The sequence below is a fragment of the Nonomuraea sp. NPDC049695 genome (genome assembly GCF_040674955.1).
Lineage (GTDB): Bacteria > Actinomycetota > Actinomycetes > Streptosporangiales > Streptosporangiaceae > Nonomuraea > Nonomuraea helvata.
On the sequence record NZ_JBFANV010000075.1, the window covers coordinates 1 to 50,592 of the forward strand.

Consider the following 50,592-nt stretch of genomic DNA (forward strand, 5'->3'; position numbering starts at 1 on the left):
CTTGCCCGCCGCGTCGACGTACCGGGCGACGTTGCCGCTGACTTCCGGGCGCGGTAGCTCAGTGGGCCAGGACAGGGCGAACTTCTGCCCCTTGCCGCGTTCCATGGACACGAACGGTTTGTCGCCGCCGAGTGAGAACTGCACGTCCGCTTTGGCCAGCTTGGGCTTGAGAACCCCGTCCTGCTCGACGAGCGTGGGGTCCAGCCATGCCCAGGAGCCGTCGGCCTGCTTCAGCTGAGCAGGGCCGCCATAGGACTGGGTCGTGAAATGCCCGTCGGGATACGCCCAGACTCTCGACGTCTCGGTGAACGCCGCCTCGACCGGCACCGGCTTGTTCTGCTTTTTGGCTTCCTCGCTCGCTGCCCGTAATGGCGCCTCAGGGTCTTCTGGTCGCGGGAAGGTGGTTACGGAAGGAGCGGCCGGGGTCTCGGCCGGCTTCGGGTCGGCATGAGCGGAGCCTGCTGCCCCTGCTACCAGCAGCGATGCTGCCACCGTGAGCACCGTCGCCATCGCGAGGTGTCGGCGAGGCGGGAAGCCCCGCCTCGCCGTGCTGACTAACTTGTCCACTAACACCTTCAATCGGTTGTGTGTTTGAAATGACAAATAATTTCTACCTTGACCAAATCGCTAAGCAAGGCGAGAAAAGGCCGCCGCAAGCCACACACGAATGGCCGTAAGTCTGGCCGGCGAGAGCCAACACATGTGCTCAAACAGGCCCAAGGCCGGCAATCGGCTTTTTCTAAATTGGTGAGTGGTCTGCCTCCCCGTCCTGCGGCACCACAGAGCCACGCGTATCCGACTTGGGCGTATGGGCTTCTCGCTGCACGACCTGGTCGTGCTCGTGCCGGCCGCGCAGGACGTGCACTGTGGTACGCAGTCCGATGCATTGATGCGTTCGGTCGTGAGGCGGGGCCTGCTTAGCTGGCGCGCTGATTCCTTCCTCCCTTCGAGATCTCCAGGCGGAAGGATAGGCAGACACTTCTAGATTCTTTCTACATTGCGGCCCTGCCAAAGAAGACTAAAGGCAACACCGAGCAGCCGACGCCGATAAGAGGACCTCCTGGCAAGGCTGCTGCGAACGCTGAACCTTTCATTTCTCTACGGACTGTGCGAGGTGGTCAAGTTCGATGAGCGGCGGCTCGAGGAGGAATGGGCTGCGGTGCGCGAGGCTCGCGATTCCGCTGTCATATGCGGGCTCTGACCCGGTCACCGGGACGGTGCGGCATCCCTGAGTGCAAGGAAAAAAGTCGACCTGATCGGCCATCGTGGCCAGATTTCTGCCGGCCGGCTCCTCGATTCTGCGGATGCGGTAGCGCACCGTGTTCACGTGTATGTGCAGCCGCTCGCGCAGGCGTTCCAGGACCCGGCGCAGTCCAGCGTGCGCACCGGCTCCCACTGGTGCCTGCGGTCGTAGTCCAGCAGCGGCGCACGTCATCCGGCACCATGGCCAGCAGCAGCACGGGACACGAAGCCGTGCCGGGCTCCGCCCATGAGGTGCTTCACGTTTACCGGCCGCGTCTACATTCCTTCTACAACGCGGCTCGGGCCTTTACGCCACGGCCATTCTGATTAAGCTGACACAGGTGAATTCGTTCGCGATCAACAGGGGGCGCATGACGGCTGGCCCGGCGATACGCCTTTTGGGCCCCGTCATCGGCGTGATCGATGATCAGGAGATCGATCTGGGGACACCGCGCCAACAGGCGATCATGGTGATGCTGGCGACGCGTTCCAGGCGAGTGGTCACCATGGCCCAACTGGTCGAGGGCTTGTGGGGAGACTGTCCCCCTCCCAGCGCCGAGCAGAGCGTTTACACCTACATCGCGGGATTGAGACGCGCGTGCGAGCCGGACCGCAAACGTCGCGAGCCCTCGACGGTAGTGGTGGGCGCCGCCGGCGGATATGTGTTGCACGTCGATCCGAGCCAGGTGGACGCCTGCGTTTTCGCCGAGCTTCTCGACACGGCACGGCAGGCGGAGAAGGACCATGACCTTGACCGTGCGTTGAGCGTGCTCGACACGGCTCTCGGTTTGTGGGGCGGCCCTGCGCTGAGCGGCGTGCCCGGCCCGTTCGCAGAAGGTGAACGCGCTCGTCTGGAAGAGCTCCACCTGATCGCTCTGGAAGCACGAGCCGACGCGCTTCTGCGGCTCGGCCGCCCGCAGGAGACGGTCGCCGATCTCCAGAACCTGACGCGCCGCCACCCTCTTCGGGAACGCTCCCTCGAACTGCTCATGCTGGCTCTGCACAGGTGCGGACGCCAAGCCGAGGCGCTGACAGTCTTCGAGGAAGCCCGGCGCACCCTCTCCGAGGAGCTGGGCGCGATGCCCGGCGAAGGCCTGCGCCAGGCACATCACCTCGTCCTGTCCGGAGACGGCGGGCAGGCGACTCAGGACCATGCGACACCCAGACAGTTGCCCCGCGACGTGGCCGGATTCATCGGCCGGGCGAAGGAGGTCATCCGCCTGAGATCCTTGCTGGATCCTTGGGGCGGCGATCCTCCGCATCCGTTCGCCGCGATCTCCGGTCCGCCCGGCGTCGGCAAGTCGGCACTGGCCCTCCACGTCGCCCACATGGTGCGGCACTGCTTTCCCAGCGGGCAGATGTACGTCAACCTCCGCGGCGGCACACCGAACGTCCCCCGGCTGTCGTCCCATGAAATCTTCAGCCGGCTGCTCCGGGGCATCGGCACGCCGGACAGCGCCATACCCACGGACGAAGACGAGTCGGCCGCCCTGTGGCGGAGCAAGGTCCAGGACTTACGTCTCCTCGTCCTCCTCGACAACGCGGCCGATCTCGCCCAGGTCAGGCCGTTCCTCTCGATGCCTCTCGGGACCGCGATCGTGGTGACGAGCCGGGAGTCCCTCGTCGCCGGCGACGACTGCGTCCAGGTCCGCCTGGACCCCTTGTCGGACGCGGAGGCCACTACCATGCTGGCCAAGCTCGTCGGCGCCGGCCGCATCTCCGCCGACTTCCAACAGACCACCCGGCTGGTCCGCCTCTGCGACGGTCTCCCACTCGCCCTGCGGATAGCGGGCGCCCGATTAGCCGATCGCCCGGATTGGACCGTTGGCGCGCTGGCGACGAGACTCACCGACGAACGGAACCGGCTCCAGGAGCTGGAGGCAGGCGAATTCGCCGTCCGTTCCAGCCTGGCGGCGAGCTGGAACGCGCTCAACCGCAGCACACGCGTGCTCGACTGCATGGCGGCGCGAATGCTGGCTTTTCTGGGGCTTCTTCACGTGCCGGACATCACAGCGGAAGCGGCCGCCGCGCTCTCCGGCTCTTCGCCGCTCGAAGCCGAACGCGCCCTGGAACGGTTGCGCGATGCCCATCTCCTCGAAGGCGGCCAGCAGGGACGCTACCACCTCCACGATCTCGTCCGGCTCTTCGCCGGCGAACTGACCGCGGCAGACGACAGGATCGCGCCACTCATCGGCGCACTCACGTACTATGCCGCGTCCACGCGATCCGCCGTGAAGATCAGCGACCCCCACCGCGTGCACTCCGCGCACCCGAGAATCGAGGCCCCGGGCCGCCGGTTCGAAAGCGCGGAAGAGGCATACGCCTGGCTCGGGACCGAAGAACCCACTCTGCTCGCCGCAGCTTTCCAGGCGATGGCGGATCCGGACGACGACGTCGCTCGCTTGGGAGCGGCGATCGGATTGGCCCTCTGGTGGTACCAGCAGAAGGCATATCGGGTAGCCGATCTGATCTCTCTAGGCGATCGGTTGCTCTGCACCGGAGAGCGCCTCAAGGATGACGTCATCACGATGGAAGCACATGCCCACATTTCCATAGGCCTGTATTACAAGGGCGACGCCGCCGCCCTCGATCACCAGGGGCAGCACCTGCTCATGGCACAACGGTTGAACGACCAGTTCAACGAGCAACGGGCCCATGGCAACCTGGCCGGCCTGTACGTGAAGCTGGAGAAATTCCACGACGCGCTGAACCACGCGCTCGCCCAACGTGCTATCGCTCGCCGAATATCGTCAGATGTGGGAGAGCGATACGCTCATCTGATGCTCGGGCTGGCGTACGAGGGCCTCGGACAGCTGAAGGACGCCGTGATCGCGCTGGAAGCGGGGGCAGCGATGGCTCGGCGGGCGGGCGACACCATGCATGAGGCGACGTTCGGATACAGGCTGGGCAAGGTCATGCTTGAGCTCGGTGAACTCGATGCCGGTCTCTCCTCGCTCAGAGAGTCCTTAGGAGCGGCGCGCGCCAGCAAGACGAAGATCGCGGAGGTGGGCTGCCTCGTCTTTCTGGCACGAGCCCACCGTCTCCTCGGCCAGACGGACCAGGCGAAGCGACGTATCGCCGAAGCCGTCGCGCTCGCTGATCGGATAGGCACCACGTACTGGCTCGCCCTCGCGATCGAAGAGCGGGAGGCCATCGGGCCGGGCCAACGGTCGATCTCCGTTTGAGAACCCGCCCGCTCGTCCGCAATGCCGCGAAAGATGATCCTGAAGAACAGGCTTGCGGTTCTCCGGGTGCCGAATTTCCGCCGGTTCTTCGCCGCTCAGAGCGCCTCGATCGTGGGGGATGAGATCGTCGTCACCGCGCTAGCCTTCGCGGTGCTCGCCCTGTCGGACTCCCCCGCCGCCCTCGGCCTTGTGCTGGCCGCACGGACCGTGCCGATGATCGTATTCATGCTGATCGGCGGAGTGCTCGGCGACCTGCTGCCGCGGAACGCCGTCATGATGACCTCGGACCTCGTACGTTTCGCGAGCCAGGCCGTCATGTCGTTCCTGCTCGTCGGAGGAGTCGCCGAGATCTGGCAGCTCGTCCTCCTCCAGGCCGTCCACGGCCTGGCCTCGGCGGCGTTCGCCCCCGCCATCGCGGGAATGGTCCGCGACACAGTCGAACCGCAGCGGCTCCAGGAGGCGAACGCCCTGCTCAGCCTGCTGAAGTCCACGGCGAAGATCGCCGGACCGGTGCTCGGCGGTCTGTTTGTCCTGGTCACCGGCCCGGGATGGGCCATCGCCGCGGACGCCGTGACGTTTCTGGTGAGTGCCCTGTTCCTGTGGCGGATCCGGCTTCCCGCGATGAGGTCCCATTTCCGGGTCGAGAACGTCTGGAGCGACGTCGCAGCCGGATGGAAGGGCTTCTGGGCTGTTTCGTGGGTCTGGTCGATCGTGTGCGTTCTCTCGGTCGTCAACATGCTGCAGGCGGCGTTCAACATCCTCGGGCCGATCATCTCCCACGACGCTCTCGGCGGTTCGGTCGCCTGGGGAATCATTCTGAGCGCCTTCGGCGGCGGCTCGGTGGTCGGCGGGCTTGTCTCGATGGTGTGGCGGCCGCGATTCCCACTGCGTACGGCGGTTCTGTGTCTGGTCCTGTTCCCGCTGCCCGTTCTCGCGCTCGGCGCTTTCCCGTCCACCGCGGTCGTCGCCGCGTCCGCGGTGGTCTCCGGAATCGGTCTCATGGTCTTCAACACGCTGTGGGACACCTCGCTTCAGACCGGCGTCGACGCCACCATGCTGTCGCGGGTGAGCTCGTACGAATGGGCGGGCTCCATGGGCCTGCGCTCGCTCGGCCTGGGCCTCGTGGGCTGGCTCGCCGCCTCGCAGGGCGCCGGGACCGTCGCCCTGGCCTCAGGTCTCGGTCAGCTCCTGCTCATCGGTGCGCTCTTCCTCTCCGCACAGATCAGGACCATGCCCAGCACTCAGCCCGTGCCGACCAAGTGATACGCCCGAACCGGCGATCATCGCCTCGTAAGGACCGGGCCGGGATGACCAAGTAACACCACCTACCTAGGACCGGGGTTCCGGCTCCGGACCGTCGTCAAAGAGGTCGTCGATGTGCGTGGCTTCGAGAGCGCGCCGCAGCCAGACCTCCAGGAGGTCAAGGTCGGTGCAGGTGGCGATCTGCGTATGCCGGTCGGGGGGAATGGCGATGCCGCGGAAGCGCAGGACGGTGAAGACGGAGGCCGCCTTTTCCATGGCGCGGCCTCGTGCATCGCCCTCTTTCTGGCCCTCTTTCCAGCCTTTCTCCCAGCCTTCTTCTCGGCCTGCTTCCTCACCCTTGCGGTACAGGTTCTGAGCCCAGGGGCTGTGCTCGGGGATGTAGATCGTCACTGTCTCCTCCAGAAGCTGGCGCGCCTGCGGCGGGGCCATGTCGATAGTGTAACCAAACAGAGACGCGGCGTCATCGTCTGGCAAGCCGTCGAGAAGCTTGACGAATGCCTCGGCGACTTTCGGCAGGTGGCCGTGCGCCATCACCGACAGCGCCGCCGTCAGCAGGTCCGCGGCCATCTGCTCCGGGTCGGTCAGGACGGGGATGCGGTCGGGCCCGACGATCACCGGCCGCATGATGATGGTCAGGCAACCGCTGTGGATCTCCACAGACTGGTTGAAACGGGCCGCGCAGGGATCGGGCGTGATGAAGATGACGTAGACCGGTTTGCGGGTCTCCAGCCGGAGCATTTCGGCTGCCTCGACGGTCTGCCGCAGTTTCTGCTCGGACATCTCGGTCTCGACCTCGACGATGGTGGAGAACCATCGGTCCTGGGGCGGGCCGGCGAACACGACGGTGTCGGCATGCATCTCCCTGGAGATGCGGTCCCGCAGGTCTCCCGGCCCCACCCACAACGGGGCACCGGTCGGCAATGTGATCCCACCGACCTCTCGCAGCAGCCGTATTGGCAGGTCGAGATGGTCGCGGATAAGTCGAAGGAGGGCGTCGTGCCGGGGGGAGGGCATGCACGGAACGTTATCAGTCGATCACGCATCCGCATGTCTTTTCGCCGAACTGTAGTGCGATTACCGCGGCAGGCCCGTGTCCCGGAGAGCCAGGAAGAAGTCCACGCGGTCCGCCATGGTGGACAGGTTTCTGCCGGTCAGCTCCTCGATCCTGCGGATGCGGTAGCGCACGGTGTTCACGTGTAGGTGCAGCCGCTCCGCGCAAGCGTTCCAGGACCCGGCGCAGTCGAGGAAGATGCCGAGCGTGCGCACCAGCTCCGACTGGTGCCTGCGGTCATAGTCCAGCAGCGGTGACAGCAGCCGGGCCGTGAAAGAGCGGCGCACGTCACCCGGCACCGTGGCCAGCAGCAGCGCGTGCGTGTAGATCTCGTCGCTGGTCACCACGCCACCGGTGCGGGCCTCGGCCAGGCGCCTGGCGTGCCCGGCCTCCTCGACGCCGCCCTTGATCGCGGCGGCCCCGGTCAGAGCGCCGCTCAACCCCACGCACAGGCGGGTGTCGGGCAGGGCGGCCAGCACCTCGGCGCCGGCGCGCAGCCGCTCGGCCAGCTCGGCGGTGGTGCGCTCGCGCAGCGGCACCAAAGCGACCGCGCCGTCCGCGCCCGCCGCCGCCACGACCTCGCGGCCCAGCAGCTCCTCCACGATGTGGCCCCCGAGTGTGGCGGGATCGGGGCCGCGGGTGGCGCCGCGGCGCGGCGCCGTGGCGTTCACGATCGCGTACGGCTCCGCCGCGTCGATCCCGCACGTACGCAGCCTGGCATTGAGCTCGGCCACGTCCGACTCGGCCAGCGCGGCCACGATGAGCTGCTCGGCCAGGCGGCGCTCGACCCTGCGGCCCTCCTCCATGCGACTGCGTTCGAGGCCGACGCAGGCCGCCAGCTCGTAGCCCAGGTCGGCCCGGCCCATCAGGTCGCCGTCGCAGGCCAGCGCCCAGCCGGCGGCCCGGTGGCCGCGTCCGACCGCGAAGATCGTGTGGTCGCCGACGTGCACGGGCAGCCGCGGCGCCGTGAGGTACGCCTGCGCCAGCCGTACCGGATCCCCGGCCGCGCCCACGATCACCTCGCCCGAGGCGGACACGACGGCGCCCGTGACGCCCAGCTCGGTGGCGGTCAGCTCGAACAGCTCGCCCAGGTCGGCGCCCTCGGCGATGGCCGCGACGAGCCTGCGGTGACGGCCGAGCGCGTCGCGCACGTCGCCGGACAGCCGCGGCACGACCAGCTCCGCCAGCGTGCGGAACGACACCTCCGTCGGCACCTCCACCAGCGGCAGCCCGGCGGCCTCGCACGCCGCCACCAGGTCGGCCGGGATGTGGCCGAGCCACGCCTGCCCGGCGCCGAGCGCGGCGACCCCCGCCTCGACCAGCGCCGACACGAACCGGGCGGAGTCCTCGGGCGCGTGCCACCACATCAGCCCGGACAGCACCAGCTCGCCGCCGGCCAGGTAGCGGCCGGGCTCGGGCAGGTCCGTGATGTGCACGGTGTGGAACTCGCGAGCGGGGTCGCCGGCGAGCAGGGTCAGGCGCAGGTCCTCGATGGCCAGCAGGTCAGAGATGCGCACTTGGAGGAATATACAAGGCCGTGAGGTCAACCGCTGACCGGGATTTCACGCGACGCGCATAGGAGGCAGCGGGGCGGCGGTGCTCTACTCGGAAGATGACCGAGACCGCGTACACGACCCGGAGCGGCGTCGGCGAGAGCGCGCGGCGGCCCGACGCGACGCTGAAGGTGACCGGCGAGTTCGCCTACGCGTCCGACCTGTGGCTGGAGGGCATGGTGTGGGGCGCGACGCTGCGCAGCCCGCATCCGTCGGCGTGGATCCGCTCGATCGACGTGGGTCCCGCGCTGATGATCCCCGGCGTGCTGACCGTGCTGACGCATGAGGACGTGCCGGGCGCGAAGTTCTACGGGCTGGAGCACAAGGACCAGCCGGTGCTCGCCATCGACCAGGTCCGCTACCAGGGCGAGCCCGTCGCGCTGGTGGCCGCGGACCACCCGGAGACGGCCCGCAGGGCGGCCGAGGCCATCGTGGTCGAGTACGAGGTCCGCGAGGCCGTCACCGACCCCCGCGACTCCAGGGAGATCGTGCGCTACCAGCCGGTGCGCAGGGGCGACACGTTCGAGGCGGAGGTCGTCGTCACCGGCGAGTACGAGGTCGGCATGCAGGACCAGGCGTTCCTCGGCCCCGAGTCCGGACTGGCGGTTCCGGCCGAGGACGGCGGCGTGGACCTCTACATCGCCACCCAGTGGCTGCACGTGGACCGCGACCAGCTCGCCCCCTGTCTCGGCCTGCCCGCGGAGAAGGTGCGGCTGACGCTGTCGGGCGTCGGCGGCGCGTTCGGCGCCCGCGAGGACCTGTCGATGCAGGCGCACGCCTGCATGCTGGCCCTGCGGCTGAACCGGCCCGTGAAGATCGTGTACGGCCGGGAGGAGTCGTTCTTCGGCCACGTGCACCGCCACCCGGCCCGGATGCGCTATGAGCACGGCGCGACCAGGGACGGCAGGCTGGTCTACGTCAAGGCCGACATCCTGCTGGACGGCGGCGCGTACTGCTCCTCCTCCCCCGCCGTGGTCGGCAACGCCGCCTCGCTCGGCGTCGGCCCGTACGAGGTCGAGAACGTGCGGGTGGACGCCACCGGCGTCTACACCAACAACCCGCCGTGCGGCGCGATGCGCGGATTCGGCGCGGTCCAGGCGTGCTTCGCGTACGAGTCGCAGATGGACCGCCTGGCCGAGGCGTGCGGCCTGTCACCGGTCGAGATCCGGGTGCGCAACGCCGTCTCCCAGGGCTCCCACCTCATCACCGGCCAGGTGATCGACTCCCCCGCCCCGCTCGCGGAGATGCTGCGCGACCTCGAGGTCATGCCACTGCCCCTTGAAGCGCCGGTGGACCTGCGGTCGATGCCCGGCGGCGTCTCGCAGACCACGCACGGCGAGTCGGTGCGGCGCGGCGTGGGCTACGGCGTCGGCATCAAGAACATCTGCTTCTCCGAGGGCTTCGACGACTACTCCACGGCCAGGGTGCGCGCCGAGCTGATCGGCGGCGAGCCGCACGTCACCGTGCACACGGCGGCCGCCGAGGTGGGGCAGGGCCTGGTGACGATCCAGGCCCAGATCGCCCGCACCGAGCTCGGCATCGCGCACGTGACCGTGGCCACCGCCGACACCTCGGTCGGCTCGGCCGGCTCCTCGTCGGCCTCGCGCCAGTCGTACGTGACCGGCGGAGCGGTGAAGGCCGCCTGCGAGGCCGTACGGCAACGGTTCAACGGCCTGTCGCCGGAGGAGGCCCTCGAGAAGTTCGGGCCGATCGAGGAGACGCGCGAGTACCGGCACCGCCCCACGTACCCGATGGACCCGCGCACCGGGCAGGGCGACTCCCACACGCAGCTCGCCCTGTGCGTGCACCGGGCCGTCGTGGACGTGGACGTGGAGCTGGGCCTGGTCAAGGTGGTCGAGCTGACGGCCGTCCAGGACGTGGGCCGGATCCTGAACCCGCAGGCCCTGGAGGGTCAGATCCACGGCGGTTCCGCGCAGGGGCTCGGGCTGGCGCTCATGGAGGAGATCCAGGTACGCGACGGCCGCGTGCTGAACCCGTCCTTCACCGACTACCTCATCCCCACCATCCTCGACATGCCGCCCATGCAGCTGAAAATCCTGGAAAATCCGGACCCGGCGGCGCCGTACGGCCTGCGCGGCGCGGGCGAGCCCCCGACCCTGTCCTCCACCCCCGCCATCGCCGCCGCCGTACGCGCGGCGACGGGGCTGCGGTTGACTCGCGTTCCGATCAGGCCGGAAGATATCGCGTTGTTCAACAGTGGCTCGACCATGGGGGTATCCGATGGCAAACGCGCGTGAAGCGGCCGAGGCCGAGTTCAGGCGGTTCGACACCGACGGCGACGGCCTGCTGACCGCGGCCGAGATCCGCCAGGCCAACGAGGCGCTGGGCGGGCTGGGCGCTTCCGAGAGCGAGATCGAGGCGTTCATCAAGTCCGCCGACAGCGACGGCGACGGGACGATCGGGCTCGAGGAGTTCGTCGGCCTGGTGGGCCACGGGCGCCACGAGCAGGCGTGATCTCGTCCCCTGCCGGGTAACTAGCCAGCATTCCCCCTGATCATCGTGAAGGGGGACGGCGGGTGCTCGATCGATTCTTCGAGCTCACCGGGCGGGGGACCACCGTCGGTCGCGAGGTGCGTGGCGGGCTGACCACGTTCGTGGCCATGGCGTACATCATCCTGCTCAACCCGATCATCCTGGCCGGCGCGACGGACGTCACGGGCGCCCGGCTCTCCATCGCCCAGCTCACCACCTCCACCGCGCTGGCCGCGGCCGTCTCGACCCTGCTGATGGCCTTCATCGGCAACGCCCCCTTCGGCCTGGCCGCCGGGCTCGGGCTCAACGCGGTCGTCGCCTACCAGGCCGCGCCCCACATGACCTGGGCGCAGGCCATGGGCCTGGTGGTGCTGGAGGGCCTCGTCATCATCGTGCTGGCCGTGACCGGGCTGCGCACGCTCATCATGAACGCGATCCCGCTGGCGCTCAAACACGCGATCAGCGTGGGGATCGGGCTGTTCATCGCGCTGATCGGCCTGGTGGACGCCGGGTTCGTGGCGCGGGGCACGGGCACGCCCGTGCAGCTCGGCGCCACGGGCCACCTCGTGGGCTGGCCGGTCACGGTGTTCTCCTTCGGCCTGCTCCTGATGATCGCCCTGTACGTGCGCAGGACCCCGGCCGCGATCCTGATCAGCATCATCGTGACGGCCGCCCTGGCGATCCTGGTCAACTCGCTGGCCAGGGTCCCGCGCGGGTCATGGGGCGTGGTCACGCCGCGCGTGCCGGAGCGGCTGATCTCGGCGCCGGACTTCGGGCTGGCCGGCGCGTTCGACCTGTTCGGCGGCTTCGGCAGGGCTGGGGCGCTGACGGCGGCCGTGGTGCTGTTCACGCTGGTGCTGTCGGGGTTCTTCGACGCGATGGGCACGATCATCGGCGTGAGCGACGAGGCCGGCCTGGTGGACGAGCAGGGGCAGGTGCCCCGGCTGGGCCGGATCCTGACCGTGGACGGCGTGGGAGGCATGGTGGGCGGCTCGTTGAGCTCCTCGGCGAACACCGTCTTCGTCGAGTCGGCCGCCGGCGTCGGCGAGGGCGCGCGGACCGGCCTGGCCAGCGTGGTGACCGGGGCGCTGCTGGGTCTGACGCTGCTGTTCACGCCGCTGGCCGCGGTGGTGACCTCCGCCGCCGCGGCGCCCGCGCTGGTGCTGGTCGGCGCGCTGATGATGATGCAGAGCAAGAACGTGCCCTGGGACGACCTGGACATGGCCGTGCCGGCGTTCCTGACGATCGCGCTGATGCCGTTCACGTACTCGATCACGAACGGGGTGGGCGCGGGCGTGATCGCCTACACCCTCGTCAAGGCGGCCAGGGGACGCTTCTCCGAGATCCCGTGGCTGCTCTGGATCGTCTCGCTGATCTTCGTGGCCTACTTCGCGATCGACTGGCTGGAGGAGCTGTTCGGCCGCCGTTAGCGGAGGTCGCCGCTGTTGCAGGCCACGCCGTTGTGGTCGAGGTCCACGTACCAGGAGTACTCCTCGTGCGTGCCCTTGGTGTAGGGGCCGTCCCCGGCGGCCACGGCCTCCTTGCAGCTCGCGTACCGCTTGTCGGGGGTGCGCCTGGTGCCCGCGGCCGGGTTCGTCGCGGTGGGGTTGGAGCCGACGGGGTTGGTCGCCCCGGGGTTCGTGGTGCCGGGGTTCGTGGTGCCGGGGTTGGTGTTCTGCTGGTTGCCGGTCTGCGGCGGGGTGGTGCCGGACGGCTGGGAGGGCCCTCCCGTGGAGGCGGGGCCGGTCGGCGCCGGGTTCGTCGGGGCGGTGTCCTGGCCGGGCGAGGTGCCCAGCAGGCGGGCCACCAGGGCGTCGGCCTCCTCCTTCTCGAACCCCGCGATGCTCATGCTGTCGCCGTCCATGTACTGGGTGACGATCGGCGCGGCCAGCACGACCTTGGGCGCGTCCGGCTGCACGGGCGCCAGCACGATGGCGACCTGCCGCTGATCGGGCACCAGCTCGTCGATGAGCTGCACGAGGCGCTCCTTGAACTTAGGAGCGATCGCGATGCGCACGGAGTACTGGCCGTCCTTCTCGCGCACGGGCTGGACGGACTGCACCTGGTCCACCGTGACGCCGTCCTCCAGGAGGTAGCAGGTGGTCTGCTTCTCGTCGAGCACGGCCTGCTCGCCGGGGCACGGCGCGGCCTTGGCCTGCCGGACGGGGGCGAAGTGGATGGGCACGGCGAGTTGCTGCGCCGGCACGCCGCCTAAGAGAGGCATGTCGGGATTTCTGGTCATCAGGACGGCTATCGTGCCCAGCACGCCTGCGACCAGCACGACGAGAACGAGCGAGACGATCAACACGATGGTGGTGATTCTGCTGGCCCTCGGCTCCCCCGGGTCCGCGGTCGGCGGCTCTTCCGGCTTGTCCATCGATGACGATCCCATCCTGACGTTCGGACTGCCGGTGAGCCTATCGAGGTCCGGCGGCACCGGGGTAATCAGCTGAATAATCCTCACCTATCCGTGGGAGGGAGGAAGAATAGAGGTGTACAAACACCTCACCGAGAAGAGTTCGCTCATGAAGGTCGGTGTTCCGCAAGAGCTCAAGAACAGCGAATATCGGGTGGCGCTCACCCCGGCCGGAGCGCACGAGTTCGTACGCCACGGCCACCAGGTTTTCGTGGAGCAGGGCGCGGGTCTCGGCTCCTCGATCCCCGATGCCGACTTCGCCGCGGTGGGGGCCGTCATGGTCCCGGACGCCGACGAGGTCTGGGGGGTCAGCGACCTGGTCATGAAGGTGAAGGAGCCGGTGCCGGAGGAGTACCACCGGATGCGCAAGGGGCAGGTGCTGTTCACGTACCTGCATCTGGCCGCCTCCAGGTCGTGCACGCAGGCGCTGCTCGACTCGGGCTGCACCGCGATCGCCTACGAGACCGTCCAGACGCCGAACCGGACGCTGCCGCTGCTCGCGCCCATGTCCGAGGTGGCGGGGCGGCTGGCGCCGCAGGTGGGCGCGTACCACCTGATGCGCTCGCAGGGCGGCAGGGGCGTGCTCATGGGCGGCGTGTCCGGCGTGCGCGCGGCGAACGTCGTGGTCATCGGGGCAGGCGTGTCGGGCATGAACGCCGCCGCCATCGCCCTCGGCATGCAGGCCGAGGTGCTGCTGCTCGACAACAACATCGACAAGCTGCGCCAGGCCGACATGATCTACCAGGGCCACTGCCAGACCGTCGCCTCCAACACGCTGGAGATCGAACGCGCGGTGCTGGAGGCCGACCTGGTCATCGGCGCGGTCCTGGTGCCCGGCGCCAAGGCGCCCGAGCTGGTGAGCAACGAACTGGTGAGCCGGATGAAGCCGGGCTCGGTGCTGGTGGACATCTCGATCGACCAGGGCGGCTGCTTCGAGGACTCCCGGCCGACCACGCACGCCGAGCCGACGTACCAGGTGCACGACTCGATCTTCTACTGCGTGGCCAACATGCCCGGGGCGGTGCCGCACACCTCGACGTTCGCCCTGACGAACGTGACGCTCCCGTACGCGCTGGCCATCGCCGACCTCGGCTGGCAGCGGGCCCTGCGCGAGGACGCGGCGCTCGCGCTCGGCCTCAACACCCACGAGGGCCGCCTGACCAGCCGCCCGGTGGCCGAGGCGCATGGTCTGGAGTGGACACCGCCGGACCGCGTCCTCTCCTCCTGACCCGCCCCGGCCCCTCATCAGGACCCCCGGGGGTTACTTCTGCGACTGGCTGGGCGACGCGGACGGCTTGAGGGTCTCCATCGGCGCCTGCTGGTTGCCCTTGGGCTCCGGCGGCAGCGGCGCCTGGTCGGCCGTCGTGGTGATGGCGCCCTCGCCACCGCACGTGGCACCCTGCTCCGGCGTGTCAGGCCCGTTCTGGAACTTCTTGATGAACGCGGGCAGCTTGGGGTCGGCCGGGTCGGTCAGCTTGAGCTGGTGCCCCCACGTCGACACGACCACCGGCGACGGGAGACCGGGATACGGGCTGACCAGCATGTAGTCCTGCTGCCCCGTGGACGTGGCCACGTCCTTCAGCTTGTCGACCTGCGCCTTGGGCAGGTCGGGCCGGTAGGTGATCCACGCCGCGCCGTGCTCGAGCGAGTGCACCGCGTGCTCGTTGTGGATGGGCTTGTCGTAGACCGCGCACTGCTGCCAGTAGTTGTTGTGCTGACCACCGACCGGCGGCGTCTCCTTGTACGTGACCGCGGTCCACACGTGCTGCCCGGCCTCGTACTTGTAGTTCGCCACGGCGTCCAGCGAGGTCTCGCGGGCCTGCTTGATCAGGTAGAAGCCCACGACGCCGACGAGCAGCACGATGATCAGCCCACCTGTGCCCCACATGAGCAGCGCGGCGCGGCGTTGTTTGCGCTTCTGCTCGGCCCGCATCTTTGCCAGATGCTCGCGCCTCGCCTGCGCTTTCTCCTTCGTCATCGTTCCTCCATCGGCGTACCAACTCCGGTCACCCTATTGCCTTCCGGGGTATGCGGAGAATAAGAGCGTTATAAGCGTCCGATCACGGCGCCTTCCCCCTATGGGTACGCTGGACGAGCCATGGAAAAACCCGCGAGTAAACCCATCCTGATCGTCTGCGGCGTGCTCGTCCTCGCCGTGGCCGCCTTCCTGTTGTTCGGCCGCGACGGCACTCCCGGCGACACCTCGCCCGAGGCCGGATTCGCCCGCGACATGGCCACGCATCACGCGCAGGCCGTCGACATGGCGTTCGTCATCAGGGACAAGGGCCCGGCCAGGGAGATCAGCAGCCTGGCCTTCGACATCATCAACACCCAGTCCAACCAGCGCGGCATGTTCATGGGCTGGTTGCAGCAGTGGGGGCTGAGCCAGGCCACCGACCAGAAGCCGATGGCCTGGATGAGCGGCCACGGTCATGGCGGCACCGCCACCGCCACGCCAGGCGTCATGCCCGGCATGGCCACTGCGCAGCAGCTGGCCCAGCTCAAGCAGGCGCAGGGCACGCAGGCCGAGGTGCTCTTCCTGCAGCTGATGATCCGCCACCACGAGGGCGGCGTGCAGATGGCCGAGGGGCTGCTCAAGCTCTCCACCCGTCCCGAGGTGGTCAGCATGGCGCAGAAGATCGTCCAGGGGCAGAGCGGGGAGATCAAGTTCATGACGGAGCTGCTCAAGCTGCGCGGCGCGCAGCCGTACCCGTCGATACTCAAGCCCCAATAGAGGGACGATGGACGCGGACGCGATCGTGGTGGGGTCCGGGCCCAACGGGCTCGTCGCCGCCGTCACGCTCGCTCGCGCCGGGCGCAGGGTGCTGCTGCTGGAGGCGGCCGACCGGTTCGGCGGCGGGCTGCGCTCCGCGGAGCTGACGTTGCCCGGGCGGGTGCACGACGTGTGCGCGACCGTGATGGCGATGGCGCTGGCGTCACCCGCGCTCCGGTCTCTGGAGCTCAAGGGCGTGGAGTTCGCGCATCCCCCGGTGGCCGTGGCCCATCCCCTCGACGACCGCCCCGCCGTGCTCGTGCACCGCGACGCCCGGCGTACCGCCGAGGGGCTCGGGCGGGACGCGCGGGCCTGGCTGGCGACCGTCGGCGCCGCGGCCCGGGCGGGGTTCCCGCTGGTGGAGCTGCTGCTCAAGCCGCTGGGGCCGTGGGCGGTCGGGCCGCGGACGCTCATGGAGGCGGCCAGGTTCGGGCCGGCGGCGGCGCTGCCCGCCACGACGTTCGCCCGGCGCGCGTTCAGGACCGTGGAGGGGCGGGCGCTGATCGCGGGCATGGCCGCGCACTCGGTACGCGACCTGCGCGCGCCGATCACGGCCGGGTACGGGCTGATGCTGGCGACCCTGGCCCACCTGGTGGGCTGGCCGCTGGTGCGGGGCGGGTCGCAGGTGCTGGCCGACGCGCTGGTGGCCGAGCTCAGGTCGCTGGGCGGGGAGGCGGTCACCGGCCACCGCGTGCGCCGCCTCGCCGAGCTGTCCGCGCCGACGGTGGTGCTGGACGTCTCGCCCCGGCAGCTCCTCACGATGGCGGACCTTCCGTCGGGCTACCGCAGGCGGCTGTCGCGCTTCAGGTACGGCCCCGGCGTCTTCAAGATGGACTGGGCCCTGGACGGGCCGGTGCCGTGGCGGGATCCCGCGGTGGCGGACGCGGGCACGGTGCACCTCGGCGGGACGCTGGAGGAGATCGCGCTGAGCGAGGCGGAGATGGCCGCGGGCCGGCACTCGCCCAGGCCGTACGTGCTGGCGGCCCAGCCGTACGCGGCGGATCCGACGCGGGGCGGGCACACGCTGTGGGCCTACTGCCATGTGCCCAACGGCTCGACCGTGGACATGACGGACGCCATCGAGACCCAGATCGAACGGTACGCGCCGGGCTTCCGCGACCGGGTGCTGGCCCGGCACGCGATGGGCCCCGCCGAGCTGGAGGCCGCCAATCCCAACCTCGTCGGCGGCGACATCACCGGGGGCCTGACCAGCCTCGTCCAGTTCCTCCGCCGCCCCGTCTGGTCACCTGCCCCTTGGCGCACCCCGCTGCCAGGAGTGTTCCTCTGCTCGGCCTCCACTCCCCCTGGCCCCTCGGTGCACGGGATGGGCGGCTGGCAGGCGGCCCGCCTCGCCCTCCGCGCCTCGTCCCCCAAGCGCTGACGCTCAGGGGCGGGTGGAGCGCATCTCCTCGGCGAGGGCCGCGGCGAACGCGTCCACGTCCGCCTCCGTCGTGTCGAACGCGCACATCCACCGCACCTCCCCCGTGGCCTCGTTCCATGTGTAGAAACGGAACCGCTTCGCCAGCCGCTCGGTCACATCCCGGGGCAGCACGGCGAAGACGGCGTTCGCCTGCACCGGCCGGGACAGCGAGACCCCGGGGATGCCGCTCACCGCGTCGGCCAGCCGCCGCCCCATGGCGTTGGCCCGCCGCGCGTTGCGCAGCCACAGGTCCCCCGACAGCAGCGCCTCGAACTGCGCCGACACGAACCGCATCTTCGACGACAGCTGCATGAACGTCTTGCGGATGTAGTCGACCCCGTTGGCCGCCGAGGGGTTGAGGACGACGACCGCCTCGCCGTACAGCAGCCCGATCTTGGTGCCGCCGAACGAGAGCACGTCCACCCCCACATCCGTGGTGAGGGCACGGAGCGGCACGTCCAGGGCGGCGGCGGCGTTGGTGAGGCGGGAGCCGTCGAGGTGGACGAGGAGCCCCAGGTCGTGGGCGTGCGAGCAGATCGCGGCGAGCTCGTCGGCGGTGTAGAGGGTGCCCAGCTCGGTGGTGTTGGAGACGGACACCACGCGCGGCTGCGCCCGGTGCACGTCGCCGAAGCCCCACGCCTGCCGGTCGATCAGCTCCGGAGTGAGCTTGCCGTCGGGCGTCGGCACGGTGAGCAGCTTGATGCCGCCCGCCACCTCGGGCGCGCCGCCCTCGTCGGTGTTGATGTGGGCGCTCTCCGCACAGATGACCGCCTCCCAGTGGGAGGTCATCGAGCGGAGCGACACGACGTTCGCGGCCGTGCCGTTGAAGACCGGCCAGGCCTCCGCCTGCTCGCCGAAGTGCTTCTTGAAGACGTCTCGCATCGCCTCGGTGTAGACGTCCTCGCCGTAGGCGATCTGATGGCCGCCGTTGGCGGCGGCGATCGCCTGGAGGATCTCGGGGTGCACCCCGGCGTAGTTGTCGCTGGCGAACGCCTTGAGCCGGGGGTCATGCCGGGCAGTCACGCAGTCAGGTCCAATCGGGTGCCGTTGATCTCGGCGGCGGGGCGGTCGTAGAGGCCGCCGATCGCCGCCGCGAGGTCGTGTACGTCGGTGAAGCCGGGGAACTTCCCCTCCGGCTTGGCGGCCCGCATGGCGTCGTTCACCAGGGCCTTGACGACCAGGATGACCGCCGCGCTGCCGGTGCCGGACAGGGCGTCGGCCAGCGAGAGCGTCCACGCCTCCGCCGCCGCCTTGGCCGCCGCGTAGACGGCGCCGCCGGCGGAGGGCCGCTCGGCCGCCTTGGCCGAGACGATCACGAAGCGGCCGTTGTCGCTCTGCCGCAGCAGCGGCTCGAAGGCCAGCGACACGTGCTGGAGCGTGCGGATCAGCAGGTCGTGCAGGGCGTCCCAGTCGTCGAGGCTGGTCTCGGCGAACGAGCCGGACCCGCGCCACCCGCCGACGAGGTGGACCACCCCGTCCACGCGGTCGTGATCGCGCTCGATCCAGTCCGCCAGGCCCTGTACGGCGGTGCGGTCGAGCAGGTCGACGTCGTCCTTGTCGACCCCGATCACGGTGTCACCGTTTTTCCGGAAATATTCGCAAACGGCCTCACCGGTCGGCCCACCGGCGCCGGTAACCAGAATGATCATGCGCGCAGTCCCTTAGTCGATTCGACCACATCCGTCAGCTTACGGCGCAGCGCCTCGTAGAACATGCTCAGCGGGAACTCGTCCGGCAGCACCGCGTCCACCTTGGCCTTCTGCTCCTCCGGCAGCGCCTCGACCCCCTTGGCCCAGGTCGAGCCGGGGTGCGGCGCCACGTACGAGCTCACCAGCTCGTACGCCGCCAGCCAGTGCGCCAGCTTGGACCGGTCGATGCTGTCGCGGTACAGCTTCTCGACCTCACCGCGCAGATCGGCGACGCCGTCCGCGACCCGCTCCCAGTCGATCGTGAGCCGGTTGTCCGTCCACCGCACGATGTCGTTGCGGTGCAGGTAGGCGAAGAGCAGCTGCCCGCCGAGCCCGTCGTAGTTCCGCACCCGCTCCCCGGTGATCGGGAACCGGAACAGCCGGTCGAACAGGATCGCCTTCTGCACGTACCGCGCGTGCGGCACTCCGCGCTCCTCCAGCTTGACCGCCTCGCCGAACGCGGTCAGGTCGCAGCGCAGCTCCTCCAGCGAGTACAGCCAGTACGGCATCCGCTGCTTGATCATGAACGGGTCGAACGGCAGGTCGCCGTGGCTGTGGGTGCGGTCGTGGACCAGGTCCCACAGCACGAACGTGTCCTGCGCGAGCCGCTGCGAGGCCAGCAGCCTGGCGGCGTCCGGCGGCAGGTCCAGCTTGAGCGTGTCGGCGGCCGCCTGCGACACCCGCCGGAACCTGGCGGCCTCGCGGTCGGCGAAGATCCCGCCCCAGGTGAAGCGGGCCGGGGCCTGCCGCACCGCGACCGTCTCGGGGAACAGCACGGCGGAGTGGGTGTCGTAGCCCGAGGTGAAGTCCTCGAACGCGATCGGCACGAACAGCGGGTTGTCGTAGCCGCCCGCCTCGAGCTCGGCCAGCCAGTCCGGCCAGATCGTACGGATCCAGACGGCTTCGAGGTTGCGGTTGGGGTTGCCGTTCTGGGTGTACATGGGGAACACCACGACGTGCTCCAGGCCGTCCTCGCGCTGGGTGTCGGGGTGGAAGAGGTCGAGCGAGTCGAGGAAGTCGGGCACGCCGAGGTCCTGCGCGGCCCACTTCGCCAGGTCGTCCTGGACGGCCCGGAGGTACGCGGCGTCATGGGGGAAATATGGCGATATTTCGCCCACCGCCGCCCCGATCTCGGCCACCAGCGCCTTGGCCCGCTCCTTCTCCTCCGGCACGGAGCCGTCCTTGACCTGGAGCGGCCGCAGCCCCTCGACGGCCGCCTTGAGCCGGGCGAACAGGGCCGCCTTGGCCTCGTCGCGGCCATCCGAGGCGCCGCCGGCGTCCGGGACGCGGGCGGCCCAGGTGACCACGTTGCCCCAGAGGCGGCGGTGGTCGTAGTCCTCGATGGAGTCGTCACCGAACAGGTCGGAGTCGGCGAACGCGACCACGCGCCCCAGCCCGTACCGGACGGCGACGGCCAGCGGCGCGCCCGCCGGGTCGGCGGCCGACGAGGAGGCGAACAGCACCTCCGCGTCGCCCGTGACGGTGAGGACGCCGGTGCGGTAGAAGCAGGCCGAGCGGACCCCGGCGAGCAGACCTGAGGTGGTGGCGGGCTCGGCGAGCACCCAGGTGGCCACGCCCCGGTGCGCGTGCTTCGGGTCGCGCACGGTCGCGTGCTCCACGCCCACCCCGAAGCGGGCGAGCAGCTCACGCAGGTTGTTGCCGTACTTGTCCTGCTCCTCCTCGGCCAGCACCACCAGGCCGCCACCCCGGGCCACGAAGGACTGGATCGCGTCCAGCTCGGCGGCGGTGAAGACGGGGCTGCCCTGGCCGGTGGTGCGCTCCCAGCGCTCCCCCGACGGGTGCGCGATCACCAGGACGTCCTGCTCCGCCAGGACCTCGGACGTCAGCTCGCCCGACGTGCGGGCGGCGACCACGTGCCCCAGGTGCCGGAGCAGCCCGGCCGCGCGCGCGTAGCTGTTGTCGTCGGGATGGGCGGGGTTGATGGCCTCCGCCACCTCACGGCGAACGGTCCACGACTCGCTGTGGGCCTCGTCGAACAGCACCCGAGGGAACGCTTGCATGAAAATCTCCTGTATCTACCGCCTTACGCAGAAAAATATACACATAGACCGTGAGTGCCCCGCAATCCCTCACTCACTCAGGTGGTGCCCGGCCGGACGACCCCCGTCTCGTACGCGAAGACCACGGCCTGCGCCCGGTCACGCAGGGAGAGCTTCATCAGCACCCGCGCCACGTGCGTCTTGACCGTGGCCTCGCCCACGTACAGCTCCCTGGCGATCTCCGCGTTGGTGAGGCCGCGGGCCAGCAGCCGCAGCACCTCCAGCTCGCGCGGCGTCAGCTCGGCCAGCCGGGGCGAGGGCGTCGGCTCGGCCCGGCCCGCGAACGTGGCGATCACCCGGCTCGTCACCGCCGGGTCGAGCAGCGCGTCACCGGCGTGCACGACCTTGATCGCCTCCAGGAGCTGCTCCGGCGGCGACACCTTCAGCAGGAACCCGCTGGTGCCCGCGCGCAGGGCGTTGTAGAGGTTCTCGTCGGTGTCGAACGTGGTCAGCGTGATGACCTTGGGCGGCGACGGGGTGTCCAGCAGCTCTCTGGCCGCCGCCAGGCCGTCGAGCCTCGGCATCGAGATGTCCATGAGGACGATGTCCGGGCGCGTGCGCCGGGCCACCTCGACGGCCTCGCGGCCGTCGGAGGCCTCACCGACCACTTCCATGCCGGGGTCGCTGTCGACGACCATGCGCAGCCCGGCCCTGACCATCGCCTGATCGTCGGCGATGACAATACGAATGACCACACGCGGAGGGTAGACGCCGGACGCCCGCCTTGGACACCCGTGCCAAGCCGCACGCAAGTGAGTCACAAGTCAGGACACGTGGACGCTCTGCCTGATGCGGGCCTGGGTGGCGTCGTCGCAGGTGGTCTTGGCGCAGAAGTACATCACGAGCATGGTCTTGGGCTGCCGGTCGATCACGTAGCTCACGAAGCCCAGCCTGGTGCCGCTGCCGGGGTCGTGCAGGGCGCCGTCGAAGCGGGTGGCGGGGCTGGTGCCCGCCTGGTCCTGCACGGGCTTGCCGACGTCGACCTGGCCGGGCAGCAGGGCCTCCATCTTGGCCTTCATCTGGTCGGAGGTGCCGTTGGCGTCGAGGGTGTCGGAGACCTGGACGTACACGCCCGAGGCGCTGTCGGGGTCGTCCTCGACGATCTGGGAGACCGCCGTCCAGTCGGCGCCGGGGCCGGCCACGAACAGCGACTCGAACTCCTGGGCGTGCGGCGAGGCCACCGCGAACAGGTCCTGGTGGGTGCGTACGGTCCAGTCGCCCGGATACTCGAACGTGAGCGGCGCGGCGGCGCTGGTCTTGTAACGGGACCAGGTGTCGCTGCGGTGGTTCATGATGATCATGACGACCAGCGCGAGCGCCGCGACGGCGGCGACCAGCGTGGTGGCCACGATCGGAATGCGGCCGGGGCGCCTCTTCGCCACGTTCGGCTGTGTGGGAGGCGCGAGCCTGGACGCCGCCCCCAGCGCCACGTGCGGCCCGGACGTCGGCGCCGCCAGCGGCGACGGGCCGGTGGGAGGGCCGGTGCGGGGGCCGGTGCCCGGTCCCGTGGACGGTCCCGATCCGAGCACGGGATAGGGCCCGGAGGGCAGGCCCTGGCGTGGCACGAAGTGGGCGCCCCCGAGCGCGTCGGGCTGGCCGCCGCTGATCGCGTCACGCAGCGCGGTCACGAACTCGGTGCAGGTGGCGTAGCGCTGTTCGGGCGACTTGGCCAGCGCCCGCATCATCACGGCGTCGATCTGCGCCGGCAGCTCGGGCCGCAGTTGCGACAGCGGCGTCGGCTGCTCGGCCAGGTGGGCCCAGAGCAGCGCGATGTCGTTCTCGCGCTGGAACGGCAGGCGTCCCGACAGCGCCTCGTAGACCACGCAGGCCAGTGCGTACTGGTCGCAGCGGCCGTCGATGTGCTCCTTGTTGATCTGCTCGGGGGCCATGTAGCGGGGCGTGCCGATGAACTGGTCGGTCTGGGTGAGCCCGGAGATCGACGAACGGTGCTTGGTGATGCCGAAGTCGGTGAGGTAGACGTGGTCGCCGGCCAGCAGGATGTTGGCCGGCTTGACGTCGCGGTGGATCAGGTCGTGCGCGTGCGCGGCGTCGAGCGCGGCGGCGACCTGGGCGAAGATCTGGTACGCCTGGCCGATCGGCAGCGCGCCGCGGTCGTAGATGAGGCGGCGCAGGTCGAGGCCGTCGACGTAGCGCATGGCGATGTAGAGCACGCCGTCGGCGTCGGCGTTGGCCTCGTAGATGGGGATGATGTTGGGGTGCTCGATGCTGGCGACCGTCCTGGACTCCAGGATGAACCGCTGCCTGAACCGGTCGTCGACGCTGAGCACCGGGTTGAGGATCTTCAGCGCCACCCGGCGGCTCAACCTGGGGTCGAGCGCGAGGTAGACGACGGCCATGCCGCCTTTGCCGACGATGTCCTCGATGTAGTACCCGGCCACCTCCTGGCCGATGAGCGATCTCTCATTCAATGGCATCACGTCTCGATGGGGTGGCCGCAGTAACCGCAGAAGCGGTGCGCGGGCCCGAGTCGCATACCGCACGACGTGCAGTACTTGATCGCCGAATCCGGCGCGGTCATCACCTGCTGTTGCTGCGGGACCACTTGGAACGACTGCGAACGCCGTACGACCACGGTCTGATCGGCGCGGTCGTCGATCGGCGGGCCGGCCGCCAGCGGCTCTGGCAGGCCTTCCGGTCTTTCAGGAGTGCGGCGGCGCCACAGCAGATACGCTCCGCCCCCGGCGGCCATGAAAAGTATCCCGGCCGCCAGGATGAACGGCCACAGCGGCGTGGACCTGGCGGGCGTGGCCGCCGCCTGCTGCGTGCCCTTGTCCTCGGGCCCGCCCCGCTTGGCCAGCGTGGTCTTCAGCAGCTGGGCGGCCACCGCGTTGCCCGGATAGAGCTCCAGCACGCGCTGGAAGCCGGGCGCGGCCTCCGTGTAGTACTTGGTGTGGTAGCGGGTCAGGGCCGCCTCGAACGCGGTGTCGATCGCGCCCCTGCGCGGCTCCACCTTGGCCGCGGCCAGGATGCCGGTGACCTCCCTGATGCCGATCATCCTGCCCTCTTTGCCGCCGCCCACCAGAAGGCCGATGACGTGGCCGTCCTTGTCGCCGATCACCGGCGCGCCGATCAGGCCCTTGTCGGCGAGGGCGCCGAGCTTGACCGGCTCGTCCACCTTCTTCTCCGGATCGGCGAACGACCTGCCCTTCTCCCCTGCCACGCCGCCCTTGCCCAGGTGGGCGATCTCGACCGTGGCCTGGACGTTCGGGCCCGGCCTGCCGACGAAGCCCGCCACGTTCGTGGGCGCGCCCTCCTGCTCGGGCACCTTGTCGGCGAGCGGCGCGGTGGGCATGCCGACGCCTCCGGCCGCGGGGGTGACGGGCACCAGCACGGCGGGGCTGTCAGGCGTCGGGCCGGCCTTGATGCACTTGACCTTGAAGCCGTTCTGGCTGGGCGGCGACACGTTGGGGAAGGCCGTGATCTCGGTGGTCACGTTGACGATGCAGGTCGCCGTGTCGGTCTTCGGCGGGTAGCACTCCTGCAGGTGGTGGTTGAGCAGGTCGTCGGAGAGCTTGTGCTTGTTGTAGTCGGCGGGGATCTTCACCTTGTGATGCTCGGCGAAGACCTTGTTCGCCGCGTAGACGGCGGCGTCGTTGGGATTCACCGCCAGGCGTCTGAGCGTGGCGATCGTGCCGTCGGGGCTGATGACGGTCCCCGTGCCCGCGCCGAACGGGATGTCGTAGGACCGCTCCACATGTCTCAGCTCGCCGATGTGGTCGAGCAGGGTGATCTCCACGTGGGACACGGCTTCGAGCCGCACCACGGCGGGGGTCACCAGGTCGGTGATCCCGCTGGGGTGCTCGTGAGCCGCGACCGGCATCGCGATCAGCACCAGTGCCGCCGCGACACCACCGGCAAGAGCTGTGAGGCGCGCCATCTCCGCTCCAAACGCAGGCCCTGAATCCAGGGTCCCAATCAGGTGCCGTAAGTCAATAGATCCGCACATAGACAAGCGCTTGTTTGGTGACATAACGTACCCGGATGGGCTACACGATCGGCGTCGATGTCGGTGGCACCTTCACCGATGTGGTCCTCCGTGACACGTACGGCGCGGTTTCCGTGGCCAAATGTTTGAGCACCCACTACGACCCCATCGCGGGCATCGTGACCGGCGTTACGCGCGCGCTCGGCGACCGCGACCCCGCGCAGGTCACGCGCGTGGTGCACGCCACGACGCTGGCCACCAACGCGGTGCTCGAACGCAAGGGGGTCCGCGTCGCCTTTGTCACGACCCAGGGCTTTCGTGCCGCCATCCCGCTCGGCCGCTACGCCCGGGTCGAGGAGGACCGCTACGACCTGCGCTTCTCGCCCCCTCCTCCGCCGGTGGCGGCGGGCGACTGCTTCGAGGTGGTGGAGCGCGTCTCGGCGCGCGGCGCCGTCCTGACGCCGCTGGATCCCGGCTCGGTACGTCGCGTCGCCGCCGAGATCGCCGAGCGCGGGATCACGTCGGCAGCGGTCTGCCTGCTGCACTCGTACGCCAACCCATCCCATGAGCGGCAGGTCGCCGCGATCCTCCGCGAATCGCTCCCGAACGTGGTGACGTCATCGGAGATCTGGCCGGAGATCCGCGAGTACGAACGCGCCACCACCACCATCATGTCCGCATATATAGGCCCATTGATGGCTTCTTACCTTTCGCGGCTCCGGGAGCGGCTGGCCGCGATCGGGATCCGCGCGCCCGTCCACGTCATGGAGTCGAGCGGCGGCGTGATCTCCGCCGAGCTCGCGGCCCGGCGGGCGGTGGCCACGATCGAGTCGGGGCCGGCCGCGGGGGTGCTGGCGGCGGCGGGCACCGGGTTCGCGAACGTGATCTCGTTCGACATGGGCGGCACCACCGCCAAGACCTGCGTGGTGCGCGGCGGGCGTCCGGAGATCACGCACGAGTTCCACGTGGGCGGCAAGGGCAGCTTCGGGGGGCGGCGCGCGGGCACCGGCGTACCGATCAAGACCCCGGCCATCGACCTGGCGGAGGTGGGGGCAGGCGGGGGCAGCGTGGCCTGGCTCGACCCGGCGGGCGCGCTGCGCGTGGGCCCGCACTCCGCGGGCTCGTCGCCCGGGCCCGCCTGCTACGGCCTGGGCGGCTCGGAGCCGACCGTCACGGACGCGAACCTGGTCCTCGGCTACCTCTCCTCGGCCTCACTCCCCCTCTCCCCCGACCTCGCCCGCAAAGCCCTCGACCGGCTCGCGTCGCCTCTGGGCGTGTCCCGGGAGGAGGCCGCGTACGCCGTCCACGAGATCGTGAGCGCCTCGATGGCGTCGGCGGTGCACGTGGTGACGGTGCAGCGCGGCATCGACCCGCGCGGCTTCGCCCTGGTGGCCTTCGGCGGCGCGGGGCCCATGCACGCGGCCCGGGTGGCCGAGCGCTTCGGGATCGGGACGGTGGTGGTGCCCCCGTACTGCGGCGTGGCCTCGGCCGCGGGCCTCCTGTCGGGCGCCCTGTCCACGGACCGCGTCCTGTCCCGCCTGGACGCCCAGGACCCCGCTGCCGTCTTCGCCTCCCTCGCCGACGAGGCCGCCGCCGACGTCGGCGTCTCGCCGTCGGATCCCGGGGTGCTGGTGTCGCGGTCGGTGGACGTGCGCTTCACGGGCCAGTCCCACGACCTGACCGTGGAGTGGACATCCGAGCGCCCGGTGCTGGCGTCCCGCTTCTTCGAGCGGTACGAGGAGGTGTACGGCATCGCGCAACGAGGCGAGATCGAGCTGGTCAGCTACCGCGTCCGCGTCACCGTCCCCACCACCGCCACCGCAGACCCCCCAGGCACCGCTGCGGCGACGATCGGGCGCACGACACCCGGCACCCGGCAGGCGTACTTCCCGGAGAGCGGCGGCTACACCGAGGTCCCGGTCCACACCAGGGACACCATCGACGGCAGCCCACTCCACGGCCCCGCGATCATCGAGGACACCGAGTCCACGATCGTCGTCCCGCCCGGCTGGATCGCCGCCCTGGCCGGGACCCGCGCCGTACACCTCACCAGGAGCACGACATGCCGGACTCCCTGACCGCCGAGGTGCTCAGGAACGCGCTGGTCGTGGCGGCCGAGGAGGCCAGCATCGTGGTGGTCCGCTCGGCGTACTCGACGTTCATCGTCGAGGGCTCCGACGCCTCGGCCGCCGTCCTCGACGCCCGGGGCCGCCTGATCGCGCACTCCATGGCCACCACGCTCATGAACAGCATGGCGCTCAAGGTGGCGCTCCCCGAGCTGCTCAAGGACATCCCCCCGGACACGATGCGCCCCGGCGACGTGTACGTGCTCAACGACGCCTACCGCGGCGGCGTGCACACCAACGACCTGCTCGTCTACCGCCCGGTCTTCATCCATGACACTCCGGCGTACTTCACCGCCACCATGATCCACGTCTCCGACCTCGGCGGGCTCTCGGCGGGCGGCATGGCCCCGCTGGCCACGGACATCTTCCTGGAGGGCCTCCAACTGCCCCCGGTGCGCCTGGCCACCGGGGAGGGCCTCGACCGGGCCGTCGAGGCCGTGCTCAGGGCCAACAGCCGCACCCCCGACAAGGTCATGGGCGACGTACGGGCGCTGGTGGCCGGGACGGCGGTGGCCGCCGCCCGCCTGGAGAGCCTGCTCGTCGAGTACGGCGAGGACGGCCTGAGCGTGGGCGTCGACGAGTACCTGGACTACACGGAGGCCAGGACCCGGGCGGCGCTGGCCGAGCTGCCGGAGGGGCTCTTCGAGGCGGCGTACCCGATCGACGACGACGGCATAAATCCAGAAAAATCCCACTACATCCGCGTCGCTGTCACCCTCGGCGACGACCGGGCCGTGCTGGACTTCGCGGGCACGGACCCGCAGGTCCCGGCGGCGATCAACGCCTCGGCCTCGCAGTCACTCGCCGCCGCCGTCTTCGCCGTCCGCTGCTTCCTGGACCCCACCATCCCCATGAACGACGGCTGCCTGCGCGCCATCGAGGTGCGCCTCCCCGAGGGCTCCCTGCTCAACGCCCGCTCCCCCTGCCCGTGCGGCGGCCGGTACGTCCCGATCTACGCCGCCATGGAGGCCGTCTTCCAGGCCATGTCCGACGCCGTCCCCGACCGGGCCATCGCCGCCAGCGGCATCCTGCAGCCGTTCTCGATCGCGGCGGTGGGTGCGCCGTACTGGATCCACCTCTCGTACGACTTCGGCGGCGTCGGCGCCCGCCCCGGCCTGGACGGCCCGGACGCGACGGGCGTGCACTTCGGCATCGGCCGCAACTCGGTGCCGCAGGCGGAGCCGGTGGAGAGCCGCTGCCCGCTCATCGTCGAGTCCATCGAGACCATCCCGGACTCCGGCGGCCCCGGCCGCTTCCGCGGCGGCCTCGGCTCCCGCACGGTCTACCGCTTCCTGGCCGACTGCCACGTCACGACCCGCGGCGACCGCCTCCGCCTCGCGCCCCCTGGCCGGGACGGCGGGTTGCCGGGGCGGCTCGGGGGGTTCTTCAAGCGCCATCTGGACGGGACGGTGGAGCGGCTGGCGTCCAAGGTGAACAATGTGCGGTTCGCGGCCGGGGAGGCGTTCATCGTGGAGACGACGGGCGGCGGGGGGCTCGGCCCGCCGGGTGAGCGGTCACGGGAGGCGGTGGCGGCCGACCTCGAGGCGGGTCGCGTCACGCCTCGAGGAGCGGTCGAGGATTACGAATTCGAGAGCCGGCGGCCGAACAACTCTGCGGGATCGAAGCTGACACGGTAAGGCGTCGACAGCGTGACCGTGGTCCCTGCCTTGTAGACGCTGGGGTCCCGGTAGGAGTCACCCTCGAGTTCGTGAACGTAGAGTGCCGGCCCTGGTTCGGGTTCGACGCGCCAGTAGAGGGGAATGCCCGCTGCCGCGTATGCCGCTGCTTTGGCGCCTCTGTCATGCATCTTGGTGCTCGGGCTGACCACCTCAACAGCCAGAAGCAGATCGCTGGGCGCGAACATGAGCCCTACCGACTCAGACGCCGCCTCGGGCACCACGACGAGGTCGGGGATGTAGAAATCCTTGTCGCCCGGACAGACGTTGACGGTTGGCAATGCCTCCAGCCCAGGTGGCGCCGCTTTGGTGAGGATATGTGCTAGCCGGTAGATGGCACGCTGGTGCAAGGGTGTGGGGGCAGGGCTCACTACTAGGCTCCCGTTGAAGAGCTCGTAACGATTCCCGTCGTCCGGGAGCTTGAGCAGGTCGTCGACTGTGTAGGGAGGCGCAGGAAGGACAATCTTGCGCCTCGCGGTCGGTTCGATCGTCGCCATTGCGGTCACCCACTCAGTATCGGGAGTCTCGCCCTCGCCCACATGCTACTTGCCCAAATTCCATCACTTAAAGTCACGGGGTCGCCACGCCTCGGCGCCCCTGCGTACGGCCGTGTGCGCGGCGCGGGCCAGCCGCGCCCCCCACTCCGAGCGCGGCCCGCCGAACAGCTCCGCGGGACCCTCCACCGGCACCGCCACGCACACCGCGTCCGACGCCGTCCCCGTGCACGGGAACCCCGCCTCGATCAGCGCCTGCGACTTCGCCTCCGTGACCGTCATCACCGCGTTGACCAGGGCGGCGTCCGTCATGGCCACCGGCAGCACGGCCACGATGTTGATCGTCCCCACCCGGATGGGCGCCAGCTCCGGATCCGCGGCCCCTTCCGGGGCGGCGGCCCAGGTGGGGACGCGGAGGCCGACGGTCGCGTACGCCTCCACGCCGCCGTCGGAAGCCTGGACGTAGCGGTCGACGGAGGCGGCGGTCAGCATGCCGACCCCGTCACCACCGCCGGGGCCTAACGACACCAGGTGATCCACCGGGTCCATCCGCGAATAGCCCGCCACCACCTGCGCGTTCAGCACCCACTCACGGACCCCGATGCCGCCGCCGAGGAGGGCGGAGGAGATCATCCGCCACCCCGGCCCGAACTCCCAGAGCAGCGCCCCCAGCCGCGCCCCGTCCTCCACCCGATACGTGAGCTTCACGGCCCTCCCCTGACCAGGTGCACGACAGGTCGCCCGTCCGGCCCTGGCTCGATCTTGACATGGGCGTCGAAGTGCCGTCCCACCAACGACTCGGTGAGCACCTGGGCGGGCTTGCCGGAGGCGGCCGCGCGCCCGCCGGCCAGCAGGAGCAGGGCGTCGGCGTAGAGTCCTGCGACGGTCAGGTCGTGCAGGGTGGTGACGACGGTCAGGCCGTCGGCCCGGCGCAGCCGGTCCACCAGCTCCAGCACCTGCTGCTGGTGACCGAGGTCCAGCGCCGTCGTGGGCTCGTCGAGCAGCAGCACGGGCGCCTGCTGGGCGAGCGCCCTGGCCAGCACCACGCGCTGGCGCTCGCCGCCGGACAGCTCCCCGACGCGGCGCATGGCGAGCGCGGCCAGGTCGAGCCGGTCGAGCACCGACGCGGTGACCTCCCGGTCGTGCGCGCTCTCCCGGCCCAGATACGGGATGTACGGGGTACGCCCGAGCAGCGCGTAGTCGAAGACCGTCATGTCGGGCGGCAGGGCGGGGGCCTGCGGGGCGTAGGCGAGCAGGCGGGCCCGTTCGCGGGGCTTGAGCCGGGCCGACGGCCGGGAGTCCAGCGTGACCTCGCCCCGGTGCGCGACCAGCCCCATGACGGCCTTGAGCAGGGTGGACTTGCCCGCCCCGTTGGGCCCGATGACGGCCAGCCACTCGCCGGCACGCACCTCCAGGGAGACGTCGGACACGACCTCGCGGTCGCCGAGCCGTACGGACAGCCCCTGAGTCCTGATCACGTGGCCGCCCGCCTGGTCATGCGCAGGACGCCGACGAAGAACGGCGCCCCCACGAACATGGTCACCACCCCGATCGGCAGCTCGGCGGGCGCGATCACGGTGCGCGCGATGAGGTCGGCCAGCACCAGGAACGCCCCGCCGCCGATCAGCGAGAGCGGCAGCACGATCCGGTACGACCCGCCCGCCAGCCGCCGCACGATGTGCGGGATGACGATGCCCACGAACCCGATCAGCCCGCTCACCGCCACGGCCGCCGCGGTGGCGAGGGAGGCGGCCAGCAGCACGGTGAAGCGCACCCTGCCGGCCCGCACGCCGAGGCTCGTGGCCTCCTCGTCGCCGACGGACAGCACGTCGAGCATCCGCCCGTGCAGCAGGAGCAGCACCGCCGAGACGGCGGCGTACGGCAGGACCAGCCAGAACTGGTCCCACCCGCCGCCGACGTCGCCGAGTATCCAGGAGTAGATGCGCTGCAGCTCCTCGACCTTGAACTGCTGGATGAACGTCTGGATCGCGGTCAGGAACGACGTGACCGCCACCCCGGCCAGCACCAGCGTCGCGGTGCCGCCCGCGCGCCCGGCGGTGTTGCCGAGCGTGTACGCGAGGAACACGCCGCCCACGGCCCCGAGGAAGGCCACGAGGGGGATGCTCGCGGCCGACCCCGGCAGCAGCACGATCGCCGCGGTCGCCGCCAGTCCCGCCCCGGCCGCGGCGCCCAGCAGGTACGGGTCGGCGAGCGGGTTCCTGAACACGCCCTGATACCCCGCTCCCGCCATGGCCAGCAGCCCCCCGACCACGGCGGCCACGAGCACCCGGGGCAGCCGCAGCTCGAACAGCAGCCCCTGCTCGACCGGCGCGAGCCCCGAGTCCACGTGTACGAACGGCAGCCAGTCCAGGGCCTGGAGCACCACCTGCCAGGGCGAGATGTCGGCGGCCCCGGCGATCAGCCCGGCGATCATGCAGACGGCCAGCACGCCCAGGGCGCCCGCCACCCAGAGGGGTCTGGCCCTGGACGGGCCGGCCTGCCGTGTCATGGTCAGCTCTTGGCCCCGGCCTTGGCCACCGCGGCGCCGATGGACTCGGCGAGCTGGACGACGCGCGGCCCCCAGCGGGAGGCGAGGTCGTCGTCGAGCTGGACGACCTGGTCGTTCTTGATGGCGGACAGCCCCTTCCAGCCGGGCCGCTTGGCCAGGGTGTCCTTGCTCTGCCCGCAGCACTTGACGTCGCCCAGGAAGATCAGGTCGGGGTCGGCCTGGGCCACGAACTCGGCCGACAGCTTGGGATAGCCGCCCGCCTGGTCGGGGGCCTTGTCGGCGATGTTCGTGAGGCCGAACATGGCGTAGACCTGCCCGATGAACGTCTGGGACGTCGCCGCGTACGGCGTCTGGTCGAGCTCGTGGTAGTAGGTGAGCTTCTTGTCCTTGGGCGCGTCGGCGGCCAGCTTGTCCAGGGCCGTCTTCATGCCGGAGACGACCTCGTCCGCCTTGGCCTTGTTGCCGCTGGCCGCGCCGATCTCGGCGATCTCCTCGTACGCCTCGTCCAGCTTGACGGCGGCGGGCTCGAGCAGGACGGGCACGTTCAGCTTGCCCAGTTCGGCGACGATGTGGTCGATGTCGTTGGAGACGATGACCAGGTCGGGCTTCTTGGCGACGATGGCCTCGACGTTCGGCTTGAAGCCGGACAGGTCGGTCTTGGGGGCCTGCGCCGGGTAGTTCGACTGGTCGTCGACCGCGACGACCTGAGGGCCGGCGCCGATGGCGAAGAGCGTCTCGGTGTGGGTGGCCGAGAGGGAGACGATCCGTTCGGGCTTCTTGGCGAGGGTGACCTTGCCGTTGCCCGCCTCGATCGTGACGGGGAATCCAGCAGCAGATGAAGCGGCGGTGGTGGGGGCGCCAGTGGGGGCGGCTGTGGGAGTGGGGGTGGTCTGGCCGCATCCGGCCAGGACCAGCGTTCCCAGCAGCGCGCCCGCGAAGGCCGTGCGTACGGGCCTCACGAGTAGTCCTTTCACACTGTTCGGAACCGAGAGACCCGCGTTGAGCGACGGATCACCCTTTTCCACGAGGGTTGATGACGTCGGCGCAGAGGCAGGCGACCTGGCTATGACAGTTGCGGGACAGCGCCGGATTCGCACCGGACTTCGCTGCAGCACTGCGCGTCGGACAAACGCTATCAATGCTCCAGATGCGCGCGACGTCAAGGGGCGAGTTGGGCCTCCGCCTCGGTGATGATCGCCTGGAGTCTCAGCCCGTGGGCGGCGTCGAGGGGGTGGCCGGCGCCGTTCCGCACGGTCGCGGCGAACTCCGCCACGAGGGTGACCATGGGGTCGTCGTCGAAGGGCTGGAGCACGGCGCTGCCGGCGCGGCCGTACACGGCGAACGTGGACGGCGGCGGGTCCCCGGCGGCGGCCATGCACAGCGACGCCTCGCTGACCGCGCCGCCCTCGTGCTCGAGCAGCAGCCCGGTCCAGCCGAGCGGGTCGCCGTGCGCGCGCACCCCGGTCACCCGGCCCAGGGCGGCGTCGAGCAGGTCGATCACGTGCGGCCCGACGTCGAGCAGCGCGCCCTTGTCGAGCCGCCACGGGGTGGCGTAGGGGTGGTCGCCGAGAAGGACGCCGGAGATGTTCGCGGCGTGGCCGCCGAACGCCTGGATCTCGCGGCACCGGGCCAGGAACGCGCGGGTCTGGGCGGCGTACCGCATGGTGAGGACCATCTGGGAGGCCACGCCCGCCTCCGCGACGGCCTCGGCGAGGCGCCGGGCGCCGTCCAGCGTGTCCGCGAGCGGCTTCTCCAGCAGCAGCGCCTTGCCCGCGCGGGCGGCGCGGACACCGAGCTCGGCCTGTACGGCGGGCGGCACGCAGAACGCCACGGCCTCGCAGGCGTCGAACAGCTCCTCGATCCGCTCGAACACCGGTGCCCCGAGCCGGGCGGCGGCCTCGGGCCGGCGGGCCCACACCCCCGCCAGCCGCGTGTGCGGCCCTCTGGACAGCATCGGCGCGTGCGCCCGCTCGGCCCACGGCCCCGCTCCGACCAATCCCACCGCCACCGGCTCCATAAGACCTCCCTTTTGTGGTGGATCTTCCCACATTGCGTAAGGCGATCTTTGTAGCATGTACCGCTGTCCGGCCCTTTACCGGGAGTAAAGGGCAACAGTGAGCTTGACCACGGGGAATGATTCAATGCGAAAAGGCATAATCAGTACGCTTCTGGCGGGCTTAGTGCTGGCCGCCTCGACCGGGGGAGTCGCCTGGGCGGAGCCGAGCACCCCCGCACCCATCGGCTGGGCGGCGTGCGGCGACTACGGCGGCGAATGCGCCACGATCAAGGTCCCGGTCGACTACGCGAACCCGTCGGGCGCCACCCTCGACCTGGCGATCGGCCGGCTCAAGGCGCTCAATCCGGCCAAGCGCATCGGCGTGCTGGTCGTGCACCCGGGCGGGCCCGACGCGTCGGGGATCAACCCGTTCATCCTGCACAACGCCATCCCTGCCGAGAGCGCGCTGCGCCAGTACTTCGACCTGGTCAGCGTGGACCCGCGCGGTGTCGCCCGCAGCAACCCGGTGCAGTGCGACGTGGATCTGCTGGATCAGATGCCGGGCACCTATCCGGCCAGCGAGAGCGAGTACCAGGGGTGGCTGGCGTACAACGCCAAGCTCTCGCAGAACTGCCGCGAGCGCACCGGCCCGCTCTACGACCACGTGGACACCACGAACGCCGCCCGTGACGTGGACTCCATCCGCGCCGCGCTGGGCGAGAAGCAGATCAGCTTCTTCGCCCTCTCGTACGGCACCCAGGTCGGCCAGCAGTACGCCGAGCTGTTCCCGCAGAACATCCGGGCCATGGCGATCGACTCGAACATGGACCACAGCATCACCTCCGCCTTCCGCTACCTGCAGACGACCACCGAGGACTTCGAGGGCTCGTTCAAGGCGTTCGTCAAGTGGTGCGGTGAGACCGAGGCCTGTCCGCTCAACGGCGAGAACGTCACGGCGATCTGGGACGGGCTGCACCGCAAGGCGGCCGAAGGCACGCTGAAGGATCCCGCCACCGGCGAGCCGATCACGGCCGAGACGCTGCGCACCTTCCTGTTCGACGGCATGTACGACCCGGCGGGCAGCTGGTTCGACGTGGCCACGACCCTGAAGGACCTCCAGGCCGGCAAGGCCGCCAAGCTCCCCACCGTGGCCAAGCTGAAGGCGGAGACCGCCTCCTACGCCTACCAGGCCATCTGGTGCTCCGACTGGAAGTGGCAGGTCACCGGCTTCAAGCAGCTCGACCAGTACCGCAGGCAGCTCGAGGCGCTCTACCCGCACACCAAGCTCTCGCCGTTCTGGTCGGACGTCGTGCTCTGCCTGGGCCGGCAGGGCAAGGTCAGCAACCCGCAGCACCGGCTCGACATCTCGGGCGCCCCGCCGGTCCTGCTGCCCAAGGCCCGCTACGACGTCGGCACCCCGGCGGCCTGGAACTACGGCACGGCCGCGCAGATCCCCAGGGTCAGGGTCCTGGAGTACGACGGCGTCGGCCACGGCCAGTACCGCAACAGCACCTGCGCCCGCAACCACATCGAGACGTACCTGACGAGCCTGAAGCTGCCGCCGGGCGGCACGCACTGCGCTCCCGAGTACCCGACGCAGCCGCCCGCCTCCGTCCGGGCGGCCGAGGACCGTCCCGTGTCGGTGACCGGCCGACCGCTGCACTGACCCTGCCCGGGTAGATGGGCACGATGGGCGGGCGCCCCGCGCGGTGCCCGCCCATCGGCGTCACTGGGCGGCGCGCCACTGGTGGATGGCGTGCTGCGGGCGGTGGGCGAGCGTGCCGGAGTCGATGGCGACGGTCTGGCCCGTGACGCAGCGGGCCTCGTCGGAGGCCAGGAAGCACACCAGGTTCGCGACGTCGTCGGGGGTGCAGGCCCAGGGCAGGAGACGCTCGGCGGCCTTGTCGATGAGCTGGTCCTGGGTCATGACCCGCTGGGCGGTCTCGGTGAGGACGAGCGCGGGGGCGACGGCGTTGCAGCGGATGCCTCGGGGGCCGTACATCGTCGCCACGTAACGCGTGAAGCCGATCAGGGCCGCCTTCGAGGCCCCGTACGCGGGGTGGATGGTGTCCCCCACCAGGGCGGACACCGACGACATGAGAACGATGGCGCCGCCGTCCGGCATCGCGGGCACCGCGTGCTTGACCGTGAGCATGGCGCCGCGCAGGTTGACCTCCATCGTGCGGTCCCAGACCGCGGACTCGAGCGAGTCCAGGTCACGGTCGCGGCCGTAGACGTCGGCGTCGAGCGCGGCGGCGTTGGCGTGCACGACGTCCACCCGGCCGAACGACGCGACCAGGGCCGCGACGGCCTCCTCCACCTGCTTGTCGTCGGAGACATCGCAGGTCAGCGCCATGGCCGAGCCGCCGTGCGCGCGGATGGCGGCGGCGGTGGCCCGGGCCCTGGCCGCGCGCAGGTCGAGCACGCCGACGCAGGCGCCCTCGGCGGCCAGGCGCTCCGCGCAGGCCGCTCCGATGCCCGAGCCCGCGCCCGTCACCAGCGCGACGCGGCCGTCGAACCGGCCTGGAGGGCGCCCGTTCACCACTCCACCGCCAGGGCCGACAGGCCGCGCCCGACGAGCGACCTGCGGTAGGCGATCGGCTCGCCGGGGACGAGCCTCAGGCGCGGCAGGCGGCGGCCGAGCACCTCGAGGGCGGTACGCAGCTGCAGGCGGCCGAGCGCGGCGCCGACGCAGAAATGGATGCCGTAGCCGAAGACCATGTGCTCGGCGGCGTTCGGCCGGTCGATCAGGAACCGCTCCGGATCGGGGAAGACGCTCTCGTCGTGTGCGGCGGAGTCGGTGGAGAGCAGGACGAGGGATCCCGCCGGGATGGTCACGCCGTGCAGGGAGACGTCGGTCACGGCATGGCGGAACGAGCCGAGCGCGGCGCCGTCGATGCGCATGCACTCCTCGACGGCGTTCGGGACCAGCTCGGGTGGCACCGGCCAGGCGTCCTCCCGCAGCAGGCGCAGGACGGCGTTGCCGAGCTGGTTCGGGACGGTGTCGTTGCCGCCGAGCAGGATGGTGGAGATCAGCTCGACGACCTCGCGATGGGTCAGCTCGGCGCCGATCAGGGAGGTCATCAGGGACGTGAAATCGTCCTGCGGGTCCTTGGCCCTGGCGGCGACCAGCCGATCCACATAATCCAGATATGTCAGGAAACTGTCGGCGAGTTCGAGCTGGCGGTCCGGGGGCTGCGGCGACAGGAAGAGCTGGAACCAGTCCTTTACGTGCGCCTGGACGAACGCCTCGTCGGCCTCCGGCACGCCGATGAAGCGGGCCGTCAGCTTGACCGACGGCTCATGGCCGATCTCGGAGACGAAGTCGGCCCTGAAGTCGGCCCCGGAGTGGGCTCCGGAGTCGGCCCCGGAGTCGGCCCCGGAGTTGATGCCGCCGCGTGCCTCCAGGCGGTCCAGCAGCTCCTCGTTGAGCCGCCGGAACGCCTGCTCCATGGCCGCGACCGCCCGGGGCGTGAACGCCCTCGACACCGACCGGCGCAGGCGGGTGTGGTCGGGCGGGTCCACGTTCGCCACGAAGCTGGACAGGAACGAGCCGTGCTCGCCCAGCTTCTCCTTGGTCTCGCGGGTGAGACTGCGGGAGATCGTGAGCGAGCCCTTGGAGGAGAAGCGCCGCGGGTCGCCGTAGGCCGCCCGTACGTCGGCGTAACGGGTCAGCACGTACGCGCCGAGGTGCTCGCTCCGGAACACCGGCCGGTCCTGGCGCAGCCTGCGCAGGAAGTCGTACGGAGCGGCGACGTGCCAGTCCGAGCCGACGTCGAAGTCCTCGATCATGCGAAGATCCTCCGCGGGTTGTCGACGAGCATCTGATGGAGCTGGTCGTCCGTGACGCCCCTTTTGCGGAGCTCGGGCAGGACGTCGCGGGAAATGTGGAGGAGGTGGTAATGAGGGTGGCGCTGCCGTACGACGTCGGCGTCGAAGCGGTCGTTGAAACAGTACGAGTCATGACTTAACACCATTTTGTCGGCGTGTCCGCGCTCGCACATTTTCGCCACTATTTCCACGCGGTCCTCGAAAGGACTGATCGTCTCTATGCCGAAGCGGTCCATGCCGAGGTAGGAGCCGTTCGCGATGAGCTCTTCCAGATAGGCCACGTCGGTGGAGTCCCCGGCGTGCCCGATGACCACCCGGCCCAGGTCCACGCCCAGCTCGCCCAGCAGCCGCTGCTGCTCGAGGCCGCCTTTGGAGGCGCTGTGGGAGTGCGTGGTGATCGGCGCGCCGGTCTCCAGGTGCGCCTCCGCGACCGCCCTGAACACCCGCTCGCACCCCTTGGTCATCCCCAGGTGGTCGGAGGCGCACTTCAGCATGGCCGCCTTGACGCCGGTCCCGCCGATGCCCTCCACGATGTCCCGTACGAAGAACTCCGGCAGCCGGTCCGGCCCCCCGAACAGCGATCCCGGCCCTCGGTTCGCGAAGTACGGCGGCAGCGCGTCGTAGGTGTAGAGCCCTGTGGCGACCACGATGTTCACGCTGGTCAGCTCGGCCACGCGCCGCACCGCGGGGACGTACCTGCCGAGCCCCACCACGGTCAGGTCCACGATCGTGTCGATGCCCTCGGCCTTCAGCGCGTCGAGCTTGCCGGCCGCCTCGCGCGCCCGCGTCTCGAGGTCCCACGCCTCCGGGATGTCCGGCCAGTTCCACAGGATCTCGGGGCTCAGCCCGAAGACGTGCTCGTGCATGAGCGTCGCCCCCAGATCCGCCACCGGGCCCCTCACGGTCTCAGGCATGGGAACCTCTCGTGCTCGAACGGCCGGTTGACCTCGAGTCCGAGCCCGTCGGTCTGCCGGTACGGCAGTCCGGTGTAGAGGGCGTCGGCGTCGAAGTACGTGACGGTGAACGACAGGCGCGGGGTGTCGCGGCGGTTGGCGGGCGCTCCGTGCACGGTCAGGGCGTGGTGCACGGTCGCGTCCCCCGCCCGCAGGTCGAGCGGCGGCGACAGCTCCAGGTCCTTGAACCACGGGTGCTGGCTGAGCTGGTCGTCCCCCGGCCGGGTGAAGCTCCGCCCGAGCAGCCCGTACCGGTGGGAGCCGTCGTAGAAGCGCAGCGACCCCATGTCGGCGGGCACGTCGGCGAGGGCCAGCCACACGGTCAGCATGGCCGAGCGGTCCATCGGCATCCACGGGAAGTCCTGGTGGAACTCGGTCGCGCCGTGCTCTCCCGCCTCCTTGACCAGGAGGTTGGTGACCTGCACGCGCACGGCCCGCACGCCGCGCAGCAGCCGTACGACGTTGCGCCCCATCGCGGGGCTCAAGGCCAGCGCGCCGAACATCCCGTCGCTCGCCGCGATGTCCCTCGACTGCCCGAACGCCTCGTCGACCAGCGTCTCGTGGCTCCTGGAACGCGCGCGCAGGAATCCCTCGGCCCGCTCGCGCAGCGCCGCCACGGTGTCCGGATCGACCAGCCGCCCGAGCCGTACCCAGCCGTGTTCGTCGAAGAACGCCGCCTCGTCGTCCGTCACCTGGCGCACGGGGATCTCCATGGGGCCCAGTCTGGCACCTAAGCAAGCGCTTGGTAAGACCCGTGCGTTGAGTACCCCCTACTCATGCGCGCCGCGCCCCGCGAGCGCACTCTCAGGGCATGACCACCGTGGAGACCACCCCCGCCACCACCGGCTTCACCCGGAACGCGTTGATCGCCTGCGCGATCGTCTCGCCGCTCGCCGTCGCCGCGGCACTGCTGTTCGCCCCGTTCGACGCCACGGCGGAGGGCGAGCCGTACATCCGGAGCCTCGTCGCCAACCTCGGCTCGTACCCTCTCTGGAGCTGGGTCGGCGCCCTCAGCACCGCCACCCTCATCCCCGCGGTCTTCGCGGTGAGCAAGGTGGCCCGGTCGGGACGGCCCGTGCTGGGGCTCGTGGGCATGGTCCTGGCGTTCATCCTGGCCCTGCCCTTCGGCATGAACAACGACGACGTCATCTACGCGGCCGCCAAGGCGGGGCTCGACGTGCCCACCACGAACCGGCTCGTCACCGAGCTGAGCGACGGGGTGCCGACGGCGGTGCTCGGGTTCAGCTTCTTCCTGGGCCTGATCGGGTTCGTCCTGCTGGGGGTCGCCGCCCTCCGCAGCGCCGCGCCGACGTGGGCCTCGATCGCCATGATCGTGGCGCCGTTCCTCATCCCGGTCGCCTGGCTCGCCCAGCTGCCGGACGCGGCGGCGGGCGCGGCCTGGCTCGTCTTCACCGCCGCCTCCGGCGGCATCGCCCTCGCCCTCCCCCGCCACTGACGGCCCAGCACGCCCACCCAGAAGAACCCGCCACCCGACCCCATGGCGCCGCCGGCCGGGCATGGCCCGACCCAGGCCCACGTCCGCTTCCCGCCCGGCCCGTTCGCGGGTGGTCGTGCCCTCGATCGCCCGGAGCGGGTGCGCGGCGTCGGAGCGACCGCGCACCGAGCGCGGTTCGGCGGTTCGCGCGTACAGTGTCGCACAAGCGCTTGCTCAAGACGGCGGGAGGCATCGTGCGGCGGTTCAGGTTCGGGGCGGTGGTGCGGGAGGCCGAGTCGGGCGAGGCGTGGGCCGAGAAGGCGAGGCGGCTGGAGGGCCAGGGGTACGACGTGCTGCTCGTGCCGGATCATCTCGTCGGGCCCCGGTTCGCCCCCATCGCCGCGCTGACGGCGGCCGCCTGCGCCACCACCAGGCTGCAGGTCGGCACGCTGGTGTTCGCCAACGACTTCCGGCATCCGGCCGTGCTGGCCAAGGAGGCGGCCACGCTCGACCTGCTGTCCGGCGGGCGGCTGGAGGTCGGGATCGGGACCGGATGGCTCGCGGGCGACTACGAGGGCGCCGGGCTGGTGCTGGAGCCGCCCGGGGTGCGGGTGGAGCGGCTGCGGGAGGCCGTCGCCGTGCTGAAAGGGCTCTGGGGCGAGGGGGCGTTCAGCTACCAGGGCAAGCACTATCGCATCGACGGGCTCGATCAGCGGCCCAAGCCCGTACGGAAGCCGCGTCCGCCGATCGTGCTCGGCGGCGGCGGGGCACGGATGCTGCGGCTGGCGGCCGAAGAGGCGGATGTCGTGAACATCGGGATGCGAGTCCGGCCGGACGGGACCGGTCCGGACGAGAAGGACGGCGGGCTGACGGCGTTCCTGGACAAGCTCGAGGTGGTGCGGCAGGCCGCCGGCGAGCGGTACGCCGGGCTGGAGCTCGGGACGAGCGTCATGCAGGTGGGTGAGCGGAAGGCGGAGGAGGCGTGGAGCGCCGCCGACAGCTCGTCGCTCGTCGGGACGCCCCAGGTCCTGCTCGGGACACGCGCCGACATCATCGACAAGCTCCGCTATTGGCGTGACGAGCACGATATTTCGTACTTCGTGGTGCACCACGAGCGCGACCTGGACACCTTCGCCCCCGTCGTCGAGGAGCTCGCCACCTGATGCGAGGCCCGCACGAGGCCTGATGCGAGGCCTCGTGCGGGCCGAAATCGGACGTACCCGATGATGGACCCCATGAAAGAGATGCTGCTGCTCCGGCATGGAGAGACCGAGTGGAGCAAGGCGGGCCGGCACACGGGCCGCACCGACCTGCCGTTGACGGAGCACGGCGAGGACCAGGCCAGGGCGCTGGCGTCGCTGGTGAAGGGGCAGGCGTTCGACCTGGTGCTGGTCTCCCCCGCGCAGCGCGCCCGGCGTACGGCGGAGCTGGCCGGTCTGAACGGCTACGAGGTGGACCCCGACCTGTGGGAGTGGGACTACGGCGGGTACGAGGGCATCACCACGCCCGAGATCCGCAGGACCCACCCCGGCTGGTACCTGTGGCGCGACGGCGTGATCCCCGGCGACGCCGAGCATCCCGGCGAGAGCGCCGAGCAGGTGGCGGCCCGCGCCGACCGGGTGATCGCGCGGGCCAGAGCGGTAGAGGGCCGGGTGGCGCTGGTGGCGCACGGCCACTTCCTGCGGGTGCTGGCCGCCCGCTGGCTGGGCCTCGGCCCCGAGGAGGGCAGGCTGCTGAAGCTCGACACGGGCACGTACTCGCGGCTCGGTTTCGAGCACGAGGAGCCGGTCCTGACGACCTGGAACGCCCCCATCGGCTGAGCCCCGGCTGCTCCTATGAAGTCACCGGTAAGTGCACATGGCCGCCTCCCGGCCAGGGCCGACAGATCCGGTTGATGGCCCAAGGTCAGTCAGCCGATGGGTCAGACCCCGGCGGGAAGCTGCCCGCCGGGCTGATCCGGCGGCGGTATTCACGCGGCGACGCGCCGGTGACCCGCTTGAACGCGTTGCTCAGCGCGCTCTCCGAGCCGTAGCCGACCCTACGGGCGATCATCGCCACTGTGTCGTCGCCGCGGCGCAGGCGGTCGGTGGCCAGCTCGATCCGCCAGCCGGTCAGGTAGTCCAGCGGGCTCTGCCCGACGGTTCGCTTGAAGCGGGCAGCGAGCGTCGACCGGGACACCGCCGCGGCCTCGGCCAGCTCGGCCACCGTCCAGGCGTGGGCCGGCCGGGCGTGCATGGCCCGCAGCGCGGGGGCCACGATCGGATCGGTGAGCCCGGCCATCCAGCCGGACACCGCGCCCTGCCCGGCGACGGCCAGGTGCAGGCGCAGCAGGTGGATCAGCATGACCAGGGCGAGATGCTCGGTGACCAGGGTCGAGGCGAGCGACCGGTCGCGCAACTCGGCGTCGATCTGCTCGAGCGCCCAGCGTACGGTCGCGGCCTCGGCGGTGCGGCCGGGCACGTGGATCACCGGCGGCAGCACGTCAAGCAGCAGTTCGCGGGCCCGCTCGCCGAAGTCGAACCGGCCGCCGATGCAGACCACGTCCTCACCGGTCCCCACCCTGGCCACGCCGTCGGTGGCCGCCGCGAAGACCGGGCCGGCCGGGACCGGCCGCAGCCCTGGACCGCTGGCCATGGTGAAGGCGCGTGGCTGGGTGAGCAGGAAGCAGTCGCCCTCGACCAGCTCGATCGGCTCCGGTACGCCGTCGACGGTGAGCAGGCAGTGGCCGCCGCGCACCGCGACGAACTTGACGGCCGGCGGCGGCCCGTACGACAGCGCCCACTCACCGCCCGCCACCAGCCTGACGGACAGCCGGCTGGTCGTGCCGACGAGGGCGAGGACGTCTTCGAGGGGATCGGCTTGCTGGACGCTCACTCAACTATGTTGGATCCTGAACCATTCTGAGTCCAAATTCCGACCCTTACCGTTGCGGTCATGACACGCATGGGGACCCCGTTCAACGCCAGGACCACCGCCGCCGAGATCCTCGCCGGCGTCGACCTCACCGGGCGGCGGATCATCGTCACCGGCGGAGCCTCCGGGATCGGCTTGGAGACCGTACGGGCGCTGCAGGGCGCGGGGGCCGAGGTCACGATCGCGACCCGCAACCCCGCGGGCGGCCGGCGGGTCTTGGACCTGAGCGATCTCGGCTCGGTGCGCGCTTTCGTGGCCGGCTGGAGCGGGCCGGTGCACGCGATCGTGGCGAACGCCGGGATCATGGCGTTGCCCACCCGCCAGGTCGCCGCCAACGGCTGGGAGCTGCAGTTGGCGACGAACTTTCTCGGGCATTTCGCACTGATCACCGGTCTGAGGGAGAACCTGCGACAGGCCGGCGACGCGCGGGTGGTCATGGTGAGTTCGGGCGCTCAGCTGTTGGCGCCGTTCGACTTCGACGATCCGCACTTCGAGCGCCGCCCGTACGACCCGTGGGTCGCGTACGCGCAGTCGAAGACGGCCGACGTGCTGCTCGCGGTCGGCGCCGCCCGGCGCTGGGCCGCCGACGGAATCACCGCGAACGCGCTCGAACCCGGCTACATCCACACCAACCTGCAGCGGCACCTCGACGACGACACCATGCGGGCAGCGGGCGCGATGGACGACGAGGGAAACCTGGTGACCCCGGACTACTACAAGACCCCGGAGCAGGGGGCCGCCACGTCGGTCCTGCTCGCCGGGTCACCGCTGCTGCACGGTGTCACCGGCCGGTTCTTCTCCTCGGACAACCAGGAGGCCGAGGTGGTGCCGGGCGGCCGGGGCGCTACCGCGGGCGTCGCAGCCTGGTCAGTGGACCCGGCCGCCGCGGACCGTCTCTGGGGGTACGCGCTCACGGCGACAGCAGACCGCTGACCGAGGCGCTCACATCAAGAAATGACCGACATATCGCATGAAATATTGGAGCATCCCCTTCATGACCACCGTGATGCTTGTCCACGGCGCCTGGCACCGGCCGAGCACTTGGGCGAAGCTCGAGACCGAGTTGCACGCGCTCGGCCATGCCACGCACGCCCCGGCGCTCCCGAGCGCCGGCAACCAGCCCACCGCGGGCATGCATGACGATGCCGCCGTGCTGGCTGCGGAACTGGCCTTGATCGCAGGACCGGTCGTGCTGCTCGGCCACTCCTACGGTGGCATCCCGATCACCGAGGCCGCCGCCGGAGCGGGCAATGTCGGTCGGCTGATCTACCTCGCCGCCTACCTGCCGGACAAGGGACAGTCGATGTACACCATCCACGGCATCCCCGATCCCGAAGACACGGACGGCCTGTTCCCGCTCATCGACGAACCGCGCACCTCGCTCTACGCCGACCTGCCCGATGCGGAGGCCGAGCAGGCGGTGAGCACGTTGGTCAACCAGACCGTCCGATCGTTCGCGGAGAAGGTCGAGGCAGCCGCCTGGCGGAACATCCCGTCCACCTACATCATCACAGAGCAGGACAAGGCCATCCCTCCCGCACTGCAGGAGCAGATGGCGGCACAAGCTGCCGAGATCCGCCGGATTACCGGCGGTCATTCTCCGTTCCTGTCGCAGCCACGCCGACTGGCCGCCCTCATCGACGAGATCGTACGGTCGACATCACCTGTCGCTCAGCGGGGAGTCTGACGCCCACCCAGCGATTCTCCGCAAGCCGCCGCTGCGGGCGCCGGGGCGGGCCTACCATGATCAGCGGTAAGCCCCCTCTTTCCGACAGCCAGGAGAGATCATATGCTCGGCCGTTTCATGTCCAGCCTGGTGAGCGCGCTCGTGCTCGCCAGTACCGCCCTCCCCACAGCCACAGCCTCGGCTGCCGTGTCCCCACCCCAGCCGACGAAAGGCACGTTACCCGGTGTAACGGTACGGACGGGAGACGGCAAGATCGGAAAGGGCCAGGCCGCGGTCGCCACCGACCTTAACGGCCGCCCCGTCCAGTTCACGTCCTATACCACCACCGACTTCCAGGCCCAGCGGAACCCGTTCACGCTGTGGGCATGGCAGCCGGACCGGCGGCGGTTCGTGAAGACCGACTACCGGGAGACGGCGGTCTCCCCCGACGGACGCTGGACGGTCGCGCACCTGACGTCCACAGAGCCGGGCAAGGATCGCCTGCGGATCATCGACCGGAAGACCGGCAAGAGCCGGGACATCGAGATCGAGCTCACCGAGCACACTCCCGCCAGCACCGAGAACGGCGGCACCCAGTATCCCCAGATGCGCTGGCCCCGGTGGTCGCCGGACGGCAAGAAGCTGCTGTTCACCGTCGGCCTGGCCCGCCAGGACGACCGCTCGGCAGGAGTCCTGATCCTCGATCTGCCCGACTTCACGCCCCGCTTCATCAAGATCCACAAGGCGCTGGTCACCGTCGGCGGTTTCGAGTGGAACCAGGACGGCACCCGTTTCCTGGTCAGGCACGGCAGGCTCGGCAGCACGACCGTCCGCCTCTACGACCTCCAGGGCAAGGCCGTCAAGGAATACCAGGTGCGAGGAAGGCCGGGCGGTGACGGGCGCGGCGTCTTCTCGCCCTCCGGCAAGCGGTTCGTCACCGCCTGCCTGCCGCTGGAGAAGGCCGCCTGCGTGTGGGACGCGGCGACCGGCAAGGCCGTCACGAGACTTCCCGTCGTCGCGGGCGCGCGTCCCACGACCCTCGGCTGGTACGACGAGAAGCACCTGCTCATCTCCACTGCAGCCGGCATCGGGATCATCGACCTGAAGGGCCGCGTGACCGAGACGCTGCTCAAGCTCGGCAAGAACTCCGAGATCTACCCGCACTTCGGCGCGCTGAAATGACCATGTGGCCCGCATGCCGTCATCGGCGCGGGCCCGCCTCTACTGCCCCGAGCAGCGGCTTCGTGTGGAAGTCACCCGCGGAGATGATCGATCGCAGCGTCCACAAGCTGGGCGTTGACAGCCGGGAACGAACCGTCACCGAACAGGATCCGCGCCGCCAAGGCACGACCGGCACGACTGCGCAGCAGGGCCACCGCCGCCTCTGCCGCGGCGGGGGACCGGATGCCGGCGAACACCCGGCGCAACAGCAGCCGGCCTCGGAACCGGGTCCGCAACGCGCCCCCGTCGTACAGACTCAACATGCGCCGGTCGCCAGTACGCAGATACCCGGCGACGACCGCCGCGGCCAGTTCGGACATGCGTAAGCACGGGTCCAGCCCGCCCGCCGTCAAGGGCGACACCGCGCCCGCCGCGTCGCCGACGAGCAGGCCGGCGGGGCACGCCAGCCGTCGCAGCACACCGCCGACCGGGATCGGACCACCTCGGCGCTCGACCGGACCGGCCGGCGCCGCCCGGCCGGGCGCGTCCGCGGCAAAAGCGTCCAGCAGGTGGCGGACGCCGGCGCGCATCGCGCCCGGATACCCCGCGACGCCTATGTGCGCGTGACTGCCATCGTCGATGACCCACCCCAGGTACCCCGGAGCGACCCGAGGGTCCAGCACACAGTGGAACGCCGGGTTGGTCGTACCCGACGCGACCGGATGGACGATCTCGGCACCGACGAGAAAGCGCCGGTTCGCATCAAGGCCGAGATCACGCGCCACCCGGGAGCGAGCGCCATCCGCGCCCACAAGGAACCGCGCCGCCACCGGCTCCGCCCCCGCGAACTGCACACAACCCATCGACGCGCCGACATACCGTACGCCGAGGAGAACCCGCGCCCCAGCCGACTCCGCCGCCCGCCGCGCATGCTCGTAGACGGCCGCCATGTCCGCCACGCGATACTCGTCCCGCTCACTGGTCAGCCGGATCGGCGCCCGCCGCGACGGCGGATACAGCAGTACGTCCCGTACACCAGGCCCGAGCAGATGGCCCGGCAGGTCGAAGTCGTCAAGGGTGCGCCGCACGAAGATCCCGGTCGTACGGATGCCCGTCGACAGCGACCTGCGGCGGTCGACCACCAGCACATCCAGGCCTCGCAAGGCGAGCAGGCGAGCCGTACGCAGGCCGGCCAGCCCCGCGCCCACGACCAGTACCTCCACTGTCCGCATACCTGGCGACGCTAGGAGCAATGCCCTGCCCGCGGGACCATCTGCACGCGACCCGCCCACTACCTCTACACCGTCACCACACTCGCGACCGCTGTCAGCCGACCTTCGAGCGCAGGGCCGACTCGTGCAGTGCCCTGCCGACCAGCCAGCCGCGTAACGACCCGAGTGCCGGATCGTAGGAGCGCGGCTCCTGCCACAGGGCGACGAAGACGTTCTGGGTGATCTCCTCGGCGTGCGCCCGGCTGCCGGTGACCTTGACCGCGACCCCGTACACGTACGGGCCGTGCTGGTCGTAGGCGTGGGCCAGCGCGTCGAGATCACCGGCCATCAGTCGCGAGCGCAGCTCCGCATCGCTCATCAGTCACACCCCAGAGTGGCGGCGGCGCTGATCAGGTCGCGGGCGAGGGCGGCGTCACCCTCGGCGGCGTACGGGAAGGAGTCGGGAGGCCGGCGGTTGGCCAGCAGCCGGCAGAAGCCCACAGCGTCGGCCGAGAGCAGCACGGCGACGTGGCCGGAGGAGCGCGACAGCGGGACCGTCCAGGTGCCGCCGCCAGGACCGGTCAGCATGACGGTGGCCGAGACGCCGCGGCGCGGCTCCTTCATGGCCCGCGGCAGCAGCGCAAGGCCGAACTCGGCGATCATGTGCACGTGCTCCGGGCGCGGCGGCGCCTGGGAGCGCTCGGTGGCGGCCCTGATGTCGTCGGCGTGCGTCCACGTCTCGAACGTCCGCTGGATCAGCGCCTGGCGCAGCGGCGCGCGGGCCGGGCGCGTCCCCGCCAGCGCCACCTCCACGCCCAGCAGCACCTCGCTGCCGGCGGAGAGTCGCTCGAGCAGGGACCCGGCCTGTTCGCGCCAGCGCCGGTGCGCCGGCATCCCGCTCCTGCCCGGCACGCCCATGAAGCTCGCCACGGTGGCGTCGTTGGCGGCCAGGTGCTCCACCAGTGCCCGCACGGTGCCGTGCCCGGCGATCGGAGCCTCCCACTGCGGCGCGCTCAGCTCCGCGAGCAGGTCCTCCATGAGCGCCACCTGCTCGGCGTACGGGACCGTGACGGACGCCATCCCCATGACGGCCGGGCTGCGGCGGCGGCGCGCCATGGACAGCACCGCCTCGCGCAGCGTGGGCGGCGGCTCGACGGCGGCGCCGGGCTCGTCGAGCAGCGCGATGGCCGCCGAGCAGTCAGGACATGAGGCGACGTGGTCGTCGGGGCTCCGCCCGTTGTAGAGGTACGAGTCCGCCATGGCCACCTCCGCAGCCGACGCTAACCCGGCAGGCCCTCCGGCGCCAGGCGGCAACCGGGGAACGGTGCCAGCAGCGTCTCACGCCAGGGGCCTTCCAGGTAGTCGCGAGCCCGCTTGCCCCAGTCCAGCAGCCGGGGATCGGGCTCCACCTCGTCGTCGAGGCCCAGTGCGGCGTCGCGGGCGCGCTGCGTGGCCAGGTGATCGTCGAGCGAGACGGCCCATACGGTGACCGCCTCGGTGTCGCAGAACAGCACCTCGTACAGGCCGACCAGGGTGTGGCCGTGCTCCGCGAGCAGCGGCGCGCGCTCGGTGCGCGACGCGTGGAGGTAGTCGAGCGCGGCTCCCGGGCGTACGCGGGCGCTCTCGAAGAGATAGAGCTCGGCGGCGGGCGCCTCGGAGAGCGGCGGGCAGCCGGGCGCGGCCCCGAGCGGCCGGGAGAACGCGGAGAAGCGCAGGTCGTCGATGTCGGACAGGAACAGGCGCTCGTCGACGCCCTGATAGATCTCCATCATCTGGCGCCAGCCGCCGTCCCACCCGCCGTGGCAGTCCCACAGCGTGACGGCCTTGAACTGGGGGTGGCCGGTGATGCCGACCGCGTAGAAGGCGCCCACGAGGTCGATCTCGCGGGACCTGATCGACATGCCGGAGGTGAGCGAGGGCGCGGTGCGGCTCTCGTCCTCGCGCTTGTAGCGGGTCAGCCAGGTGAGGTACTCCAGCGGCCGCCTGGAGTTCATCGGCCGGAAGTCGACCTCTTCGAGCAGGTGGATCGCGCGCCGCACCACGCCTCCTCTACCAAGCGGTTGCTTGGCATGAGGATATCGATCAGGCCACCGCTTGGGAAGGTTGCGGACCCCGCCCCGTGAGCCACTCCAGGACCTTGCGGTGCCCCGAGGCGGCGTCCTCGAAGTGGCCCCAGTGCCAGTAGCGCGGCTGGTCCCGCATACCGGTCACCCAGGTGCGATAGGAGACGGAGCCTCCCGCGGTGGCGGGCGCAACGCCGTAGGTGCGGATCACGACCTTGCCGCCCGGCGCGAACAGCACGTCGTCGGCGATCGGATACAGGGTCATCTGGTCGAGCATGACCCGATTCTGCCGACGAGACGAGGCCGGGCGGTTACGCCTCCGGCGCGCCTCCGTTAAGCGGGCGCGCCGGAGGTTACAAGCGTATGAACCGCACCTCGTGTTCGCTATGAAAACCTCGGGTTCTGACATGATCCTTGCCAGGTCTGCCGAGGTTGGCGGTAGCCGGAGGGCGATCGCGCGGCCCAGGAGCGATCCTTGTCATGTGGCTGAGCGCGGGTACGGGCATTCGCCCGCAGTGAACTGAGGTGAGCGACCGGCGTCCGGCGGAGTCTTATCGCTCAAACGTTCTATGCCACGGTGCAAACTGTTGGTAGCATAGCGGTCACACATCGTACAGGAGACGGGGTGGGTGGAGTGCAGCACGTGCGGCCCACGCATCCAGGCCGCCTCCGGGCAGGCAGCGGTGCATGAGCACACTCACCGCGACCGCTCCCTGCACCGCCCATGGCGCGATGGTGGAAAAGACTGGTGAGATCGTCCCCCAGGAGTTGCTGGCGCGGCGGGTCGGCTGGTTGACCGGTCTGGCGCGGGATCTGACCGCCCGCCTGGTAGCGGCCCGGTGGACTGCGGCTGATCTGGACGCGCTGGCCTGCGGGGTGGGGCTGGATGGGCGGGCGTTACCGACGAAGGGCTGGATGGCCGTGCGCCGGCTGGGCTGGGGCATGGGCCCGGAACCGGGGGTGTATGTATGTGATCGGGTGCTGCGATGCGCGCAAGAGCAGGCAGCCCGCACGTTGCGGCTGGCGCTGCACCGCCGCAAACTGGCGGCGGCGATCGTGGCGACCTGGCCGGCCGACCTGCGGGCGCGGACGAATGCCGAGTGGCAGGCGCTGCGCGCGCTGTTGCCGGATGGCGTGGGCGCGGCGGAGATCCGTAACCGGACCCGGCAGATCCGCGCCTGGCGGGACGAGCATGATGGGTCTCCGGCTGATCTGACCGACCTGGAGGAGCCGCCGAACGTTGCGGCGCAGATCGTGCTGGCCGCGGCCGATCGGCAGCTGGCCACCCTGGAGCGCACCGGTCCCCACAGTGCCCGCCTGCGGGTGCGGCTTCCGCTCACCGACGTTCCCGCCTCGCGCCGGGACTGGGCCTGGCACGTGCTGCCGATCACCCTGCCGCCGACCGTCCCCGCGCAGGCGACGCTGTGCACCCCCCACCCTGCGGGTGAAACACGGCCGGGTGCGCGTC

General features: G+C 70.4%; 44 protein-coding genes and 2 pseudogenes. 18 read left to right on the plus strand and 28 right to left on the minus strand.

Features of this window, described 5'->3' with window-relative positions; translation table 11 throughout:
* Positions 1-510: pseudogene (locus tag AB0J64_RS42620) on the minus strand (hypothetical protein); the annotation flags it as partial.
* A gap of 580 nt (positions 511-1,090) precedes the next feature.
* Positions 1,091-1,435, minus strand: coding sequence for a helix-turn-helix domain-containing protein (locus tag AB0J64_RS42625; RefSeq protein ID WP_364041036.1), 345 nt, complete (start codon positions 1,433-1,435; stop codon positions 1,091-1,093).
* A gap of 148 nt (positions 1,436-1,583) precedes the next feature.
* On the opposite strand from AB0J64_RS42625, the gene AB0J64_RS42630 reads away from it, so the two are divergent.
* Together AB0J64_RS42630 and AB0J64_RS42635 are read left to right on the plus strand one after the other, a co-directional pair.
* Complete coding sequence (locus tag AB0J64_RS42630) at positions 1,584-4,427, plus strand: BTAD domain-containing putative transcriptional regulator (protein WP_364041039.1); 2,844 nt, start codon at positions 1,584-1,586, stop codon at positions 4,425-4,427.
* Between the two features lie 33 nt (positions 4,428-4,460).
* Positions 4,461-5,690 carry an MFS transporter gene (locus AB0J64_RS42635; protein ID WP_364041042.1) on the plus strand — a complete coding sequence of 410 codons (1,230 nt, stop codon included), beginning with the start codon at positions 4,461-4,463 and terminating at the stop codon, positions 5,688-5,690.
* Positions 5,691-5,756: 66 nt separating this feature from the next.
* On the opposite strand, the gene AB0J64_RS42640 is transcribed toward AB0J64_RS42635, so the two are convergent.
* Together AB0J64_RS42640 and AB0J64_RS42645 are read right to left on the minus strand one after the other, a co-directional pair.
* Positions 5,757-6,704, minus strand: coding sequence for a hypothetical protein (locus AB0J64_RS42640; protein ID WP_364041045.1), 948 nt, complete (start codon positions 6,702-6,704; stop codon positions 5,757-5,759).
* A 60-nt stretch (positions 6,705-6,764) separates the two neighbouring features.
* Positions 6,765-8,258, minus strand: coding sequence for a helix-turn-helix domain-containing protein (locus AB0J64_RS42645; RefSeq protein WP_364041048.1), 1,494 nt, complete (start codon positions 8,256-8,258; stop codon positions 6,765-6,767).
* Positions 8,259-8,353: 95 nt separating this feature from the next.
* On the opposite strand from AB0J64_RS42645, the gene AB0J64_RS42650 reads away from it, so the two are divergent.
* The 3 genes from AB0J64_RS42650 (at position 8,354) to AB0J64_RS42660 (ending at position 12,217) form a co-directional block, all read left to right on the plus strand.
* Positions 8,354-10,552: a molybdopterin cofactor-binding domain-containing protein gene (locus AB0J64_RS42650; protein ID WP_364041051.1), complete on the plus strand. Its 2,199-nt coding sequence runs from the start codon at positions 8,354-8,356 to the stop codon at positions 10,550-10,552.
* Positions 10,536-10,769: an EF-hand domain-containing protein gene (locus AB0J64_RS42655; RefSeq protein WP_364041054.1), complete on the plus strand. Its 234-nt coding sequence runs from the start codon at positions 10,536-10,538 to the stop codon at positions 10,767-10,769. Before AB0J64_RS42650 ends, AB0J64_RS42655 begins: the two co-directional genes overlap by 17 nt.
* Before the next feature lie 62 nt (positions 10,770-10,831).
* Positions 10,832-12,217: an NCS2 family permease gene (locus AB0J64_RS42660; protein ID WP_364041057.1), complete on the plus strand. Its 1,386-nt coding sequence runs from the start codon at positions 10,832-10,834 to the stop codon at positions 12,215-12,217.
* Here the strand turns inward: AB0J64_RS42660 and AB0J64_RS42665 are convergent.
* On the minus strand, positions 12,214-13,164 hold the full coding sequence (locus AB0J64_RS42665) for an excalibur calcium-binding domain-containing protein (protein ID WP_364041060.1): 951 nt from the start codon (positions 13,162-13,164) through the stop codon (positions 12,214-12,216). The genes AB0J64_RS42660 and AB0J64_RS42665 overlap by 4 nt on opposite strands.
* Positions 13,165-13,312: 148 nt before the next feature.
* Between AB0J64_RS42665 and ald the strand changes: the two genes are divergently transcribed.
* A complete protein-coding gene (gene ald, locus AB0J64_RS42670) occupies positions 13,313-14,431 on the plus strand; it encodes an alanine dehydrogenase (RefSeq protein WP_364041063.1) in 1,119 nt (372 codons plus the stop codon).
* Between the two features lie 33 nt (positions 14,432-14,464).
* On the opposite strand, the gene AB0J64_RS42675 is transcribed toward ald, so the two are convergent.
* Positions 14,465-15,181: a DUF3105 domain-containing protein gene (locus tag AB0J64_RS42675; RefSeq protein WP_364041066.1), complete on the minus strand. Its 717-nt coding sequence runs from the start codon at positions 15,179-15,181 to the stop codon at positions 14,465-14,467.
* 120 nt (positions 15,182-15,301) lie between these two features.
* On the opposite strand from AB0J64_RS42675, the gene AB0J64_RS42680 reads away from it, so the two are divergent.
* Both AB0J64_RS42680 and AB0J64_RS42685 read left to right on the plus strand, forming a co-directional pair.
* Complete coding sequence (locus AB0J64_RS42680) at positions 15,302-15,937, plus strand: DUF305 domain-containing protein (RefSeq protein WP_364041069.1); 636 nt, start codon at positions 15,302-15,304, stop codon at positions 15,935-15,937.
* A gap of 7 nt (positions 15,938-15,944) precedes the next feature.
* Positions 15,945-17,357: an NAD(P)/FAD-dependent oxidoreductase gene (locus AB0J64_RS42685; RefSeq protein WP_364041072.1), complete on the plus strand. Its 1,413-nt coding sequence runs from the start codon at positions 15,945-15,947 to the stop codon at positions 17,355-17,357.
* 3 nt (positions 17,358-17,360) lie between these two features.
* Here the strand turns inward: AB0J64_RS42685 and AB0J64_RS42690 are convergent, their stop codons facing one another.
* From AB0J64_RS42690 to AB0J64_RS42715, 6 genes are all read right to left on the minus strand, one after another.
* Positions 17,361-18,419 (minus strand): low specificity L-threonine aldolase, encoded by a 1,059-nt coding sequence (locus AB0J64_RS42690; protein ID WP_364041075.1) that lies wholly within the window; start codon positions 18,417-18,419, stop codon positions 17,361-17,363.
* Positions 18,416-19,045, minus strand: coding sequence for an SDR family NAD(P)-dependent oxidoreductase (locus AB0J64_RS42695; protein ID WP_364041078.1), 630 nt, complete (start codon positions 19,043-19,045; stop codon positions 18,416-18,418). Before AB0J64_RS42695 ends, AB0J64_RS42690 begins: the two co-directional genes overlap by 4 nt.
* Positions 19,042-21,105, minus strand: a complete 2,064-nt coding sequence (locus tag AB0J64_RS42700) for a DUF6421 family protein (RefSeq protein ID WP_364041081.1) — start codon at positions 21,103-21,105, stop codon at positions 19,042-19,044. The genes AB0J64_RS42695 and AB0J64_RS42700 overlap by 4 nt, the downstream gene beginning before the upstream one ends.
* 77 nt (positions 21,106-21,182) lie before the next feature.
* Positions 21,183-21,839 carry a response regulator transcription factor gene (locus tag AB0J64_RS42705; RefSeq protein ID WP_364041083.1) on the minus strand — a complete coding sequence of 219 codons (657 nt, stop codon included), beginning with the start codon at positions 21,837-21,839 and terminating at the stop codon, positions 21,183-21,185.
* A 69-nt stretch (positions 21,840-21,908) separates the two neighbouring features.
* Entirely contained in the window at positions 21,909-23,579 is a 1,671-nt protein-coding gene (locus AB0J64_RS42710; protein ID WP_364041085.1) for a serine/threonine-protein kinase, read from the minus strand.
* Positions 23,579-25,042, minus strand: coding sequence for a hypothetical protein (locus AB0J64_RS42715; RefSeq protein ID WP_364041087.1), 1,464 nt, complete (start codon positions 25,040-25,042; stop codon positions 23,579-23,581). Before AB0J64_RS42715 ends, AB0J64_RS42710 begins: the two co-directional genes overlap by 1 nt.
* Before the next feature lie 104 nt (positions 25,043-25,146).
* On the opposite strand from AB0J64_RS42715, the gene AB0J64_RS42720 reads away from it, so the two are divergent.
* Complete coding sequence (locus tag AB0J64_RS42720; protein ID WP_364041089.1) at positions 25,147-27,168, plus strand: hydantoinase/oxoprolinase family protein; 2,022 nt, start codon at positions 25,147-25,149, stop codon at positions 27,166-27,168.
* Positions 27,153-28,853 carry a hydantoinase B/oxoprolinase family protein gene (locus tag AB0J64_RS42725; RefSeq protein ID WP_364041091.1) on the plus strand — a complete coding sequence of 567 codons (1,701 nt, stop codon included), beginning with the start codon at positions 27,153-27,155 and terminating at the stop codon, positions 28,851-28,853. Before AB0J64_RS42720 ends, AB0J64_RS42725 begins: the two co-directional genes overlap by 16 nt.
* On the opposite strand, the gene AB0J64_RS42730 is transcribed toward AB0J64_RS42725, so the two are convergent.
* The 6 genes from AB0J64_RS42730 to AB0J64_RS42755 all read right to left on the minus strand — a co-directional run bounded on the left by AB0J64_RS42730 (position 28,796) and on the right by AB0J64_RS42755 (position 33,912).
* Entirely contained in the window at positions 28,796-29,389 is a 594-nt protein-coding gene (locus tag AB0J64_RS42730) for a Uma2 family endonuclease (RefSeq protein WP_364041093.1), read from the minus strand. The genes AB0J64_RS42725 and AB0J64_RS42730 overlap by 58 nt on opposite strands.
* A gap of 63 nt (positions 29,390-29,452) precedes the next feature.
* Entirely contained in the window at positions 29,453-30,094 is a 642-nt protein-coding gene (locus tag AB0J64_RS42735) for an adenosylcobinamide amidohydrolase (RefSeq protein WP_364041095.1), read from the minus strand.
* The gene (locus tag AB0J64_RS42740; RefSeq protein WP_364041097.1) at positions 30,091-30,864 is read right to left on the minus strand and encodes an ABC transporter ATP-binding protein; all 774 of its coding nucleotides are present in this window, start codon (positions 30,862-30,864) and stop codon (positions 30,091-30,093) included. The genes AB0J64_RS42735 and AB0J64_RS42740 overlap by 4 nt, the downstream gene beginning before the upstream one ends.
* Complete coding sequence (locus tag AB0J64_RS42745; protein ID WP_364041099.1) at positions 30,861-31,895, minus strand: iron ABC transporter permease; 1,035 nt, start codon at positions 31,893-31,895, stop codon at positions 30,861-30,863. Before AB0J64_RS42745 ends, AB0J64_RS42740 begins: the two co-directional genes overlap by 4 nt.
* Positions 31,896-31,897: 2 nt before the next feature.
* Positions 31,898-32,854, minus strand: a complete 957-nt coding sequence (locus tag AB0J64_RS42750) for an ABC transporter substrate-binding protein (protein ID WP_364041101.1) — start codon at positions 32,852-32,854, stop codon at positions 31,898-31,900.
* Between the two features lie 200 nt (positions 32,855-33,054).
* Positions 33,055-33,912: a Gfo/Idh/MocA family oxidoreductase gene (locus AB0J64_RS42755; RefSeq protein ID WP_364041103.1), complete on the minus strand. Its 858-nt coding sequence runs from the start codon at positions 33,910-33,912 to the stop codon at positions 33,055-33,057.
* Positions 33,913-34,036: 124 nt separating this feature from the next.
* On the opposite strand from AB0J64_RS42755, the gene AB0J64_RS42760 reads away from it, so the two are divergent.
* On the plus strand, positions 34,037-35,557 hold the full coding sequence (locus tag AB0J64_RS42760) for an alpha/beta fold hydrolase (RefSeq protein ID WP_364041105.1): 1,521 nt from the start codon (positions 34,037-34,039) through the stop codon (positions 35,555-35,557).
* Positions 35,558-35,617: 60 nt separating this feature from the next.
* Here the strand turns inward: AB0J64_RS42760 and AB0J64_RS42765 are convergent, their stop codons facing one another.
* The 4 genes from AB0J64_RS42765 to AB0J64_RS42780 are packed head-to-tail and all read right to left on the minus strand — an operon-like array spanning position 35,618 to position 39,388.
* Positions 35,618-36,433: an SDR family oxidoreductase gene (locus tag AB0J64_RS42765; protein ID WP_364041107.1), complete on the minus strand. Its 816-nt coding sequence runs from the start codon at positions 36,431-36,433 to the stop codon at positions 35,618-35,620.
* On the minus strand, positions 36,430-37,683 hold the full coding sequence (locus tag AB0J64_RS42770; RefSeq protein WP_364041109.1) for a cytochrome P450: 1,254 nt from the start codon (positions 37,681-37,683) through the stop codon (positions 36,430-36,432). Before AB0J64_RS42770 ends, AB0J64_RS42765 begins: the two co-directional genes overlap by 4 nt.
* Positions 37,680-38,636, minus strand: coding sequence for a phosphotriesterase-related protein (locus AB0J64_RS42775; protein ID WP_364041111.1), 957 nt, complete (start codon positions 38,634-38,636; stop codon positions 37,680-37,682). The genes AB0J64_RS42770 and AB0J64_RS42775 overlap by 4 nt, the downstream gene beginning before the upstream one ends.
* Positions 38,621-39,388: a phytanoyl-CoA dioxygenase family protein gene (locus tag AB0J64_RS42780; RefSeq protein ID WP_364041113.1), complete on the minus strand. Its 768-nt coding sequence runs from the start codon at positions 39,386-39,388 to the stop codon at positions 38,621-38,623. The genes AB0J64_RS42775 and AB0J64_RS42780 overlap by 16 nt, the downstream gene beginning before the upstream one ends.
* 98 nt (positions 39,389-39,486) lie before the next feature.
* On the opposite strand from AB0J64_RS42780, the gene AB0J64_RS42785 reads away from it, so the two are divergent.
* The 3 genes from AB0J64_RS42785 to AB0J64_RS42795 all read left to right on the plus strand — a co-directional run bounded on the left by AB0J64_RS42785 (position 39,487) and on the right by AB0J64_RS42795 (position 41,930).
* Positions 39,487-40,131, plus strand: a complete 645-nt coding sequence (locus AB0J64_RS42785) for a hypothetical protein (protein ID WP_364041115.1) — start codon at positions 39,487-39,489, stop codon at positions 40,129-40,131.
* Positions 40,132-40,364: 233 nt separating this feature from the next.
* Positions 40,365-41,273, plus strand: a complete 909-nt coding sequence (locus tag AB0J64_RS42790) for a TIGR03621 family F420-dependent LLM class oxidoreductase (RefSeq protein ID WP_364041117.1) — start codon at positions 40,365-40,367, stop codon at positions 41,271-41,273.
* A 72-nt stretch (positions 41,274-41,345) separates the two neighbouring features.
* A complete protein-coding gene (locus AB0J64_RS42795; RefSeq protein ID WP_364041119.1) occupies positions 41,346-41,930 on the plus strand; it encodes a histidine phosphatase family protein in 585 nt (194 codons plus the stop codon).
* Positions 41,931-42,015: 85 nt separating this feature from the next.
* On the opposite strand, the gene AB0J64_RS42800 is transcribed toward AB0J64_RS42795, so the two are convergent.
* Entirely contained in the window at positions 42,016-42,984 is a 969-nt protein-coding gene (locus AB0J64_RS42800; protein ID WP_364041121.1) for an AraC family transcriptional regulator, read from the minus strand.
* A 60-nt stretch (positions 42,985-43,044) separates the two neighbouring features.
* On the opposite strand from AB0J64_RS42800, the gene AB0J64_RS42805 reads away from it, so the two are divergent.
* The 3 genes from AB0J64_RS42805 to AB0J64_RS42815 all read left to right on the plus strand — a co-directional run bounded on the left by AB0J64_RS42805 (position 43,045) and on the right by AB0J64_RS42815 (position 45,871).
* Positions 43,045-43,956 carry an SDR family NAD(P)-dependent oxidoreductase gene (locus tag AB0J64_RS42805; protein ID WP_364041123.1) on the plus strand — a complete coding sequence of 304 codons (912 nt, stop codon included), beginning with the start codon at positions 43,045-43,047 and terminating at the stop codon, positions 43,954-43,956.
* A 61-nt stretch (positions 43,957-44,017) separates the two neighbouring features.
* Entirely contained in the window at positions 44,018-44,710 is a 693-nt protein-coding gene (locus AB0J64_RS42810) for an alpha/beta hydrolase (RefSeq protein WP_364041125.1), read from the plus strand.
* 102 nt (positions 44,711-44,812) lie between these two features.
* Positions 44,813-45,871 (plus strand): hypothetical protein, encoded by a 1,059-nt coding sequence (locus AB0J64_RS42815; protein ID WP_364041127.1) that lies wholly within the window; start codon positions 44,813-44,815, stop codon positions 45,869-45,871.
* 71 nt (positions 45,872-45,942) lie between these two features.
* Here the strand turns inward: AB0J64_RS42815 and AB0J64_RS42820 are convergent, their stop codons facing one another.
* From AB0J64_RS42820 to AB0J64_RS42840, 5 genes are all read right to left on the minus strand, one after another.
* Positions 45,943-47,082, minus strand: coding sequence for an NAD(P)/FAD-dependent oxidoreductase (locus tag AB0J64_RS42820; protein ID WP_364041129.1), 1,140 nt, complete (start codon positions 47,080-47,082; stop codon positions 45,943-45,945).
* Between the two features lie 94 nt (positions 47,083-47,176).
* A complete protein-coding gene (locus AB0J64_RS42825; protein WP_364041131.1) occupies positions 47,177-47,440 on the minus strand; it encodes a sigma factor in 264 nt (87 codons plus the stop codon).
* Positions 47,440-48,321 carry a maleylpyruvate isomerase family mycothiol-dependent enzyme gene (locus AB0J64_RS42830; protein WP_364041133.1) on the minus strand — a complete coding sequence of 294 codons (882 nt, stop codon included), beginning with the start codon at positions 48,319-48,321 and terminating at the stop codon, positions 47,440-47,442. Before AB0J64_RS42830 ends, AB0J64_RS42825 begins: the two co-directional genes overlap by 1 nt.
* A 20-nt stretch (positions 48,322-48,341) precedes the next feature.
* Positions 48,342-49,100: a hypothetical protein gene (locus AB0J64_RS42835; protein WP_364041135.1), complete on the minus strand. Its 759-nt coding sequence runs from the start codon at positions 49,098-49,100 to the stop codon at positions 48,342-48,344.
* A gap of 43 nt (positions 49,101-49,143) precedes the next feature.
* Positions 49,144-49,401: a hypothetical protein gene (locus AB0J64_RS42840; RefSeq protein ID WP_364041137.1), complete on the minus strand. Its 258-nt coding sequence runs from the start codon at positions 49,399-49,401 to the stop codon at positions 49,144-49,146.
* Between the two features lie 410 nt (positions 49,402-49,811).
* Here AB0J64_RS42840 and AB0J64_RS42845 point away from each other — a divergent pair.
* Positions 49,812-50,592 (plus strand): annotated as a pseudogene (locus tag AB0J64_RS42845) (transposase); the annotation flags it as partial.

Coding starts and splice junctions, on each gene's coding strand:
- AB0J64_RS42625 (WP_364041036.1), bottom strand. CDS start 1,435: ATGACGTGCGCCGCTGCTGGACTACGACCGCAGGCACCAGTGGGAGCC.
- AB0J64_RS42635 (WP_364041042.1), top strand. CDS start 4,461: ATGATCCTGAAGAACAGGCTTGCGGTTCTCCGGGTGCCGAATTTCCGC.
- AB0J64_RS42640 (WP_364041045.1), bottom strand. CDS start 6,704: ATGCCCTCCCCCCGGCACGACGCCCTCCTTCGACTTATCCGCGACCAT.
- AB0J64_RS42650 (WP_364041051.1), top strand. CDS start 8,354: ATGACCGAGACCGCGTACACGACCCGGAGCGGCGTCGGCGAGAGCGCG.
- AB0J64_RS42655 (WP_364041054.1), top strand. CDS start 10,536: ATGGCAAACGCGCGTGAAGCGGCCGAGGCCGAGTTCAGGCGGTTCGAC.
- AB0J64_RS42665 (WP_364041060.1), bottom strand. CDS start 13,164: ATGGACAAGCCGGAAGAGCCGCCGACCGCGGACCCGGGGGAGCCGAGG.
- ald (WP_364041063.1), top strand. CDS start 13,313: ATGAAGGTCGGTGTTCCGCAAGAGCTCAAGAACAGCGAATATCGGGTG.
- AB0J64_RS42675 (WP_364041066.1), bottom strand. CDS start 15,181: ATGACGAAGGAGAAAGCGCAGGCGAGGCGCGAGCATCTGGCAAAGATG.
- AB0J64_RS42680 (WP_364041069.1), top strand. CDS start 15,302: ATGGAAAAACCCGCGAGTAAACCCATCCTGATCGTCTGCGGCGTGCTC.
- AB0J64_RS42685 (WP_364041072.1), top strand. CDS start 15,945: ATGGACGCGGACGCGATCGTGGTGGGGTCCGGGCCCAACGGGCTCGTC.
- AB0J64_RS42695 (WP_364041078.1), bottom strand. CDS start 19,045: ATGATCATTCTGGTTACCGGCGCCGGTGGGCCGACCGGTGAGGCCGTT.
- AB0J64_RS42700 (WP_364041081.1), bottom strand. CDS start 21,105: ATGCAAGCGTTCCCTCGGGTGCTGTTCGACGAGGCCCACAGCGAGTCG.
- AB0J64_RS42710 (WP_364041085.1), bottom strand. CDS start 23,579: ATGCCATTGAATGAGAGATCGCTCATCGGCCAGGAGGTGGCCGGGTAC.
- AB0J64_RS42715 (WP_364041087.1), bottom strand. CDS start 25,042: ATGGCGCGCCTCACAGCTCTTGCCGGTGGTGTCGCGGCGGCACTGGTG.
- AB0J64_RS42720 (WP_364041089.1), top strand. CDS start 25,147: ATGGGCTACACGATCGGCGTCGATGTCGGTGGCACCTTCACCGATGTG.
- AB0J64_RS42725 (WP_364041091.1), top strand. CDS start 27,153: ATGCCGGACTCCCTGACCGCCGAGGTGCTCAGGAACGCGCTGGTCGTG.
- AB0J64_RS42730 (WP_364041093.1), bottom strand. CDS start 29,389: ATGGCGACGATCGAACCGACCGCGAGGCGCAAGATTGTCCTTCCTGCG.
- AB0J64_RS42745 (WP_364041099.1), bottom strand. CDS start 31,895: ATGACACGGCAGGCCGGCCCGTCCAGGGCCAGACCCCTCTGGGTGGCG.
- AB0J64_RS42755 (WP_364041103.1), bottom strand. CDS start 33,912: ATGGAGCCGGTGGCGGTGGGATTGGTCGGAGCGGGGCCGTGGGCCGAG.
- AB0J64_RS42760 (WP_364041105.1), top strand. CDS start 34,037: ATGCGAAAAGGCATAATCAGTACGCTTCTGGCGGGCTTAGTGCTGGCC.
- AB0J64_RS42770 (WP_364041109.1), bottom strand. CDS start 37,683: ATGATCGAGGACTTCGACGTCGGCTCGGACTGGCACGTCGCCGCTCCG.
- AB0J64_RS42775 (WP_364041111.1), bottom strand. CDS start 38,636: ATGCCTGAGACCGTGAGGGGCCCGGTGGCGGATCTGGGGGCGACGCTC.
- AB0J64_RS42780 (WP_364041113.1), bottom strand. CDS start 39,388: ATGGAGATCCCCGTGCGCCAGGTGACGGACGACGAGGCGGCGTTCTTC.
- AB0J64_RS42785 (WP_364041115.1), top strand. CDS start 39,487: ATGACCACCGTGGAGACCACCCCCGCCACCACCGGCTTCACCCGGAAC.
- AB0J64_RS42795 (WP_364041119.1), top strand. CDS start 41,346: ATGAAAGAGATGCTGCTGCTCCGGCATGGAGAGACCGAGTGGAGCAAG.
- AB0J64_RS42805 (WP_364041123.1), top strand. CDS start 43,045: ATGACACGCATGGGGACCCCGTTCAACGCCAGGACCACCGCCGCCGAG.
- AB0J64_RS42810 (WP_364041125.1), top strand. CDS start 44,018: ATGACCACCGTGATGCTTGTCCACGGCGCCTGGCACCGGCCGAGCACT.
- AB0J64_RS42815 (WP_364041127.1), top strand. CDS start 44,813: ATGCTCGGCCGTTTCATGTCCAGCCTGGTGAGCGCGCTCGTGCTCGCC.
- AB0J64_RS42820 (WP_364041129.1), bottom strand. CDS start 47,082: ATGCGGACAGTGGAGGTACTGGTCGTGGGCGCGGGGCTGGCCGGCCTG.
- AB0J64_RS42825 (WP_364041131.1), bottom strand. CDS start 47,440: ATGAGCGATGCGGAGCTGCGCTCGCGACTGATGGCCGGTGATCTCGAC.
- AB0J64_RS42830 (WP_364041133.1), bottom strand. CDS start 48,321: ATGGCGGACTCGTACCTCTACAACGGGCGGAGCCCCGACGACCACGTC.
- AB0J64_RS42840 (WP_364041137.1), bottom strand. CDS start 49,401: ATGCTCGACCAGATGACCCTGTATCCGATCGCCGACGACGTGCTGTTC.